Origin of the sequence: Methylobacterium mesophilicum (assembly GCF_022179445.1) — a bacterium.
GTDB classification, from domain to species: domain Bacteria; phylum Pseudomonadota; class Alphaproteobacteria; order Rhizobiales; family Beijerinckiaceae; genus Methylobacterium; species Methylobacterium mesophilicum.
In genome coordinates this window covers 1-55,354 of sequence record NZ_BPQU01000029.1, presented here as the reverse complement: position 1 = coordinate 55,354, position 55,354 = coordinate 1, and the positions used below count along the sequence as shown (strand labels likewise).

General features: G+C 71.0%; 57 protein-coding genes (1 of these 57 cut by a window edge). 42 read left to right on the top strand and 15 right to left on the bottom strand.

The window, feature by feature from the left end; all coding sequences use genetic code 11:
* The 4 genes from glpK to MFF40_RS22595 form a co-directional block, all read left to right on the top strand.
* On the top strand, positions 1-16 hold the final stretch of the coding sequence (gene glpK, locus MFF40_RS22610) for a glycerol kinase GlpK (RefSeq protein WP_147898714.1). The gene continues 1,490 nt to the left of window position 1, outside the view; the window shows 16 of its 1,506 coding nt (coding positions 1,491-1,506); its start codon lies beyond the left edge, outside the window; its stop codon occupies positions 14-16.
* A 303-nt stretch (positions 17-319) separates the two neighbouring features.
* Entirely contained in the window at positions 320-1,051 is a 732-nt protein-coding gene (locus tag MFF40_RS22605) for an MIP/aquaporin family protein (RefSeq protein WP_147855390.1), read from the top strand.
* A 128-nt stretch (positions 1,052-1,179) separates the two neighbouring features.
* Positions 1,180-2,187 (top strand): lipoyl synthase, encoded by a 1,008-nt coding sequence (gene lipA / locus MFF40_RS22600; RefSeq protein ID WP_147855391.1) that lies wholly within the window; start codon positions 1,180-1,182, stop codon positions 2,185-2,187.
* Positions 2,188-2,203: 16 nt separating this feature from the next.
* Positions 2,204-2,659 (top strand): type II toxin-antitoxin system RatA family toxin, encoded by a 456-nt coding sequence (locus MFF40_RS22595; RefSeq protein ID WP_147855392.1) that lies wholly within the window; start codon positions 2,204-2,206, stop codon positions 2,657-2,659.
* A gap of 5 nt (positions 2,660-2,664) precedes the next feature.
* Here MFF40_RS22595 and MFF40_RS22590 read toward each other — a convergent pair whose 3' ends face one another.
* Positions 2,665-3,882: an FAD-dependent oxidoreductase gene (locus tag MFF40_RS22590; RefSeq protein ID WP_147898715.1), complete on the bottom strand. Its 1,218-nt coding sequence runs from the start codon at positions 3,880-3,882 to the stop codon at positions 2,665-2,667.
* A gap of 20 nt (positions 3,883-3,902) precedes the next feature.
* Positions 3,903-4,400 (bottom strand): CinA family protein, encoded by a 498-nt coding sequence (locus MFF40_RS22585; RefSeq protein ID WP_147898716.1) that lies wholly within the window; start codon positions 4,398-4,400, stop codon positions 3,903-3,905.
* A 101-nt stretch (positions 4,401-4,501) separates the two neighbouring features.
* On the opposite strand from MFF40_RS22585, the gene MFF40_RS22580 reads away from it, so the two are divergent.
* Positions 4,502-4,900 (top strand): MAPEG family protein, encoded by a 399-nt coding sequence (locus MFF40_RS22580; RefSeq protein WP_147898717.1) that lies wholly within the window; start codon positions 4,502-4,504, stop codon positions 4,898-4,900.
* Between the two features lie 339 nt (positions 4,901-5,239).
* On the opposite strand, the gene MFF40_RS22575 is transcribed toward MFF40_RS22580, so the two are convergent.
* Positions 5,240-6,571 (bottom strand): bifunctional 2-C-methyl-D-erythritol 4-phosphate cytidylyltransferase/2-C-methyl-D-erythritol 2,4-cyclodiphosphate synthase, encoded by a 1,332-nt coding sequence (locus tag MFF40_RS22575; RefSeq protein ID WP_147898718.1) that lies wholly within the window; start codon positions 6,569-6,571, stop codon positions 5,240-5,242.
* Between the two features lie 170 nt (positions 6,572-6,741).
* On the opposite strand from MFF40_RS22575, the gene dusB reads away from it, so the two are divergent.
* Genes dusB through ntrC form a run of 3 tightly spaced genes read left to right on the top strand, consistent with a single transcriptional unit; the run spans position 6,742 to position 10,412 of the window.
* Positions 6,742-7,764, top strand: a complete 1,023-nt coding sequence (gene dusB / locus MFF40_RS22570; RefSeq protein WP_147898719.1) for a tRNA dihydrouridine synthase DusB — start codon at positions 6,742-6,744, stop codon at positions 7,762-7,764.
* Positions 7,765-7,805: 41 nt separating this feature from the next.
* The gene (locus MFF40_RS22565; RefSeq protein WP_147855338.1) at positions 7,806-8,903 is read left to right on the top strand and encodes a two-component system sensor histidine kinase NtrB; all 1,098 of its coding nucleotides are present in this window, start codon (positions 7,806-7,808) and stop codon (positions 8,901-8,903) included.
* A 48-nt stretch (positions 8,904-8,951) separates the two neighbouring features.
* The gene (gene ntrC / locus MFF40_RS22560; protein ID WP_147855336.1) at positions 8,952-10,412 is read left to right on the top strand and encodes a nitrogen regulation protein NR(I); all 1,461 of its coding nucleotides are present in this window, start codon (positions 8,952-8,954) and stop codon (positions 10,410-10,412) included.
* Positions 10,413-10,473: 61 nt separating this feature from the next.
* Here ntrC and MFF40_RS22555 read toward each other — a convergent pair whose 3' ends face one another.
* Positions 10,474-10,743, bottom strand: coding sequence for a hypothetical protein (locus tag MFF40_RS22555; protein WP_238262306.1), 270 nt, complete (start codon positions 10,741-10,743; stop codon positions 10,474-10,476).
* A 107-nt stretch (positions 10,744-10,850) separates the two neighbouring features.
* On the opposite strand from MFF40_RS22555, the gene MFF40_RS22550 reads away from it, so the two are divergent.
* Entirely contained in the window at positions 10,851-11,024 is a 174-nt protein-coding gene (locus MFF40_RS22550) for a ribosome modulation factor (RefSeq protein ID WP_187277759.1), read from the top strand.
* Between the two features lie 29 nt (positions 11,025-11,053).
* On the opposite strand, the gene MFF40_RS22545 is transcribed toward MFF40_RS22550, so the two are convergent.
* Both MFF40_RS22545 and MFF40_RS22540 read right to left on the bottom strand, forming a co-directional pair.
* Positions 11,054-11,413 carry a type II toxin-antitoxin system HicB family antitoxin gene (locus tag MFF40_RS22545; RefSeq protein WP_147898720.1) on the bottom strand — a complete coding sequence of 120 codons (360 nt, stop codon included), beginning with the start codon at positions 11,411-11,413 and terminating at the stop codon, positions 11,054-11,056.
* Positions 11,410-11,676 (bottom strand): type II toxin-antitoxin system HicA family toxin, encoded by a 267-nt coding sequence (locus MFF40_RS22540; RefSeq protein ID WP_147898721.1) that lies wholly within the window; start codon positions 11,674-11,676, stop codon positions 11,410-11,412. The genes MFF40_RS22545 and MFF40_RS22540 overlap by 4 nt, the downstream gene beginning before the upstream one ends.
* Before the next feature lie 164 nt (positions 11,677-11,840).
* Here MFF40_RS22540 and metC point away from each other — a divergent pair, with 164 nt between their 5' ends.
* The 9 genes from metC to MFF40_RS22495 all read left to right on the top strand — a co-directional run bounded on the left by metC (position 11,841) and on the right by MFF40_RS22495 (position 22,427).
* Positions 11,841-13,031, top strand: coding sequence for a cystathionine beta-lyase (gene metC / locus MFF40_RS22535; RefSeq protein ID WP_147898722.1), 1,191 nt, complete (start codon positions 11,841-11,843; stop codon positions 13,029-13,031).
* Between the two features lie 82 nt (positions 13,032-13,113).
* The gene (locus tag MFF40_RS22530; protein ID WP_238262304.1) at positions 13,114-15,009 is read left to right on the top strand and encodes a glycosyltransferase family protein; all 1,896 of its coding nucleotides are present in this window, start codon (positions 13,114-13,116) and stop codon (positions 15,007-15,009) included.
* Positions 15,006-15,776, top strand: coding sequence for a glycosyltransferase family 2 protein (locus MFF40_RS22525; RefSeq protein WP_147899200.1), 771 nt, complete (start codon positions 15,006-15,008; stop codon positions 15,774-15,776). Before MFF40_RS22530 ends, MFF40_RS22525 begins: the two co-directional genes overlap by 4 nt.
* Positions 15,770-16,105 carry a lipid-A-disaccharide synthase N-terminal domain-containing protein gene (locus MFF40_RS22520; RefSeq protein WP_147857725.1) on the top strand — a complete coding sequence of 112 codons (336 nt, stop codon included), beginning with the start codon at positions 15,770-15,772 and terminating at the stop codon, positions 16,103-16,105. The genes MFF40_RS22525 and MFF40_RS22520 overlap by 7 nt, the downstream gene beginning before the upstream one ends.
* Positions 16,102-16,701, top strand: coding sequence for a pyridoxamine 5'-phosphate oxidase family protein (locus MFF40_RS22515; RefSeq protein ID WP_147899199.1), 600 nt, complete (start codon positions 16,102-16,104; stop codon positions 16,699-16,701). Before MFF40_RS22520 ends, MFF40_RS22515 begins: the two co-directional genes overlap by 4 nt.
* 308 nt (positions 16,702-17,009) lie before the next feature.
* Complete coding sequence (locus MFF40_RS22510) at positions 17,010-18,644, top strand: methyl-accepting chemotaxis protein (protein WP_378994722.1); 1,635 nt, start codon at positions 17,010-17,012, stop codon at positions 18,642-18,644.
* Between the two features lie 139 nt (positions 18,645-18,783).
* Complete coding sequence (gene rarD / locus MFF40_RS22505; protein WP_147899198.1) at positions 18,784-19,683, top strand: EamA family transporter RarD; 900 nt, start codon at positions 18,784-18,786, stop codon at positions 19,681-19,683.
* A 48-nt stretch (positions 19,684-19,731) separates the two neighbouring features.
* The gene (locus MFF40_RS22500; RefSeq protein WP_147899197.1) at positions 19,732-22,149 is read left to right on the top strand and encodes a response regulator; all 2,418 of its coding nucleotides are present in this window, start codon (positions 19,732-19,734) and stop codon (positions 22,147-22,149) included.
* On the top strand, positions 22,146-22,427 hold the full coding sequence (locus MFF40_RS22495) for a hypothetical protein (protein ID WP_147899196.1): 282 nt from the start codon (positions 22,146-22,148) through the stop codon (positions 22,425-22,427). The genes MFF40_RS22500 and MFF40_RS22495 overlap by 4 nt, the downstream gene beginning before the upstream one ends.
* A 30-nt stretch (positions 22,428-22,457) precedes the next feature.
* On the opposite strand, the gene MFF40_RS22490 is transcribed toward MFF40_RS22495, so the two are convergent.
* Positions 22,458-23,483, bottom strand: coding sequence for a P1 family peptidase (locus MFF40_RS22490; RefSeq protein WP_147899195.1), 1,026 nt, complete (start codon positions 23,481-23,483; stop codon positions 22,458-22,460).
* Positions 23,484-23,585: 102 nt separating this feature from the next.
* Here MFF40_RS22490 and MFF40_RS22485 point away from each other — a divergent pair, with 102 nt between their 5' ends.
* Positions 23,586-24,455, top strand: a complete 870-nt coding sequence (locus MFF40_RS22485; protein ID WP_147899194.1) for an NAD(P)-dependent oxidoreductase — start codon at positions 23,586-23,588, stop codon at positions 24,453-24,455.
* Positions 24,456-24,468: 13 nt separating this feature from the next.
* Here MFF40_RS22485 and MFF40_RS22480 read toward each other — a convergent pair whose 3' ends face one another.
* The gene (locus MFF40_RS22480; RefSeq protein ID WP_147899193.1) at positions 24,469-25,320 is read right to left on the bottom strand and encodes a S49 family peptidase; all 852 of its coding nucleotides are present in this window, start codon (positions 25,318-25,320) and stop codon (positions 24,469-24,471) included.
* Between the two features lie 217 nt (positions 25,321-25,537).
* On the opposite strand from MFF40_RS22480, the gene MFF40_RS22475 reads away from it, so the two are divergent.
* The 7 genes from MFF40_RS22475 (at position 25,538) to MFF40_RS22445 (ending at position 31,969) form a co-directional block, all read left to right on the top strand.
* The gene (locus MFF40_RS22475; RefSeq protein ID WP_147909654.1) at positions 25,538-25,840 is read left to right on the top strand and encodes a hypothetical protein; all 303 of its coding nucleotides are present in this window, start codon (positions 25,538-25,540) and stop codon (positions 25,838-25,840) included.
* A gap of 176 nt (positions 25,841-26,016) precedes the next feature.
* Positions 26,017-28,803, top strand: a complete 2,787-nt coding sequence (gyrA, locus tag MFF40_RS22470) for a DNA gyrase subunit A (RefSeq protein WP_238262300.1) — start codon at positions 26,017-26,019, stop codon at positions 28,801-28,803.
* A gap of 62 nt (positions 28,804-28,865) precedes the next feature.
* Positions 28,866-29,369: a pantetheine-phosphate adenylyltransferase gene (gene coaD / locus MFF40_RS22465; RefSeq protein WP_238262297.1), complete on the top strand. Its 504-nt coding sequence runs from the start codon at positions 28,866-28,868 to the stop codon at positions 29,367-29,369.
* 27 nt (positions 29,370-29,396) lie between these two features.
* Positions 29,397-29,945, top strand: a complete 549-nt coding sequence (locus tag MFF40_RS22460) for a peptidylprolyl isomerase (protein WP_147855447.1) — start codon at positions 29,397-29,399, stop codon at positions 29,943-29,945.
* 10 nt (positions 29,946-29,955) lie between these two features.
* A complete protein-coding gene (locus MFF40_RS22455) occupies positions 29,956-30,453 on the top strand; it encodes a UCP034077 family protein (RefSeq protein ID WP_147898368.1) in 498 nt (165 codons plus the stop codon).
* A gap of 66 nt (positions 30,454-30,519) precedes the next feature.
* Positions 30,520-30,981 (top strand): peptidylprolyl isomerase, encoded by a 462-nt coding sequence (locus MFF40_RS22450; RefSeq protein ID WP_147855449.1) that lies wholly within the window; start codon positions 30,520-30,522, stop codon positions 30,979-30,981.
* 100 nt (positions 30,982-31,081) lie between these two features.
* Complete coding sequence (locus MFF40_RS22445; RefSeq protein ID WP_147898367.1) at positions 31,082-31,969, top strand: EamA family transporter; 888 nt, start codon at positions 31,082-31,084, stop codon at positions 31,967-31,969.
* 8 nt (positions 31,970-31,977) lie between these two features.
* Here MFF40_RS22445 and mobA read toward each other — a convergent pair whose 3' ends face one another.
* Together mobA and apbC are read right to left on the bottom strand one after the other, a co-directional pair.
* On the bottom strand, positions 31,978-32,604 hold the full coding sequence (mobA, locus tag MFF40_RS22440; protein WP_281408004.1) for a molybdenum cofactor guanylyltransferase MobA: 627 nt from the start codon (positions 32,602-32,604) through the stop codon (positions 31,978-31,980).
* A 10-nt stretch (positions 32,605-32,614) separates the two neighbouring features.
* Positions 32,615-33,763: an iron-sulfur cluster carrier protein ApbC gene (gene apbC, locus MFF40_RS22435; RefSeq protein WP_147898366.1), complete on the bottom strand. Its 1,149-nt coding sequence runs from the start codon at positions 33,761-33,763 to the stop codon at positions 32,615-32,617.
* 175 nt (positions 33,764-33,938) lie between these two features.
* Between apbC and MFF40_RS22430 the strand changes: the two genes are divergently transcribed.
* The gene (locus MFF40_RS22430; RefSeq protein ID WP_147898365.1) at positions 33,939-34,256 is read left to right on the top strand and encodes a type II toxin-antitoxin system TacA family antitoxin; all 318 of its coding nucleotides are present in this window, start codon (positions 33,939-33,941) and stop codon (positions 34,254-34,256) included.
* On the top strand, positions 34,253-34,771 hold the full coding sequence (locus MFF40_RS22425; protein ID WP_147898364.1) for a GNAT family N-acetyltransferase: 519 nt from the start codon (positions 34,253-34,255) through the stop codon (positions 34,769-34,771). The genes MFF40_RS22430 and MFF40_RS22425 overlap by 4 nt, the downstream gene beginning before the upstream one ends.
* A gap of 16 nt (positions 34,772-34,787) precedes the next feature.
* On the opposite strand, the gene MFF40_RS22420 is transcribed toward MFF40_RS22425, so the two are convergent.
* Positions 34,788-35,087: a hypothetical protein gene (locus MFF40_RS22420; protein WP_147898363.1), complete on the bottom strand. Its 300-nt coding sequence runs from the start codon at positions 35,085-35,087 to the stop codon at positions 34,788-34,790.
* Between the two features lie 128 nt (positions 35,088-35,215).
* On the opposite strand from MFF40_RS22420, the gene MFF40_RS22415 reads away from it, so the two are divergent.
* The 8 genes from MFF40_RS22415 to MFF40_RS22375 all read left to right on the top strand — a co-directional run bounded on the left by MFF40_RS22415 (position 35,216) and on the right by MFF40_RS22375 (position 46,315).
* A complete protein-coding gene (locus tag MFF40_RS22415) occupies positions 35,216-35,719 on the top strand; it encodes a pyridoxamine 5'-phosphate oxidase family protein (RefSeq protein ID WP_147856598.1) in 504 nt (167 codons plus the stop codon).
* 126 nt (positions 35,720-35,845) lie between these two features.
* Positions 35,846-37,138: a nicotinate phosphoribosyltransferase gene (gene pncB / locus MFF40_RS22410; RefSeq protein WP_147898362.1), complete on the top strand. Its 1,293-nt coding sequence runs from the start codon at positions 35,846-35,848 to the stop codon at positions 37,136-37,138.
* Between the two features lie 355 nt (positions 37,139-37,493).
* Entirely contained in the window at positions 37,494-38,948 is a 1,455-nt protein-coding gene (locus tag MFF40_RS22405) for an MmgE/PrpD family protein (protein WP_147898361.1), read from the top strand.
* Positions 38,949-39,085: 137 nt separating this feature from the next.
* Entirely contained in the window at positions 39,086-41,164 is a 2,079-nt protein-coding gene (locus MFF40_RS22400; protein ID WP_147898360.1) for an AI-2E family transporter, read from the top strand.
* A 116-nt stretch (positions 41,165-41,280) separates the two neighbouring features.
* The gene (gene hisN, locus MFF40_RS22395) at positions 41,281-42,069 is read left to right on the top strand and encodes a histidinol-phosphatase (RefSeq protein WP_147898359.1); all 789 of its coding nucleotides are present in this window, start codon (positions 41,281-41,283) and stop codon (positions 42,067-42,069) included.
* Between the two features lie 46 nt (positions 42,070-42,115).
* Positions 42,116-43,222: a hypothetical protein gene (locus tag MFF40_RS22390; RefSeq protein WP_147898358.1), complete on the top strand. Its 1,107-nt coding sequence runs from the start codon at positions 42,116-42,118 to the stop codon at positions 43,220-43,222.
* A gap of 190 nt (positions 43,223-43,412) precedes the next feature.
* A complete protein-coding gene (locus tag MFF40_RS22385; protein ID WP_147898357.1) occupies positions 43,413-44,858 on the top strand; it encodes a YcjX family GTP-binding protein in 1,446 nt (481 codons plus the stop codon).
* A 428-nt stretch (positions 44,859-45,286) separates the two neighbouring features.
* Positions 45,287-46,315, top strand: a complete 1,029-nt coding sequence (locus MFF40_RS22375; RefSeq protein ID WP_147898356.1) for a YcjF family protein — start codon at positions 45,287-45,289, stop codon at positions 46,313-46,315.
* A gap of 30 nt (positions 46,316-46,345) precedes the next feature.
* Here MFF40_RS22375 and MFF40_RS22370 read toward each other — a convergent pair whose 3' ends face one another.
* From MFF40_RS22370 to MFF40_RS22360, 3 genes are all read right to left on the bottom strand, one after another.
* Positions 46,346-46,576, bottom strand: coding sequence for a hypothetical protein (locus MFF40_RS22370; RefSeq protein ID WP_147898355.1), 231 nt, complete (start codon positions 46,574-46,576; stop codon positions 46,346-46,348).
* A 94-nt stretch (positions 46,577-46,670) separates the two neighbouring features.
* A complete protein-coding gene (locus MFF40_RS22365) occupies positions 46,671-47,222 on the bottom strand; it encodes an RBBP9/YdeN family alpha/beta hydrolase (protein ID WP_147898354.1) in 552 nt (183 codons plus the stop codon).
* Positions 47,223-47,331: 109 nt separating this feature from the next.
* Positions 47,332-48,405: an apurinic/apyrimidinic endonuclease family protein gene (locus tag MFF40_RS22360; protein WP_238262295.1), complete on the bottom strand. Its 1,074-nt coding sequence runs from the start codon at positions 48,403-48,405 to the stop codon at positions 47,332-47,334.
* A gap of 121 nt (positions 48,406-48,526) precedes the next feature.
* On the opposite strand from MFF40_RS22360, the gene MFF40_RS22355 reads away from it, so the two are divergent.
* The 6 genes from MFF40_RS22355 (at position 48,527) to MFF40_RS22330 (ending at position 54,680) form a co-directional block, all read left to right on the top strand.
* Positions 48,527-49,720: a YihY/virulence factor BrkB family protein gene (locus MFF40_RS22355; protein WP_238262293.1), complete on the top strand. Its 1,194-nt coding sequence runs from the start codon at positions 48,527-48,529 to the stop codon at positions 49,718-49,720.
* 122 nt (positions 49,721-49,842) lie between these two features.
* Positions 49,843-50,253, top strand: a complete 411-nt coding sequence (gene msrB / locus MFF40_RS22350) for a peptide-methionine (R)-S-oxide reductase MsrB (RefSeq protein WP_147857267.1) — start codon at positions 49,843-49,845, stop codon at positions 50,251-50,253.
* A 322-nt stretch (positions 50,254-50,575) separates the two neighbouring features.
* The gene (locus MFF40_RS22345) at positions 50,576-51,568 is read left to right on the top strand and encodes a CYTH domain-containing protein (protein ID WP_147898352.1); all 993 of its coding nucleotides are present in this window, start codon (positions 50,576-50,578) and stop codon (positions 51,566-51,568) included.
* A gap of 1,032 nt (positions 51,569-52,600) precedes the next feature.
* Positions 52,601-53,722, top strand: a complete 1,122-nt coding sequence (locus tag MFF40_RS22340) for a histidine kinase dimerization/phosphoacceptor domain -containing protein (RefSeq protein ID WP_238262290.1) — start codon at positions 52,601-52,603, stop codon at positions 53,720-53,722.
* Positions 53,719-54,168 carry a response regulator gene (locus MFF40_RS22335; RefSeq protein WP_147855682.1) on the top strand — a complete coding sequence of 150 codons (450 nt, stop codon included), beginning with the start codon at positions 53,719-53,721 and terminating at the stop codon, positions 54,166-54,168. The genes MFF40_RS22340 and MFF40_RS22335 overlap by 4 nt, the downstream gene beginning before the upstream one ends.
* A gap of 44 nt (positions 54,169-54,212) precedes the next feature.
* Entirely contained in the window at positions 54,213-54,680 is a 468-nt protein-coding gene (locus tag MFF40_RS22330) for a hypothetical protein (RefSeq protein ID WP_238262288.1), read from the top strand.
* Here MFF40_RS22330 and fae read toward each other — a convergent pair whose 3' ends face one another.
* Positions 54,681-55,220, bottom strand: a complete 540-nt coding sequence (gene fae / locus MFF40_RS22325; RefSeq protein ID WP_092038463.1) for a formaldehyde-activating enzyme — start codon at positions 55,218-55,220, stop codon at positions 54,681-54,683.
* Positions 55,221-55,354: the final 134 nt, after the last annotated feature.

The following is a 55,354-nucleotide window of genomic DNA, read 5'->3' as shown; positions in this document are numbered from 1 at the left end:
GCTCGACGAGGATTGAGCGGGCCGGTCCCGGGGTCCGAAAGGGCTCCAGCCCAGCCCGTACAAGGTGTTTCCGGAAGTGCGGGAACACCGACCAGACGCGCTCTCCTCCCCCTTGTGGGGAGGGGAAACACGCGGCTCTTTCGATACGTGACAGCCATGGATCGAGATCCTGGCATCCAGATCAAACACCTTAAAGGGCTGGGTCGCAGACCTTTTGAAAAAGATGTTCCGACCCTCGACCGAAGCCTGAGGTCGAGGACGGCAAAACCTCAAAAAAGAAGACTTTCGTAACAAGACGACCTTTGGGGGAGACCAGACCATGACGTCGCCATTCCTGGGTGAATTCCTCGGCACGATGACGTTGATCGTGCTGGGAGACGGCGTCGTCGCCGGCGCCCTGCTCAAGCGATCCAAGGCGGAGAACGCCGGCTGGATCGCGATCACCGCCGGCTGGGCCTTCGCGGTGCTCGCCGGGATCTTCGTCGCCACCGCCACCGGCAGCCCGGACGCGCATCTCAACCCGGCCGTGACCGTGGCGGGCGCCGTCAGCTCCGGCGATGTCTCGAAGCTCGCCGTCTACATCCCGGCCCAGATGCTCGGCGCCTTCGCGGGCGCGGCGATCGTCTGGCTGCACTACCTGCCGCACTGGGCGGCGACTCCCGAGCAGGACCTGAAGCTTGCCTGCTTCTGCACCGGGCCGGCGATCCGGGACGCCAAGGCCAACTGGACCTCCGAGATCATCGCCACCTTCTTCCTGATCCTGACCATCTCGGCGCTGGTGACCAACACGCTGGGCGCCTCCGGGGCGATCCCGCGGGGAGTCGCGCCCTACATGGTCGGCATGCTGGTCTGGGGCGTCGGCCTCTCGCTCGGCGGCACAACCGGCTACGCCATCAACCCCGCTCGCGATCTCGGGCCGCGCATCGCCCACGCGGTCCTGCCGATCGCCGGAAAGGGCGCGTCCGACTGGGGCTACGCGCTGGTTCCGGTGGGCGGCCCGGTGATCGGGGCGGCACTGGCCGGCCTGCTCGTGCGGGTGCTCGGGATCTGACGGAAACGCGGCATCCTCAACCACCGCATGGCGTCCCGGCGTCGCGGTGGTTTGCGGCGCGGGGCCGGGCGCCTTAAGTCAGTCTCTATTGACCGACCGCGCCCCCGGGCGCTTCCCCGCGGTGTGGCATGGCCATCGTCCTCGATATCCTGAAGAACGATCCGCGCTCCGCGCGCCTGCGCCACCCCGAGAAGGCGCACCGGCCGGACCAGCCCGTCCAGGCCAAGAAGCCGGACTGGATCCGGGTCAAGGCGCCAGGCTCCAAGGCCTGGACCGAGACCCAGAAGATCGTGCGCGAGCACGGCCTCGTCACGGTCTGCGAGGAGGCCGGCTGCCCCAATATCGGCGAGTGCTGGGAGAAGCGGCACGCCACCTTCATGATCATGGGCGACACCTGCACGCGGGCCTGCGCCTTCTGCAACGTCCGCACCGGCCTGCCCGACGCCCTGGATCAGCGCGAGCCCGAGAAGATCGGCGACTCGGTGGCCAAGCTCGGCCTGCACCACGTGGTGATCACCTCGGTGGACCGGGACGACCTGAAGGACGGCGGCGCCCAGCATTTCGCCCGGACCATCGCGGCGATCCGTCGGGCGAGCCCCGGCACCACGGTGGAGATCCTCACCCCCGACTTCCTGCGTAAGGACGGGGCCCTGGAGGTCGTCGTCGCGGCCAAGCCCGACGTGTTCAACCACAACCTTGAGACGGTGCCGGCCAAGTACCTCACGGTGCGGCCGGGCGCCCGCTACTTCCACTCGGTGCGCCTGCTGCAGCGGGTGAAGGAACTCGACCCGACCATCTTTACCAAGTCCGGTATCATGGTCGGGCTCGGCGAGGAACGCAACGAAGTGCTCCAGCTGATGGACGATCTGCGCTCGGCCGAGGTCGACTTCCTGACCATCGGCCAGTACCTGCAGCCGTCCAAGAAGCATCATGAGGTCGTGCGCTTCGTGCCGCCCGACGAGTTCAAGACCTACGAGACCACCGCCTACGCAAAGGGCTTCCTGCTGGTCTCGGCCACGCCGCTCACCCGCTCGTCGCACCATGCCGGCGAGGACTTTTCCAAGCTGCAGGCGGCCCGGCTCGCCAAGCATGCTGCCTCGCATGCCCCTTCGCACGCCCCCGCCCTCTCGGCCTGAGCACGTCGGAACAGAAATGCCGTCCTTCCGGGTTACCCGCACGGTGCGGCATTCGCCGCAGCAGATGTACGATCTCGTGGCCGACGTGGAGCGCTACCCGGAATTCCTGCCGCTTTGCGAATCCCTGCGGGTGATCCGCCGCCAGGAGATGCCGGAGGGCGGGCAGGTGTTGGTCGCCGAGATGGGCGTGGGCTACAAGGCGATCCGCGAGCGCTTCACGACTCGGGTCAGCCTCGATCCGGCCAACCACAAGATCGTGGCCGAGTACATCGACGGCCCGTTCCGGCACCTCGAGAACCGCTGGTCGTTCAAGGAGGCCCCGAACGGGGGCTGCGCCGTGGACTTCTTCATTACCTACGAATTCAAGAGCCGGACGCTGGGCCTCCTGATGGGTACGATGTTCGACCGCGCCTTCCGCAAGTTCACCGACGCCTTCGAAGGCCGGGCGGACCGGATGTACGGCACCGCCTGAACGCGTCAGGTCCGGGCCGGCGCGGATACGTGCTCCGGCCGCACGCCCATCCCGATCATTCGGGCGGGCAGGATCTGGAGCATCGGCAGCCTGTCGAGGATCCGCAGGGCGAGCGGCGCCCGGAATGGCGCATCGGCCTTGAGCGTGGTGGCGATCACCCGGGCCTGGATGATCCGCTGCAGCGCCTGCGTCGCCCGGACCGGGAACATCCGCCGGGCCTGGACCCGGGCGAGGTCGGCCTCGGCGACCGGCCCGGACCGCAGGGACGCGGCCAGGATGTTGGCCGCCGCCACCGCATCCTGGATCGCGAGGTTGATGCCGACCCCGCCCACCGGCGACATCGCGTGTGCGGAATCGCCGATGCAGAGCAGGCCGGGGCGATGCCATCGCTCAAGCCGGTCGATGGTCACGGTGAGGAGCTTGACCGCGTCCCAGTCGGCGATGGACTCGGTGCGGTCGGCCAGGAACGGCGCCATCTCGGCCACCGCCGCCCGGAAGGCCGGCAGCCCCCTGGCCCGGAGTGCCGCATCGCCGCCCTTCGGGACCAGGTAGGCGCATTGCCAGGTATCGCCCCGGTCGAGGGTGATCAGGAGACGCCCCGGCGCGAACCGCCCGGCCGCCGCCTCGGGGTCGCCGTCCCGGCGGGGCAGGCGGAACCACAGCACGTCGATGGGTGCCCCGAAGGCCCGGGGCACCAAGCCGGCGCGTTCGCGCATCAGCGAATGGCGGCCATCCGCGCAGAGCACGAGGTCGGCTCGGATCGCCACCGGCACGTCCGGCCCGTCGGCCCGCACGCCCGCGACCCGGCCCTCCACCTCGACGAGGTCGCGGGCCTCGGTCCTGCGGATCAGTTGGAACCCCGGATAGCGGGCCGCCTCGCCGGCGAGAAAGTCCAAAAAATCCCATTGCGGCATGAAGGACAGGAAGCGGTTGCGGGTCGGCAGCCGGCTGAAGTCGGCCACCTTGTAGCTCCGGCCGTTCACGACCCCCGAGAAGGACCCGACCCGCCGCTGGGGCAGGGCGCGGAAGCGCTCGGCGAGGCCGAGTTCGTCTATCAGGTCGAGGGTGGAGGGGTGGATCGTGTCGCCGCGGAAGTCGCGCAGGAAATCCGCGTGCTTCTCCAGCACCGTGACGGCGATCCCGGCCCGGGCGAAGAGCAGGCCGGCCATCATCCCGGCCGGGCCGCCGCCGACGATGCAGAGTTGGGTCTTCAGGCTGGCCATCGACCCCTCCCGCCGTTGGATCAGTCCGCCAGCGCTCCTTCGAGCAGGCCGAGCGCGTCCGCGACCGCCGCGCGGCGGATCGCGCCGCGTCCGAGGTCGCCGTAGCGCCGCTCCAGGTGCCGGCGTCCGCCGTCGCGCAGGGCCAACCCGAAATGCACCAGCCCGACCGGCTTCTCGGCGCTGCCGCCGCCGGGGCCTGCAATACCTGTGATCGCCACCGCGACCGTGGCGCGCGAGGCCGAGAGCGCCCCGCAGGCCATCGCCCGGGCCACGTCCTCGCTGACGGCGCCGTGCCGGTAGATCAGGTCCATCGGCACCCCGATCGCCTCCGCCTTGGCCTCGTTCGAGTAGGTGACGTAGCCGCGCTCGACCACCGCCGAGGAACCCGGCACCGCGGTGAGCAGCCCCGCCACCAGTCCCCCGGTGCAGGATTCGGCCGTGACGATCGTGCGACCGGCCTCGGCGTAGGCCGCGACCAGCGCCTCGGCGCGGTCGAGAAGCTCCGTGTCGTCGATCATCGCGCGCGGTTCGCCCTGGGCCGGAGCGCCCTATCTCGTGTTGTGACGCAAGGCCGGCCCCGGCTCAAGGACTGGCCGCCCAGACAGGAAACCCAACACCGATGATCTTCCCCGCGACCACGGCCCTCTACGCCGCGCTGCTCGCCCTCGTGTATCTCGGCCTGTCCGGCTGGGTGATGGGATCGCGCGTCTCCGACAACGTCCTGTTGGGCGACGGCGGCGACGCGTCCCTGCTCAAGCGGGTCCGCACGCACGCCAACTTTTCGGAATACGTGCCGCTGGCGCTGATCCTGGTCGCCCTGCTGGAGGCCGGCGGCAGCGGCCATGGCCTCGTCCAGGGCCTGCTGCTCGCCCTGCTGGTGGGCCGCATCCTACACCCGATCGGCATGTTCGCCGCGCCCAACACCCCCCGCCAGTTCGCCTGCCGGGGCGGCGGGATCCTACTGACGATGGCCACCATCGCCATCGCGGCGATCGCGCTGCTGCTCCGGACGGCTTGAGTTTTCTTTCTTGAGATGGGGCGTCGCCCGGTCAGGCTTGGCACCCCTCCAAACAATCCCCTCATCCTGACGCGACGGAGCGAAGCGGAGGCCTCGAAGGAGGCCTCCAGCCAGCCGCGCGATCCCTGGAGGGCTCGTTCGCGTCTCGCTGCGCTCACACCTCAGCACGAGGGAGGAGGGTGGGATAGAGTCTTTGCCTTGCGTCAGCCGGCCCGGCCGGTTGGCCGTATGCTCCCTCGGTCGCGCCGTCGCGGACCGCAATCGACACCTTTGCGCGGAAGCTGGAGCCGCACGCTGTCCTTCATTTCCCTCTGGGGGGAAGGAACGGCGTCTGCGCCCCTATCCCTGCCGCATCGCTGTCTCGGCCTCGGCATCGAGCACCGGGCCGTCCTCTTCGGGGAGGCGGATCGTGGCGGCGGCCTGGGCGGCGAGGCCCTCGGCGCGGCCGACGAAGCCGAGTTTTTCCGTGGTCGTCGCCTTGATCGAGACGGCACTGAGCGGCACGCCGGCGATGGCGGCGATCCGGGCGCGGATCGCCTCCCGGTGCTGGCCGATCCGGGGCGCCTCGGCGAGCACGGTGATGTCGAGATGGTCGATCCGGCCGCCGCGGGCGCGGACCAGGCCGCAGGCATGGGCCAGGAACTGGTCCGAGGAGGCGCCGCGCCAACGCTCGTCGGAGGGCGGGAAGTGGGTGCCGATATCGCCGTCCGCGATGGCGCCAAGCAGCGCGTCGGTGAGCGCGTGCAGCGCCACGTCGCCGTCGGAATGCGCCAGCACGCCGCGATCGGCCGGGATCTTGATGCCGCCCAGCCAGACATGGTCGCCGGACGTGAAGGCGTGGACATCGAAGCCGGTGCCGAGGCGGGTGACGTAGGCGGTCATGGCGCGGGCTCCGGGCGCTGGCATTTCGGTTGGGTCGGACGCGAAGGCCCAGTCCGCCTCGATCAGATCGGCGGGCTGGGTGATCTTGCGGTTGGCGATGTCGCCCAGGAACACCACCACCGGCAAGCCCGCCCATTCGGCGAGCGCGCCGTCGTCGGTGAAGCCGTCGAGGCCTTGCGCGGCCGCGTCGCGATGCGCAGCGAGCAGGGGGCCGAAGGCGAAGGCCTGGGGGGTCTGGACCGCCCGCAGGTGCTCCCGGGGCGGGGTCTCGATCACGCGGCCGATGCCGGGGGCGATCTCGGCGACGCGCTTGACCGTATCGGTCACCGGCACGCCGGGCACCGCGGCGCCGTGGTCGCGGCCGGCCGCGATCGCCCGGGCGATCAAGGCCGCATCGACGTAGGGGCGGGCTGCGTCGTGCACCAGCACGATCTCCGGCGCTCCGAGCTTGGCCAGCGCCTCGAGGCCGGCGCGCACCGAGAGCTGGCGCGTCGCACCGCCCTCAACGGGGGCACCAATCTTTTCCCGAAGACCGGGGGCGAGTTCGTCCAGGCAACTGAGGAAGAAGTCTGCGGCGTCGGCGGCGATCACCGGCTGGATCCGGTCGATCGTGTCCTGGGCGGCCAGCGCCGCCAGCGTCCGGGTCAGGACCGCCTGGCCGCCGACCCTGCGGTACTGCTTGGGCGTACCGCCGCCGATGCGGATGCCGCGGCCGGCCGCCACGACCACCGCGGCGACGCCGGACTCCGCATCCGCGGGTCCGGTGGCAGGCGTGCCGGTGGCGGGCATGGGCGGCGAACTCGTCGGATCCGGGGAGAGGACGGCAGCGGGCGCGCGGGCCAGCCGTGCTGCCGAACCTCTGCCGTTGAGGGTGCCCGTCGTTTAAGCGGGGGAGGGCCCGAAATCAACGCGCGGCACCCGCTTGCCAGCGGATCGCCCTTGCCTCATTGTTGTGCAGAATGGCGACTGATCATTATTTAAGCGCGCTGCGCCGTGGACGTCCGGATCGCGGGGAGGATTCCCCCGCCCCGCTCTGCCTGCTCGCGCCCCTGTCAGGGGTCACCGACCTGCACATGCGTCGGATCGCCCGGCGCTGCGGCGCGGACGCGGTGGTGTCCGAGATGGTGGCGGCGCGGGAGTTCGCCCGCGGCGCCAACGAGGCTACCCTGCGGGCCGACGGCTCCGGGGTCGACCTGCACGTGGTCCAGCTGGCGGGCTGCGAGGCGGAGCCCATGGCCGAGGCCGCACGCCTCGCGGAGGCCGGCGGCGCCGACGTGATCGACGTGAACATGGGCTGCCCGGCCAAGATCGTCACCGGAATCGCGTCGGGCTCGGCGCTGATGCGCGACCTCGACCATGCCGAAAGGCTGCTCGCGGCCGTGCGCGGCGCGGTGTCGGTGCCGGTCACCGTCAAGATGCGGCTCGGCTGGGACGACGCGACCCGCAACGCCGTCGATCTGGCGACCCGGGCCGAGCGGCTCGGGCTCAACGCCGTCACGGTCCACGGGCGGACCCGGCAGCAATTCTACAAGGGCGTCGCCGACTGGGCCGCGATCCGCCCCGTGGTCGAGGCGGTGTCGATCCCGGTGATCGCCAACGGCGACGTGGTCGACCTCGCCAGCGCCCGGGCGTGCCTAGCCGCCTCCGGCGCCGCCGGGGTGATGATCGGGCGCGCGGCCACAGGGCGGCCCTGGCTGGTCGGGCAGGTCGCGGCGGCGCTGGCCGGCCGGCCGGCGGATCCGCCCTCGCGGTCTGAACAGGCCGGGATGGCGGCTTCGCATTACGCCGGGCTGCTGTCGCTCTACGGCCGCCACATGGGCGTGCGCCACGCCCGCAAGCACCTCGCCGCCTATGCCGAGACCGGCGGGGCGCTGGAGCCGGCCGAGCGCGCCGCCCTCCTCACCACCACCGATCCCGAGGTGGCGCTGGCCCTTCTGGCGCGCGCCTTCGGGGCGGCCGAGATCATCCGGGAGGCCGCGTGACCGAGGACGCCTTTCCGCAGGAGCCCGGCGGCCGGCGCGCCATGTCCGGGGAGGCCGTGCTCAACGCCCTGCCGCTGCCGGTCCTGACCATCGGGGGCGACGAGCGGATCCTCCACTGCAACCACGCCGCGGAGGCCTTCTTCGACTATTCCGCGCGCCTGATGCAGCGGCGTCGCCTGCGCGACATCATCCCGTTCGCGTCGCCGATCATCGCGCTCGTGGCCGACGTCCGGCGCCGCCGGGCCAGCGTCAGCGAGTACCGGGTCGAGCTGACCCAGCCCCGCCTCGGTCTGGAGCGTAGCGTCGACGTGTTCGCCACGCCGCTCGCCGACGACGACGACGCCGTGGTGATGATGCTCCAGGAGCGCACCATCGCGGACAAGATGAACCGCCAGCTCACCCATCGCGGCGCCGCCCGCTCGATGGTGGCGCTCGGTGCGATGCTGGCCCACGAGATCAAGAACCCGCTCGCCGGCATCCGCGGCGCCGCGCAGCTTCTGGAGGGCACCGGCGGCGAGGAGGACCGGATGCTCACCCGGCTGATCTGCGACGAATCCGACCGGATCGTGCGCATCGTCGAGCGGATGGAGCTGTTCGGCGACGAGCGCCCGGCCGACCGCGGCGCGGTCAACGTCCACGGGGTGCTCGACCAGGTGAAGCGCTCGGCGCAGTCGGGGTTCGCGCGCCATATCCGCTTCGTCGAGACCTACGATCCGTCCCTGCCCCCGGTGCTCGGCAGCCGCGACCAGTTGATCCAGGTGATCCTGAACCTGGTGAAGAACGCCGCCGAGGCGATCGGACCGGACGCGGTCGAGGGCGAGATCACCCTGTCCACCGCGTTCCGCACCGGTCTGCGCCTGCAGGTGCCGGGCTCGCGCGAGCGGGTCAGCCTGCCGATCGAGGTCGCGATCCGCGACAACGGCCCGGGTATCTCGGCCGACCTGCTTCCGGACCTGTTCGACCCGTTCGTGACCACCAAGTCGCAGGGCTCCGGCCTCGGACTTGCATTGGTTGCCAAGATCGTGGGCGACCACGGCGGCATCGTCGAGTGCGATCCCGCCCCCCGCCGTACGACGTTCCGCATTCTTCTGCCGATGTCGAGCGCCCGCGACGGGCGCGAATCGTCGGTCGACCCTTGAAATCGTCTTGTGTTTCGGCCGCCCGGCCGGACGTCTGAGTAGAGAGTCATGCCGAACGGCCACATCATCGTCGCCGACGACGACGCCGCCATCCGCACGGTGCTGAACCAGGCACTGTCCCGGGCGGGCTACGAAGTCCGCTCGACGGGCAATTGCGCGACCCTCTGGCGCTGGGTCGCGCAGGGCGAGGGCGACCTCGTCATCACCGACGTGGTGATGCCCGACGAGAACGTGTTCGACCTGCTGCCCCGCATCAAGCGGGTGCGGCCGGAACTGCCGATCATCGTCATGAGCGCGCAGAACACGTTCATGACGGCGATCCGCGCCTCCGAGCGCGGGGCCTACGAGTATCTGCCGAAACCCTTCGACCTGAAGGAGCTGATCGCCATCGTGGGCCGCGCATTGTCGCGTCCCCGGGGAGCGCCTGCGGCCGGCGCGCCCCCCGACAACGAGGACATCCCGCTGGTCGGGCGCTCGCCCGCCATGCAGGAGATCTACCGGGCGCTCGCCCGGCTGATGCCCACCGACCTCACCGTGATGATCACCGGCGAGTCCGGCACCGGCAAGGAGCTGGTCGCCCGGGCGCTGCACGATTACGGCCGCCGCCGCACCGGCCCGTTCGTGCCGGTCAACATGGCCGCGATCCCGCGCGACCTGATCGAATCCGAGCTCTTCGGCCACGAGAAGGGCGCCTTCACGGGCGCCCTCCAGCGCTCGGCCGGCCGGTTCGAGCAGGCCGAGGGCGGCACCCTGTTCCTCGACGAGATCGGCGACATGCCGATGGAGGCCCAGACCCGGCTCCTGCGCGTGCTCCAGCAGGGCGAGTACACCACGGTCGGCGGCCGGTTGCCGATCAAGACCAACGTCCGGATCATCGCGGCGACCAACAAGGACCTGCGGATCTCGATCCAGCAGGGAATCTTCCGCGAAGATCTGTTCTTCCGGCTCAACGTCGTGCCGCTGCGGCTGCCCGCGCTACGGGAGCGGTCCGAGGACGTGCCGGACCTGATCCGCCACTTCTTCGTGCTGGTCGAGCGCGAGGGCCTGACCCGCAAGTCGCTCGACGGCGACGCCATGGAGCGGCTTAAGCGCTACCGCTGGCCGGGCAACGTCCGCGAACTCGAGAACCTGGTCCGGCGGCTCGCCGCCCTGTACCCGCAGGAGACGATCACCGGCCCGGTGATCGAGGCCGAGCTCGACACCCTGCCGCTCGCCGCCCCGGCCTCGGCCAACGGCAGCGCCCGCAAGGCCAACGGCGAATCAGAGACCCTGTCCAGCGCGGTGGAGCGCCACCTGTCGGACTACTTCTCCGGCTACCGGGACACGCTGCCGCCGCCCGGCCTCTATCATCGGATCCTGCGGGAGATCGAAGGCCCGTTGATCGGTGCGGCGCTCGCCGCCACGCGGGGCAACCAGATCCGTGCGGCGGAGCTGCTGGGTGTCAACCGCAACACCCTGCGCAAGAAGGTCCGCGACCTCGACCTGCAGGTGTTCCGCACGGCTCGCTGACGGGTTCCCAAAGGGCTCAGCCCTTTGGCGGGGGTTTCGGGGCGCGCAGCCCCGAACGCGCTCAGCGGCGCGGCAGGATCGGGTCGCCGCGCATCAGGGCGTTGAGCCGCTCGGTATCGAACCCGTTCGGGATGCTGGGCACGGCCGCCTTCGGCGCGGGCGCAGCCTTGACCGGCAGCGGAAGCGACCCGGTGGCCGAGGGCTCGGCCGGGGCGGCGCGCACCACGGCCGGGGGCGCCAGATGGGCGATCCGGTCGGCACTGACGAAGGCGACGATCGCCGTCGAGACCAGCACGAGGACGCCGCCGAAGAGGAAACGCAGGATACGCACGCAGACGACCCGGAACGCGACTTGAGACGGCAACAGATTACCCGCCGGCCCGTTAACGAAGCCCACCCCAAATCGGCGGAGTGGGTGCCAATGTTCGGGAGGCGATATTGACCAACGTGCAGGCCACCGCGAGCGACAGCCCGTTCATCCAGGGGCGCAACGCCCGGCTGTACGGCAAGCCCGCGAGCGAATGTCCCTATCCGGACGGCTCCGAAGACCACGCCGCCTGGATGCAAGCTTACGAGGAGGCTGCGGTCTCCGATCCGCCCGAGACGCCGTGAGCGGTGGGGCCGGGTCGGCGTTAGGCGGTTCAGGCCTCCTCGGTCACGGACCGCATGAGGTTTGAGCCCGCCCGACGCAGGACATCTTCGGCCCATTGATTGAGGCTCGTCCCGGCGAGTTCCGCCGCGCGGGCTGCCTGGGCATGGATATTCGGGTCAATCCGGAGCATCAGCTTGCCGGAATAAGCCTTTTCCGGCTCCTTTCCGATCGCTCGGCACGCCGCGGTGTAGTCGTCCACCGCCTCATGAAACGCGGCCTTCAGCTCGGGCACGGTGTCCGCGTGAAAGCTAATCACATCGTTGATGCCAGCGATTTGGCCGACGAAAAGCTCATCCTCCTCGTCAAACGCGACGCGGGCACGAAAGCCCTGATAGGTCATCGTGTTCACGGCGACTCTCCCGGTGTGACACCGATTTTGATGAGAAACTCGCGTGTGGCGCGCACCTGATAGCGCGCGGCCTCCTTGGCCGGATGCGGCCGATGGAAAGCAGCCACGACGCCTCTGTACTCAAAACGCACCCGTGACCCGGTCCCTTCAATGAGCCGACATCCGACTGCCAGCAGCAAGCTCTCGATGGCGTGCCATTCGATCGAGGCCGGCACCGGATCCTTGTAGATGGCGCGCAAAGTACGCGCATGCCGGCTGTTCATTTCGCGCCCGATCTCGGCACACGAGATATCACGATCTGATACCGCCCTAGGCTCATGGGGTCAATCTGGAGGTCGTACGTCCACCCCTCTAGCGGCGTCACGCTTGACCCCGCCCAAGCCCGCGGGCTTCGTGTGTCGCAGCGCAACGCGATCCCAGAGCCACAATGTCCCTGACGCCCAAGCCCGAATCCAAGGACAAGTACGGGGCGGCGACGCGTCTCGTCCACGCGGGCCGCGATCCGGGCGCGCAACACGGCTTCGTCAACACGCCGATCTATCGCGGCTCGACCGTGCTCTATCCGACCTACGACGCGATCAAGCATCGGCGCGGGCGCTACAATTACGGCACCTCGGCGACGCCCACGATGGATTCGCTCACCGACGCCTGGACGGAGCTCGCCGGCGCCGCCGGCACCGTGGTGACGCCCTCGGGGCTGTCGGCCCTCACGATCGCGCTGATGGCTGCGGTCTCGGCCGGCGACCATCTCCTCGTCACCGATTCCGCCTACCGGCCAACCCGGCAGTTCTGCGACGGCGTCCTGGTCCGGTTCGGCGTCGCGGTCACCTATTACGACCCGACCGTCGGGGCCGGCATCGCGGAGCTGATGCGCCCGAACACCAAGGCGGTGCTGGTCGAGGCGCCGGGCTCCCAGAGCTTCGAGATGCAGGACATCCCGGCCATCGCCGAGGTCGCGCATGCCCGGGGCGCCTGCGTGATCATGGACAACACCTGGGCGACGCCGCTGCTGTTCCCGCCCCATGAACGCGGCGTGGACATCGCGGTCGAGGCCGGCACTAAGTATCTCAGCGGCGGCTCGGACCTGCTGATCGGCCTGACCTCCGCGAACGCCGCGTATTACCCGGCGGTGCGGCGCACCTTCGATCACCTCGCTCCCTGCGCCGGGGCGGAGGACATCTTCCTGGCGCTCCGGGGCATGCGCACCATGGCGCTGCGCCTGCGCGAGCACGGCCGCGCCGGGCTCGAGATGGCCCGGTGGTTCCAGGCGCGCCCGGAGGTGTTGCGGGTGCTGCATCCGGGGCTGCCGGAGGATCCCGGCCACGCGATCTGGAAGCGCGACTTCTCCGGCGCCTCCGGGCTGTTCGGGGTGATCCTCAAGCCCGTGCCCGAGGCGGCTGTGGCCGCGATGCTGGACGGGCTGGAGCTGTTCGGGATGGGCTTCTCGTGGGGCGGCTTCGAGAGCCTGGTGATCCCGTTCGACTGCGCCGGCTACCGGACCGCGACCCAGTGGGCGCCCGGCGGCCCGGCCCTGCGCTTCCATATCGGGTTGGAGGACATCGCCGACCTCCAGGCCGATCTCGAGGCCGGCTTCACGCGCCTGCGGGCGGCGTCCTGACGAGGCGCCGTCACCGCGCGCGATGACGGCGCGATGACAGGGCATTTGACCTTCCCGTCGGATCCTGATTGACCGGCCGGGCATGACCACCAGCCTCTCCGCCGACGGCATTCCGCGCCGCGCACCTGTCGATCGGATCGGCCGCGGGCTCGACGCGCTGAGCCTGACCCATGCCCGCGCCGCGGCCGCCCTGCTGGCGCTCTGCCTGCTGCTGTTCCTGCCCGGGCAGATCTCCCTGCAGCCGATGGACCGGGACGAGCCGCGCTTCGCCCAGGCCTCGAAGCAGATGCTGGAGAGCGGCGACTTCGTCGACATCCGCTTTCAGGGCGAGGCCCGGCACAAGAAGCCGGTCGGGATCTACTGGGCGCAGGCCGCCACGGTTGCGGCGGGCGAGGCGCTCGGCGTGGCCGACGCACGCCGGCAGATCGCCCTCTACCGCATCCCGTCGCTGATCGGCGCCACCGCCTCGGTGCTGCTCGCCTACTGGGCCGCGCTCGCCTTCCTGCCCCGCCGCCCCGCGCTGCTGGCCGCTGCCCTGTACGGCGCCGGGCTGATGCTCTCGGCCGAGGCGCATCTGGCCAAGACCGACGCGCTGCTCGCCGCCTGCGCCACCGCGAGCCTCGGGGCGCTCGCCCGGGTGTGGCTGGCCGCGTATTCCGCGCGTCTCCCTCCCCCCTCTGCGGGGGAGGGTGGCCCTCGCGTCAGCGAGGGTCGGGATAGGGGCAGCGCGACGATGCAGGATTTCACCCTCGTCGCGACGCTTCCGGAACCGGCGCTCCCCTCTCCCGACCCCCTTCGGGGGCCACCCTCCCCCGCAGAGGGGGGAGGGAGGGCGCGTGTCCTGGGCCGCGCCGTATTCCCCGCCTTCTGGCTCGGGATGGCGCTCGGCATCCTGATCAAGGGCCCGATGGTGCCGCTGTTCGTGGTGCTGCCGGCTCTGATCCTGTCGGTGGTGGCGCGCTCGGGCCGCTGGCTCCTGGCGCTGAAGCCGTGGGCGGGGCTGGCGCTCACGCTGCTGCTGGTGGCGCCCTGGTTCGCGGCGATCGCCTGGAAGAGCGGCGGCGCCTTCTATGCTGAGGCGGTGGGTCACGACATGCTGGCCAAGGTCGGCGGCGGGGCCGAGCGGCACTGGGCCCCGCCCGGATCCTACGCGCTGGCGTTCTTCGCGACCTTCTGGCCCGGCGCGGCCTTCGCGGCGATGAGCCTGCCGCTGGCCTGGCGCGCCCGGCGCGAGCCGGCCTTCGCGTTCCTGATCGCATCCGTCCTGCCGGCCTGGCTGATCTTCGAGGCGGTGCCGACCAAGCTGCCCCATTACGTCCTGCCGCTGATGCCGTGGCTCGCCATCCTCACCGCCCTGGCCCTGTCCCGCGGCGCGCTCGATCCGCGTCTGCGCGGGGCGCGGGCGACCGCCCTGTTGGTGCCGGCGATCCCCGTGGGGCTGACGCTCGGCCTATGCCTGGCTGGGTGGCGCCTCGACAGCCACACGCTCCCCTGGGCCGCGCTGCCGCTGCTGGCCGCCGCCTGCGCGGTGGCGATCCTCGCCTGGATGGCCTTCGCGGGCGGCAGGCCCGAGCGCGCCCTCGTGCTCGGGATCCTCGCCTCCTGCCTGCTCGGGCCGGCGGTACTCGGCGTGGCGCAACGCTCCCTGCCGGCCCTGAAGGTCTCGCCGCGGCTCGCCGCCCTGCGTGACCGCGTGGGCTGCCCGAACCCGCAGGTCGCGAGCCTCGGCTACCGGGAGCCGAGCCTGGTGTTCCTGGCCGGCACCGATCTCGCCCTCCCGCCGGACGGCGCTGCCGCCAGGCGGTTCCTGGAGGCGGGCGGCTGCCGGCTGCTGTTCGTGGAGGCCCGGGACCGCGATGACTTCAACGCCGCCTGGCCGGTGGCGCGGGGCGCGCCCGCCCCGCTCGCCGAGGTCGAGGGCTTCAACCTCAACACCGGCCGGCGGGTCTTCGTGACCGCCTACGGGGTGACTCCGTGACCGGCGCCCCGAACCTCAGCGTCGTCGTGCCGGTCAAGAACGAGGCCGGCAACATCGGCCCCCTGGTGGCCGAGATCGCGGCCGCCTGCGCGCCGCTCGGCTTCGAGCTGATCTACGTGGACGACGGCTCGACCGACCGCACGCCGGCGGCCCTGGCGGCGGCCCGCTCCGGCCGTCCGTGGATGCGGGTGGTGCGGCATGCGCGCAGTGGCGGCCAGTCCGCGGCGGTGCGCAGCGGCGTTCTAGCCGCGCGGGCGCCGGTGATCGCGACGCTGGACGGCGACGGCCAGAACGACCCGGCCTTCATCCCGGCCCTGCTCGCCGCCCTGGAGGCGGGGGGCCCGCAGGCCGGGCTCGCCCAGGGCCAGCGGCGCGGCCGCAAGGACGGGCGTTTCAAGATGCTGCAATCGCGCATCGCCAACGGCGTGCGCGGGCGCATCCTCAAGGACGCCACCCGGGACACCGGTTGCGGCCTGAAGGTCTTCCGCCGGGCGGTGTATCTCCGGCTGCCCTATTTCGACGCCGTGCACCGGTTCATGCCGGCCCTGGTGGTGCGCGAGGGGTTTTCGGTGGTCCACCACGACGTGATCGACCGGCCCCGGCTCACCGGCGTCTCGAATTACGGCCTGTTCGACCGGCTCTGGGTCGGGCTCCTCGACCTCGCCGGGGTCTGGTGGCTGATCCGGCGCAAGCGCGCCGACCCGCAACCCGCCGAGATCGCCGCCCCCGACACCGCCACGCCCGCAGACCAGGATGTCGGATGCTGATCCAGCTCGCGCACGATCTGCCGGACTATTTCTACGACGTGTTCGTCACCCGGCTCGATTTCTGGGTGGTGTTCGGCATCATCGCTCAGCTGGTGTTCGGCTCCCGCTTCATCCTGCAATGGATCGCCAGCGAGCGCGCCGGCCGGAGCGTGATGCCGCTCTCGTTCTGGTTCCTGTCGATCCTGGGCGGCCTGATGACCCTGGTCTACGGCTTCGTGCGCCGGGAGCCGGTGATCATCATCGGCCAGGGCCTGTCCACCGGCATCTACCTGCGCAACCTCGCGCTGATCTTCCGCGAGCAGCGGCGACGTCGGAGCGACCCGGCATGACCCGCGCGCCCCTGCCGGCCTACTACGACGACCTCGACGCCAGCTTCGCCGAGCTGTGGCGGCTCCTGGCGGATGGCGCCGCGCAGGGCCGGAGCGGCTTCCACCTGCCGGCCCTGGCGACCCTCGGGCTCGACGGTCCCCGGCTGCGCACGGTGGTGCTGCGGGCCGCCGACACGGAATTCGGCATTCTGCGGTTCCACTGCGACCGTCGCTCCGACAAGGCCGCCGAGATCCGGGCGAACCCGGCCTGCGCGCTCGCCGCCTACGACGCGGCGGCCAAGATCCAGATCCGGATCGAGGGCCGGGCGACGCTCCACACGGACGATGCCGTGGCGGAGGAAGCCTGGGCGGGCTCCCGGGCGATGAGCCGGGTCTGCTACGGCGCCGACCCCGCCCCGGGCACGGCGCTGCCCGCGGGCGACGCCTACACGCTGCCGGACGAGGCGACTGCGGCGACCCTCGGCCGGCCGCATTTCGCCGCCGTCCGGGTGCGGGCCGCGCGCCTGGACTTCCTCTATCTCGACCGCCGCGGACACCGCCGGGCGGCCTGGACCCGGGGGCAGGGCGACTGGACCGGCAGCTGGATCGCCCCGTGAGCGTCATGCTGCGGGGATAATGGCATCCAGCGCCCGTCAACACCATTAAAATAACGTTACTGCTTTATTCAGATGCCTTACACGGCAAATTTGCAGAGTTCATAATTTATCCTGGTCGCAAATTTACCGCGCCCGATCTTTCGATCCGAACAGCATAGACATCGATCGGCAACGATTCACCTTGCCGCCATTCTCAGAAATCGACACAGATCTCTCGGGCACGTTCGCCATCGCGCCAAGCAGAGGCTTCCATGGAACTGATAGCCAAGATCAATATTCCCACGAAGCTTTTTTCTGTCATTGCGTTGATGAGTCTGCTCTTCTTTGGATCAGCTTGGTACACATCGCAGAATGTCGCCGGGATCGACGTCGCCTACACGATCCCGCTCGACAAGGAATCGAAGGCGGTCGTCCGGGTGGCGCGTTTGAACCGCGTCGTCGCGCAGCTGAGCTACGTGGCCTTCCGCAGCGCGGCGGAAGCCGGCACGGCGGACGGGACCCGGGTTGGGGTGGGCCTCGAGGCCCTCGTGGCCGAGGCCGCGAAGCTGGTCGAAGACGCCCGGCGCGACGCGCCCGCCTTCCGGGATCGGATCGACCGGATCGCCACGCAATTCGACGCCTATGCCCGGACCGTTCGGGACATGCGCAACCTCGCCGACAAGGGCCAGGGCAGCGAGGCCCTCGCGCTCGCACACCGGACGGCCGAACCGATCCGGGCGGAACTGACCGAAGCCGCCCGCACCCTCGTGGATGACATGGACGTCTCGGTCCAGAAGCGGTCGGACGACCTCACCGCCGAGACCAACGCGACCCGCTCCCTACTGCTGATCGTCTCGCTCATCGGTATCGCCACGGGCATCATCGGGGGCGCCCTGGTCGTGATCCTCGGCGTGACGCGCCCGATCCGCCGGCTGACGGACGTGCTGCGGCGCATGGCGGATGGCGAGATCGACGCCGAGATCCCCGAGGCACGGCGCGGCGACGAGATCGGCCTGATCGGCCGCGCCGTGGAGGGCATCAAGGCGCTGGTGGCCCAGAAGGCAGCCGAGCAGGCCGAGATCCGGCGGGTCGCCGACGAGGCCGCCGCCGAGGCGCGCCGCCAGACGATGCTGGAGCTGGCCGACGGCTTCCAGGGCACGGTCGGCCGGATCATCGGCCAGGTCTCGTCCTCCGCCACCGAGCTGCAGGCCACCGCCCAGGCCATGACCGCCACCGCGACCCAGACCGCCAGCCAGTCCACCACCGTGGCGGCCGCCGCCGAGGAGGCCGCCTCCAACGTCAACACAGTGGCGAGCGCGGCCGAGGAGCTCGGCTCGTCGGTCCAGGAGATCGGCCGGCAGGTGGACGGCTCGGCCAAGCTCGCCCAGGGCGCCGTATCCGAGGCAGACCAGACCGCGACGCTGGTGCAGGAGCTGAGCGGCGCCGCCGCCAAGGTCGGGGACGTGGTCCGGCTGATCACCGACATCGCGGCTCAGACCAACCTGCTGGCGCTCAACGCCACGATCGAGGCCGCCCGCGCCGGCGAGGCCGGGCGCGGCTTCGCCGTGGTGGCGGCCGAGGTGAAGGAGCTGGCCAACCAGACCGCCCGGGCCACCGAGGAGGTCGCCGGCCAGATCGGCCAGATCCAGACATCCACCGGGGCGGCCGTCTCGGTGATCGCGGCGATCACCGCCCGGATCAAGGAGATCGAGGCGGTGGCCACCACCATCGCGGCCGCGGTCGAGGAGCAGGGGGCGGCCACCCAGGAGATCGTGCGCAACGTCGGGCAGGCGGCGCAGGGCACCGGCGAGGTGACCAGCAACATCGCCGGCGTGGCCGGCGCCGCCGCGGAGACCGGCCGGGCGGCGGGCCAGGTCCTCGACGCGGCCTCCGAGCTGTCGCGCCAGTCCGAGCACCTCAGCGGCGAGGTCGACCGCTTCCTGGCGACGATCCGCGCCGCCTGAGCCCGCGACCGCGCCGCACGCATCCACCCGGGATGGTGGCCGGGATGGCAGCCCTGCGCCGCGCCCCCCTGTCACGGGGGCGCGGCCGGGCGTAAAGCCGCAGCACCGTCCGCCCGCTCGGGTCGATCGGGAGGACAATGTGGGCCTCGTCTACGCGCTCGCCGCCTATCTGAGCTGGGGCCTGTTGGTTCCGGTGCATTTCCGCATGCTCGGGGCGTTCAGTCCCAACCACATCCTGGCCGAGCGGATCGTGTGGTCGAGCCTGTTCGCGGGCGCGCTGGCCCTGGCGCTCGCGGCGCGCCGGCGCCTGAACCTGCCGCTGCCCCTGCGCCCGCGCCACGCTCTGCTGGCGGTCTCGGCCGCGATGATCGGGGTGAACTGGCTGCTCTACCTCTACGCGATCGACCGCGGGCACCTGCTCGACGCGAGCCTCGGCTACTACATCAATCCCCTGGTCAGCGTGGCGTTCGGGCGCGTGGTGTTCGGCGAGCGGCTGCGACCCCTGCAGGTCGTGGCGGTGGCGATCGCGGCGACGGGCGTCGCCGTCGCCGTGGTGTGGGCGGGGGAGTTGCCGGCCCTCTCGCTGTCGCTCGCGGTCAGCTTCGCGCTCTACGGGCTGGTGCGAAAGGTTGTCGGCGTCGATGCCCTGGTCGGGTTCCTGACCGAGACGCTGCTGCTCCTGCCGCTCGCGATCCTGTGGCTCGTGCTCTCGCCCGAGCCGTTCCTGCCGGCCGAGCCAAAGAACCTCGCCCTGCTGATGCTGACCGGGCTCACCACGGCGCTGCCGTTGATCTGGTTCGCCGCCGCCGCGGTGCGCCTGCGGCTGACCACGTTGGGCCTGCTGCAATACGTCGCCCCGACCTGCCTGCTCGGCCTGAGCGTCCTGGCCTACGGCGAGCACGTGGAGCCGCACCGGGCGGCGATGTTCGCCCTGATCTGGGTGGCACTTGCCCTGTACAGCGTCGATGCCCTCCGCAGCCGGCGGCCGGCAGATCCTGTGGTCGAGGTCCGGTCGGATCCCGACCCGATGCGTGTATAAGGAGTACCCTGCGCCCCGTGGGGCGAGCGACGGGATTTCGGCGGGCCGATGAGAGAATCCGTGGGCGGCCGAGGCGTCGTCACCGATGCCGATTACAGAAATCTCGCCGAGACGCTGCCGCAACTCGCCTGGATCGCCGAGGCCGACGGGACCATCGTCTGGTACAACCAACGCTGGTACGACTACACGGGCAGCACCCTGGACGAGATGCGCGGCTGGGGCTGGCGCGCCGTCCACCACCCCGACCACGTCGATGCCGTCACCGAGCGCTTCCGGGCGGCGATCCTGCTCGGCCAATCCTGGGAAGACACGTTCCCGCTGCGCGGGCGCGACGGGATCTACCGCTGGTTCCTGTCCAAGGCCCTGCCGCACCGGGACGAGGCCGGGACCATCCTGCGCTGGTACGGCACCAACACCGACATCTCCCGCCGCCGCGCCGTCGAGGAGCGCCTGCGCGATTCCGAGCAGCGCTTCCGGGCGCTGGTGGACGCCTCCGCGGCGGTGATCTGGAACACCAACGCGGTGGGCGAACTGATGCCGCCGCAGGTCCGGTGGAGCACCTATACCGGCCAGACCGAGGAGGCCTACCAGGGCTGGGGCTGGGTCGACGCCGTCCATCCCGACGACCGCGCCCACGCGGCCGATGCCTGGGCCGCCTCCGTGGAGGCGCGCAAGCCCTACGAGGTCGAGTACCGCCTGCGCCGCCACGACGGCGCGTGGCGGGCCATGGAGGTGCGGGGCGTGCCTGTGCTCGCCGGGGACGGCACCCTGCGCGAGTGGGTCGGCACCTGCGTCGACGTCACCGAGCGCAAGGAGGCCGAGGAGGAGGTCGAGCGGGCGCGCCAGGCCGCGGAGGCCGCCAACCGGGCGAAAAGCCAGTTCATCGCCAACATGAGCCACGAGCTGCGCACGCCGCTCTCGGCGGTGATCGGCTATTCCGAGATGCTCGGCGAGGAGCTTGAGGATATCGGCCAGGCCGCCCTGCTGCCGGACCTGCGCAAGATCGAGGCGGCGGCCCGGCACCTGCTGTCGCTGATCAACGACGTGCTCGACATCTCGAAGATCGAGGCCGGGCGCATGACCGCCTCGGCCGAGACGTTTTCCGTCTCGGACCTGCTGCGGGACGTGGTCGATTCCACCGGCTCGCTGGTGGAGAAGAAGGGCAACCGCTTCGTCCTCGACGTGGGCGATGCGAGCCTCGGGTCGATGCACCAGGATCAGACAAAAATCCGCCAGTGCCTGCTCAACCTGATCGGCAACGCCGCCAAGTTCACCGAGAACGGTACGATCCGCCTCACCGTGCGCCACCACCGGGAGGAGGCGGCGGACTGGCTGTCCTTCGCGGTCACCGATACCGGCATCGGCTTGTCCGAGGCGCAGATCGCGCGCCTGTTCGAGCGCTTCGTGCAGGCCGACGACTCGACCACCCGCCAGTTCGGCGGCACCGGCCTCGGCCTCGCGATCACCCGGGCCTTCTGTCAGACCATGGGCGGCGACATCGCCGTGACCAGCACGCAGGGACAGGGCACGACCTTCACGATCCGCCTGCCGGCGGTGCTCAAGCCGGAGGACGAGCCGCAGGAGGTCGCCGCCGAGGCCGAGGCGGCCGCGGTCGAGTCGCACGAGCAGCACGAGACGGTCCTGCTGGTGGACGACGACCCCGCCGCCCGGGAGTTGCTCCAGCGCTTCCTCGAGCGCGAAGGGTTCCACGTCCGCACCGCCAACGACGGCCGCGCCGGCCTGACGCTCGCCCGGGCGCTCAAGCCGCGGGCGATCCTGCTCGATGTCGAGATGCCGCGCATGGACGGCTGGGCGGTGCTGCACGCGGTGCGCAGCGATCCCGATCTCGCCGGGACGCCGGTCATCATGACCTCGGTGGTGGCCGAGCAGGGGCTCGGCCAGGCGCTCGGCGCCACCGATTACTTCGTCAAGCCGATCGACTGGGACCGGCTGAAGGGCATGATGGAGCGCTACCGCCCGGAGGGGCCCGGGGAGGCGCGCGTCCTCGTGGTCGACGACGACCCGGATGCCCGCGAGCGCCTGCGCCGGTCGCTGGGCCGCGAGGGCTGGACCGTGGACGAGGCCGAGAACGGTCGGATCGCCCTGGAGCGGGTCAGCCAGACGCGGCCGAGCCTGATCCTGCTCGACCTGATGATGCCCGAGATGGACGGGTTCGGCTTCCTGCGGGCGCTGCGCGCCCGGCCGGACGGCGACGTGCCGGTGGTGGTGCTCACCGCCAAGGAGATCACCAGCGCCGAGAAGGCGAGCCTCGGCGCCCAGGCCGACCGGGTGATCGCCAAGGGCTCGATGAGTCTGGCCGAAATCGGGCGGCAGTTGCGGGTGCTCTACGCGCGCTCGACCGCCGAGCCGGTCCCGGGCCGGCTCCAGGGCCTGATCGAGCGGCTCGCCCAGCACGACAGCACCGAGAACGACAGAGCCGGGGACGGCACGGGAGACATACCATGAGCGACAACGGGATCGATCCGGACAAGGCGGCGGCGATCCGCCTGCGGGCGCGGCTGGCGGTGGTGGAGCGGGCGGCGTGGTTCGGCCTCGTCCACGCGATGAAGACGCAGCCCGCCGAGACCGAGGCCTACATCGCCTCCGAGCGGGCGCGATGCGCGGAAGGCTTTGGCGGCACCACCTGGGCCAAGGACCTCACCGACGCCGAGCGCAAGATGCTCGGCGAAGAGGTCGATGCCGGGCTGGCGCAGCTGATCGCGGATGCGCGCGGGGAGGTGTGACCACCGCGCCTGCGCGCATCCGCGCTGGTCTCATCCCCCACCGAAACGATCGCGCCAGGCCGGCGGCAGGCCCATGACCGACAGCGGCGGTGCGGGCGCCAGCCCAGGCAGGCTATGCGCCGAGAACACGCCGATCGCCACGCTCCGGGCCAGCACCCGCGCGGCGGCGTCGCCCAGGCGGGCGAGATCGGCAACCGGGTCGGCCAGCGGCACGGTGCCGCTCGCCACCGCGAAGACGAGGTCGCCGTCGAGGGGCGTGTGGACCGGGACCAGGGCGCGGGCGAGGCCGTCCTGCGCGGCCACCGCGAGGCGTCTGCACTGTGCTTTGGTCAGGGCGGCGTCGGTGGCGACCACCGCGAGCGTCGTGGCCGAGCCGGGCAGGATGCGGGCCGGGAAGGCGAGGGCGTCCGCCGGCACCCGGGCGGGCGAGCCGAGGCCGCCGAACTCGTCGCCCACCTCGAACGGCGCGGCCCAGAAATGCGGCCCGTCGCCGATCGTGGCGCTGCCGAAGGCGTTGACCGCCGCGAGCCCGCCGACCGTGAAACCAGTGCCCGGCACCGTCGCCGAGGCGGAGCCGATCCCGCCCTTCAGCCTCCCGGTGCGCGCGCCCGTGCCGGCCCCCACGGAGCCGAGGGCGAAGTCCTCCAACGCGGCAGCCGCCGCCAGAAAACCCAGTTCGCGATAGGGCGGATAGCGGCCCCAGTCCTTGTCGCCGCCGTTGAGCAGGTCGAACAGGACCGCCCCCGGCACGATCGGCACCCGCAGCGGGCCGACCGGAAAGCCGCGTCCGGCCTCGGCGAGCCACGCCGTCACGCCGGCGGCCGCGTCGAGCCCGAAGACCGAGCCGCCCGAGAGCACCAGGGCGTCGATCCGCTCCACCGTGCGCTCGGGATCGAGCAGGTCGGTCTCGCGGCTGCCGGGGCCGCCGCCGCGCACGTCCACGGAGGCGATGACGGGCGCGTCGAACAGGATCGCGGTGACCCCGCTGGCGACCGATGGGTCGCCGGCGTGGCCGACCCGCAGGCCCGGAATGTCTGTGATGCGGTTGCGCAGCATGGCGCGAGCTTGCCATGCCGGGCGATCGGGACAAATCCTCGCCTGCGCCATCGGAGCCCGGCCCAGGGTCGGCACGGCGGCGGCGACAGCGAGGAGCGCGGCATGGACGTCGGATTCATCGGATTGGGGCGGATGGGCCGCGGCATGGCCGCCAACCTCGCGCGGGCGGGCCACCGGGTCCGGGCCTGGAACCGCTCGCCCGAGGCCGCCCGCGGCATCGAGGGCGTGACCCCGGTGGCGAGCGCCGCGGAGGCGTTTGCCGGGGATGCCGTCGTCACCATGCTGGCCGACGACGCGGCTCTGGAGGCGGTGATCTTGGCCGGCGGCCTGCTCGACCAGCCGGAGCGCCCCGGCCTGCATATCGGCATGAGCACGATCTCGGTGGCGCTCGCCCGGCAGCTCGCCGCAATCCACGAGCGGGCCGGCGTTCCTTACGTCTCCGCACCGGTCTTCGGGCGCCCGGATGTGGCCGAGGCCGGAAAGCTCAACATCGTGGCGGCCGGCGCGGCGGCTGCGCTCGAGCGGGCTGCGCCGCTGCTCGACGCCATGGGCGCCAGGACCTGGCCCTTCGGCGTCGAGCCGTCACGGGCCAACGCGGTCAAGCTCGCGGGCAACTTCATGCTGATCTCGGCGATCGAGGCCATGGGCGAGGCCTGCGCGCTGACCGAGGGCCACGGCGTCGCGGGCGCCGACTTCCTCGACCTGATGACCAATACGCTGTTCGCCTCCCCGGTCTACAAGGGCTACGGCGCCTCGATCGCCCAGAACCGCTACGAGCCGCCGGGCTTCGGCCTCAAGCTCGGCGCCAAGGACGTGCGGCTGGCGCTCCAGGCGGCGGAAGGCGCCGGTGTGCCGATGCCGTTCGCCAGCGTCCTGCGCGACGGGCTGATCGAGGCAATCAGCCACGGCGACGGCGAGAAGGACCTGGCCGCCCTAGCGCGGGTCTCCGCGCGGCGCGCCGGACGGGGCTGAAACGCCCCCGGCGTCAGAGCCCGAAGCGGGCGAAGGCCGCGCGTTCCTCCAGCGCGGCCACGGCCTCCTCGGCGATCCCGCCCGGCGCCCCGCCCCGGCGCAGCAGGCGGGACAGGAACCCGCCCCGGGCCTCGGCCACCAGCCGCAGGTCGACCGTGTCGCCGAAGCGCGCGCGCATGGTCGAACGGATGTCGCCCAACGCGTCGATGAGCCCGAGGCCGACCGCCTGACGCCCGGTCCAGACCGCGCCGGTGAACAGGTTTTCCGACGTCGACAGGGTCGGGCGCCGGCTCGTGACGAGGCCGGTGAACAGGTCCTGGATGTCGGCCTGGAGTCGCTTCAGGCGCTCGACGTCGGCGGGGTCCTCCGGGCGGAACGGGTCGAGCATCGACTTGGCTTCGCCCTGGGTGTGCACCCGGCGTTCGATGCCGATCTTCTCCAGAAGGCCCTGGAAGCCGAAGCCGGCCGAGACCACCCCGATCGAGCCGACGATCGAGGTCGGGTCGGCGATGATCTCGTCGGCCGCGCAGGCGATCATGTAGCCGCCCGACGCCGCCACGTCCTCGACGAAGGCCACGACCGGAAGCTTCTTCTCGTCGGCCAGGGCCCGGATGCGGCGGTGGATCAGGTGCGACTGCGCCGGAGCGCCGCCCGGCGAGTTGATCACGATCGCCACCGCCCTGATCCCCGGCATCGTGAAGGCCCGCTCCAGGCTGCCGGCGACGCCGCCGATCGAGAGCCCCGGGCGGATCGGCGAGACCGCCCCGATCGTGCCGGACAGCCGGACCACGGCGACCCGCGGGCGGCGGTCGCGGAAGCGGCGCGGCAGGAATGCCCGGAGGGCGTCGGGGAGGGCGAACGGCATGGAGGCTCTTCGGGAGGGGCGGGAAGCGAGGGTGCTTCCGACCGAGGTGGGCTTTCCGGTGGCCGGCGCAAGGGAACCGGGACAGCAGGGCCCAACCGTCTGCGCAGTCAGACCGGATCGAACCGTTTGCCGACCTTGGCGGTTCCTGCCGACGGTGCGTGGATCGCGCCGGCCCGGATCGGCTGGACGCTCCGGGTCCTCAAACGGGAGAGAGACGATGCGACCCTGGCCTATCCTGGTCCTGCTCGCTGCGCTGATCGGGGGCTTCGCCGACGCCCCGGCGCGCGCGGCGCCCCTGCCGGTCCCGGCGACCGCCGAGGCGGCAGCCCCCGCCCCGACGGTGCAGCTCGCCCGGTGGCATTACCGGCGCCACTGGCACCGGCGCCATCACTGGCGGCGGCACTGGCACCACCGGCGCCATCACTGGCACCGCCGCCACCATTGGCACCGCCATCACTGGCACCGGCGCCCCGTCGCGTATCGCCGGCATTTCGGCCCGCGGCACCCGACGTTCTACTGACGCGGGCAGCGCGCGCCCCGGCCGGATCGAGCCGGGGCGCGGCCTTGTGTCCGGGCCCGGAAAAGCTTATTTAACCACCTGATATCACTGCTGTTCCGCAAGGCCGTCCGGGCGCCCCGCGCGCCATCCGGACGGTCGCCAGCACCGCCCCTCCGGGCCCGATAACGGATACTTCCTTGGCCGAGACCGATCCGATTGGCGCTCCCCCGCCCGCCAGCGACATTCGCCCCGTCTCCATCACCGACGAGATGCGCCGCTCGTACCTCGATTACGCCATGAGCGTGATCGTGAGCCGCGCGCTTCCCGACGCGCGCGATGGCCTGAAGCCGGTGCACCGGCGCATCCTCTATTCCGCCTTCGAATCCGGGCACCTGCCGGAGCGGAAATACGTCAAGTCGGCCCGCATCGTCGGCGACGTGATCGGTCTCTACCACCCGCACGGCGACCAATCGATCTACGACGCCTTGGTGCGGATGGCGCAGGACTTCTCCATGCGCCTGATGCTCATCGACGGGCAGGGCAATTTCGGCTCGGTCGACGGCGATCCGCCGGCGGCCATGCGCTACACCGAATCGCGCCTGGCCAAGCCCGCCACCGCACTGCTCTCCGACATCGACAAGAACACCGTCGACTTCCAGCCGAACTACGACGAATCGCGGGAGGAGCCAAAAGTCCTCCCGGCCCGGTTCCCGAATCTCCTGGCCAACGGCGCCGGTGGCATCGCGGTCGGCATGGCGACCAACATCCCGCCGCACAATCTGGGTGAGCTGATCGACGCCTGCGTGGCGCTGATCGGCGATCCCGGTCTGACCATCGAGCAGCTCACCGAAATCGTCCCCGGGCCGGACTTCCCTACGGGCGGGATGATCCTCGGCCGCGCCGGCACCCGGCAGGCCTACGCCACCGGCCGCGGCTCGGTGATCATGCGCGCCAAGTCGCATGTCGAGGAGCTGCGCAAGGAGCGCGAGGCGCTGATCTTCACCGAGATCCCTTATCAGGTAAACAAGGCGACGCTGGTCGAGAAGATCGCCGAGCTGGTGAAGGAGAAGCGGGTCGAGGGCATCTCGGACCTGCGCGACGAATCCGACCGCAGCGGCATGCGCATCGTGGTCGAGATCAAGCGCGACGCCATGGCTGAGGTAGTGCTGAACCAGCTCTACCGGTTCACGCCGCTGCAATCCTCCTTCGGCTGCAACATGGTCGCCCTCAACGGCGGCCGGCCGGAGCTGATGAACCTGAAGGACCTGCTCCAGGCCTTCGTCGACTTCCGCGAGGAGGTCGTCTCCCGGCGCACCAAGTTCCTGCTCGGCAAGGCCCGCGAGCGCGCCCACGTGTTGTGCGGCCTGGCCATCGCGGTCGCCAACATCGACGAGGTCATCCGCCTGATCCGCACCTCGCCGGATCCGAACACGGCCCGCGAGGCCCTGATGGCGCGCGACTGGCCGGCCCACGACATCGCGCCGCTGATCGCGCTGGTGGACGATCCGCGCCACCGGGTCGCCGAGGATGGCACCTACCGCCTGTCCGAGACCCAGGCCCGCGCCATCCTCGACCTGCGCCTGCAGCGCCTCACCGCGCTCGGCCGCGACGAGGTCGGGGACGAGCTGAAATCGCTCGCCGACGAGATCGCCGACTATCTCGACATCCTGCGCTCGCGCGCCCGCATCCAGGCGATCGTGACGGACGAGCTGATCGAGGTCCGGCAGCAATTCGCCACCCCGCGCCGGACCGAGATCGTCGACTACGATTCGAGTGTCGAGGACGAGGACCTGATCGCCCGCGAGGACATGGTCGTGACCGTGTCCCATGCCGGCTACGTCAAGCGCGTGCCGCTCTCGACCTACAGGGCCCAGCGCCGGGGCGGGAAGGGCCGCTCGGGCATGGCGACCCGCGACGAGGATTTCGTCACCCGCCTGTTCGTGGCCAACACCCACACGCCGGTGCTGTTCTTCTCCAGCCAGGGCCAGGCCTACAAGGAGAAGGTCTGGCGCCTGCCGATGGCCGCCCCGAACGCCCGCGGCAAGGCGCTGGTGAACATCCTGCAATTGCAGGACACCTCCGAGCGCATCACCACGATCATGCCGCTGCCCGAGGACGAGGCGTCCTGGGAGACGCTCGACGTCATGTTCGCCACCGCCAGCGGCAACGTCCGGCGCAACAAGCTGTCGGACTTCGTCCAGGTGAACCGCAACGGCAAGATCGCCATGAAGCTCGATCCGGGCGATCACATCGTCCATGTCGAGATCTGCCGGCCGGACCAGAACGTGCTGCTGACGACCGCGATGGGGCAGTGCATCCGCTTCCCCGTGGAGGACGTGCGCGTGTTCAAGGGCCGCGACTCGACCGGCGTGCGCGGCATCCTGCTGGCCAAGGACGACCGGGTCATCTCGATGACGATCCTGAACGCCTTCGACGCCAGCGCCGAGGAGCGGACCGGCTACCTGAAGATGCGCCGCGCCGTCACCGGCGAGGTGGAGGAGGGCGCCGAGGTCGAGGCCGAGGACGGCACCGAGGCCGCCGCGATCTCGCAGGAGCGCTACGCTGAGATGGGCGGGGCCGAGCAATACGTGCTCACCCTGTCCGAGCGGGGCTACGGCAAGCGCTCCTCGTCGTTCGAGTACCGGACCTCCGGCCGCGGCGGCAAGGGCATCACGGCCATGCGGGTCAACGACCGCAACGGCAGCCTCGTGGGCTCCTTCCCGGTGGAGGCGACGGACCAGATCATGCTGGTCACCGACCGCGGCCAGCTGATCCGCGTGCCGGTGGACGACATCCGCATCGTCGGCCGCGCCTCGCAGGGCGTCACCGTGTTCAACACCGCCAAGGACGAGAAGGTCGTATCGGTGGAGCACATCGTGGGCGAGGACGAGGGCAGCGCCGAGGCCGGCCTGGAGAACGGCATCGAGGCTGGCCCGGAGGACGGCTCCGAGGGCGGCACAGACGGCGGCACCGACGAGGTGTGAGGGCTTCGGCCCGCACACCCCGAGGTTCCGTCCCGCGCAAAAATGCTCTAGGTCGGGCCGCGATGACCCGCACCGCCCTCTACGCCGGCTCGTTCGATCCGGTCACGAACGGCCATCTCGACGTGGTTCGCCAAGCCTGCCGGCTGGTGGACCGCCTCGTGATCGCCATCGGCGTCCATCCCGGCAAGGCGCCGCTGTTCTCGGCCGAGGAGCGCGCCGCCCTGCTCGCCGAGACCTGCGGACCGGTGGCGCAGGCCGAGGGGGCGACGCTGGAAATCGCGACGTTCGCCGACCTCGCGGTGTCGGCGGCCCGGCGCTGCGGGGCGTCGATCTTCATCCGCGGCCTGCGCGACGGCACGGATCTCGACTACGAGATGCAGCTCGCGGGCATGAACGGCGCCATGGCGCCCGAGGTGCAGACCGTGTTCCTGCCCGCCTCGACGCAGGCGCGACCGATTACCGCGACGCTGGTGCGCCAGATCGCCAGCATGGGTGGGGATGTCTCGCCCTTCGTGCCGGCGGCCGTCGCCGACCGCCTCCGGCAGCGCTTCGCCGCCACAGCCTGATCCTCTGACCTTTCTGGAAGGAACCCGATGAATCGCCGCCACGCCCTCCTCGCGCTCGCCCTCACGCTCGGCTCCGTCCCGGCCGCCCGGGCCGCCGACGCCAACACGGTCTTTCTCGACACCAAGGACGGGCGCATCACCATCATGCTGCGGCCGGACCTCGCCCCGAAGCACGTCAAGCAGATCAAGACGCTGGTCGGCCAGGGCTTCTACGACGGCTTAAAATTCCACCGGGTGATCGACGGGTTCATGGCCCAGACCGGCGACCCGAAGGGCAACGGCACCGGGGGCTCCAGCCTGCCGAATATCCCGGGCGAGTTCTCGCAGACGGCCGAGTTCCGCCGCGGCACCGTGGGCATGGCCCGCTCGTCGGATCCGAACTCGGCCAACTCGCAGTTCTTCATCTGCCTCGGCGACGCGCCGTTCCTGAACAAGCAGTACACTGTCGTGGGCAACGTCACGGACGGGCTCGACGTGCTCGACAGGATCAAGAAGGCCGCCCCCGGTGCCCCGGGCGGCGCCGTGCAGGACCCGGACAAGATCGTCCGCATGACGCTCGCCGAGAAGGCCAAGTAGCCTCTCGCCGATGTGGCACCGGCTGGCCATCCTCGGCGCGCTCGCCCTCGCCCCGGCGACGGCGCGCGCCTATGATGACGGCTCAGTCTATGGCGGCTTCGCGTACGCGCCGGGCGGCGGTTATCCGCTGAGTCTGCCGCAGACCCTGCGGGGCACCGTCGCGGTGCCGCTCGCGCATCGGCCGGCCCGGGCGGCCGACACCCTGGCCGAGCTCTACCCGGTGCTGGCGGCCTGCTGGCAGCCGCCGGCAGGGCTGGGGCGACCCAACGCCGGGGCTGCCGATATCGAGATCACCGCGCGGCTGTCGCTTCGGCGCGACGGCAGCCTGATCGGCCCCCCGCGCATCACCTACGCGGCGGGTTTCCAGGCCGGCCGGCGCCGCAGCCTGGTGCGGTCGATCCTGGACGCGCTCGCCGGCTGTATGCCGGCGCGGATCACCCCGGGCCTCGGCCGGGCGATCGCGGGGCGGCCGGTGGCCCTGCGGTTCGTCTACCGGCCGCCGGCCTGACCGTTTCGCCGCGCTCGCCGGATCGGGTGGGCGCCGCTACATTCTCACCAACAGGAAGGACCCACCATGGCCGACACCGAAAACCTCATCCTCGAGACCACCAAGGGCCGCGTCGTGATCGGGCTGCGCCCCGACCTCGCCCCGGGCCATGTCGAGCGGATCAAGACGCTGGCCGCCCAGGGCTTCTACGACGGCGTGCCGTTCCACCGGGTGATCGACGGCTTCATGGCCCAGACCGGCGACCCGACAGGCACCGGCTCGGGCGGCTCCGAGCTGCCGGACCTGAAGGCCGAGTTCAACGCCGAGCCGCACGTGCGCGGCACCTGCTCGATGGCCCGCACAAACTTCCCGCATTCGGCGAACTCGCAGTTCTTCATCTGCTTCGACGACGCGCGCTTCCTCGACAAGCAGTACACGGTCTGGGGCAAGGTCGTGGACGGCATGGACGTGGTCGACACGATCAACAAGGGCGAGCCGCCGCGCTCCCCGGACAAGATCGTCAAGGCGACGGTGGGCGAAGCGGCCTGAAACGACCGGACGTGTCCGCCCGCCCGGGCGGACACGTCCGCGTAACGATGGGACGATTGTCCCTTGGCAAGACGCGCGCGGCCTGTGAGGTTGCCGCGCCATGGAAACCGCCACGCTTCCGCTTCGGGACCTCTGCCTCGCCGTCGCGGTGGTCGCCGTCTGGGGCACCAACTTCGTGGTGATCCGGATCGGGCTCGACCACTTGCCGCCGCTGCTGTTCGCGGCGCTGCGCTTCACGCTGGCGGCGTGCCCCGGCGTGTTCCTCATGCCCCGGCCCAACGTCACCTGGCGCAATCTCGCCGCCTACGGGCTGCTGATCGGGGCCGGGCAGTTCGGGCTCTTGTTCATCGCCATGCGCGGCCACATCACCCCCGGCCTCGCATCGCTGGTGATCCAGGTCCAAGTGTTCTTCACGATCGGATTGTCGATCTGGATCACCGGCGAGCGGGTCCTTGGCTACCAATGGGCCGCCCTGGCACTGGCGGCGGCCGGCATCGGCGTGATCGCGCTGCATGCCGACGGGGCCACGACGCCCTTTGGCCTCGGCCTCATCGTCCTCGCGGCGGCGAGCTGGGCCGGCGGCAACATCGCGGCGAAGCGCAGCGGCGTCCGCGCGATGCTGCCCTACGTGGTCTGGGCCAGCCTGTTCTCCGCGCCGCCGCTCTTCGCGCTGTCCTTCCTGCTCGAAGGCTGGGATGCGATCCGCGCCGGCCTCCAGAATGCCGATGCGGCGACCTGGGGGGCGGTGATCTGGCAAACCGTGGGCAATACCCTGTTCGGCTACGCCGTCTGGGGATGGCTGCTCTCCCGCCACCCCGCCGCGCGCATCGTCCCGATCGCGCTGCTGGTACCGGTCTTCGGGATGGCCGGATCCGCCGTCTGGCTCGGTGAGACGCTGCCGGGCTGGAAGCTCGGCGCGGCCGGTCTCGTCCTCGGGGGCCTCGCCCTCGGCATCCTCTATCCACGCTGGCAAGCGCGCCTGGCCTGAGGCCGAGCTCAGCCGCGCCCGAGGCCGGCCAGGATCGCGGCCTCGGCAGCCGCCATGTCGTCGGGCGAGTTGAGATTGCAGAACGGATCCAGGGGCTCCGTCGGCCAGGAGACGGTCGCCGCGCCGTGGCGCGCGATGAACGCCCCGACCCGCCGCTCGTCCCACTCCACCAGGGCGCGGCGCAGATCCGCCCGCAGCCCGACCGGCCAGAGCGCCACCGTGTAGTGCGCGCGCGCGCCCGAGGCGGCGAGGGCGATCGGCGCGTCCCGCAGGGCCGGTTCGAGCCGCGTGGCGAGATCGCCCGGCAGGAATGGGGCATCCCCGGGCACACTCAGGACATGGGTGACGTCCGGGTGCCGCACGGCGGCGAAGTCCAGACCCGCCAGCAGGCCGGCCAAGGGACCCGGGAGCCCCGGCACGGGATCGGGCAGGATCGGCCCCGGAAACCCGGCGAACCGATCCGGATCCCCGTTGGCGCTTAACGCCAGACCGGCGCCGCATTGCGGGGCGAGCCTCTCCGCGACGCGCTCCAGCAACGTCCGCCCGCCCATCAGCATCAGTGGCTTGTCGACCCCGCCCATCCGCCGGCCGAGGCCGCCGGCGAGGATCAGGCCCAGGAGGTGCGGGCGATCCACCGGGAAACACCTACTCGATGACGATCCTCGGCGCGGTGCGCCCGGCCGGGGCGCCCGAGAGGTTCGCCCACAGGGACGCGGCGATGTCGCGGTAGACCTTGGCGTGGGGTCCGTCCGGATCGGTCGCCACCACGGGCCGGCCGGAATCCGAGGTCTCGCGGATGGTCATGTCGAGGGGCACCTCGCCGAGGAACGGCACGCCGAGGCGCTGCGCCTCGATGCGGGCGCCGCCATGCCCGAAGATGTGCGAGGCGTGGCCGCAATTCGGGCAGACGAAGGTCGCCATGTTCTCGATGACACCGAGGATCGGCACCGCGACCTTCTTGAACATGGTCACGCCCCGGCGGGCGTCGATCAGCGCGAGGTCCTGGGGCGTCGAGACGATCACGGCGCCCGAGAGCGGCGTCGCCTGGGCCATGGTCAGCTGGGCGTCGCCGGTGCCGGGCGGCATGTCGACGATGAGAATGTCGAGCTCGCCCCACAGCACGTCGCGCAGCATCTGGGTGATGGCCGACTGCACCATCGGCCCGCGCCAGATCATCGCCGTCTCGGGCTCGATCAGGAATCCGATCGACATGACCTTCAGCCCGTAGCCGACCATCGGCTCCATGGACTTGTTGTCGACCACGGTCGGCTTGCCCGACAGGCCGAACAGCTTCGGCACGGACGGCCCGTAGATGTCGGCATCGAGCAGGCCGACCTTCAGCCCCTGCGCCTGCAGGGCCAGCGCGAGGTTGCAAGCGGTGGTGGACTTGCCGACGCCGCCCTTGCCGGAGGCGACCGCCACGATGTGGCGCACGCCGGCGATCTGCGGACCCTGGTTCGGGGGCGCGCCGGGCCGCGGCGGCGCGACCGGCGGCGGCGTCACCGGGCGGGGCGCGGCGTCGCTCTGCGCAGGCATGCCAGGGCCACGCTCGGAGGTGAGGCTCGCGAACACGCCTGAGACGCCCGGCATCTGCAGGATGCGCCCCTCCGCCTGCCGCCGCACCGGCTCGAACCGCTCGGCCTCGCTCGGATCGACCAAGATCGAGAACATCACCCGGTTGTTGGGATCGACCACGACCTGAGAGAGCCGCCCGGAGCCGGGCAGGGTGGTGCCGGCGGCATCGACGGTGACGGATTGGAGCGCGCGCAGCACGTCGTCGCGGGTAATCGCCAAATCGTCCTCCACCGGGGGAAAGCAGGTCTCGTTCCCGCTGCATGTAACCAAGCCCGGCGAGAACGCCAGACCCCGCCCTGGCTATCGAGCCCCTCCACTGTCTGCGACGCGTAGCGGTTTTCTCTCGAAATTGCCGGCCACCGGCCGTACATTCCAGGTTGGTACGGAGGTGGCGATGCGCGACGCTCGACGGTCGGAAGGCAGTCCGAAGAACCGACGACGGGCCGATCGGTTGGAGGCCCGCGTGACGGCGGAGCAGAAGGCCCTCGTCGCGCATGCCGCAGCGCTCGAAGGACGCAGCATCACCGACTTCGTCCTCGCGAGCGTCCAGGATGCCGCCAAACGCACCATCGCGGAGCATGAGGTAATCCAGCTCAGCGTTCGGGATTCCCGCGCCTTCGTGGAGGCGCTCCTCGCGCCGCGCGAACCCAGTGCGCGGATGCTGGATCGCGTCGCCACTTACCGAACGCTGATCGGTGGCTCCAAGACGTGACCGTCGGCGCAAGACCGATCATCGAGCTGTTCGATGCCGGTCGGCACGAGCGATCCCGCTTCGCGTGCGGCGTCGATGCCCTCGATCGCTATCTCCGCTCGCAGGCCGGTCAGGATGCGCGCCGCCGGGTGGCGGCCCCGTATGTCCTGCTAGAGCCTCCGGAACCCACCATCCTGGGCTTTTATACGCTCGCCAACACCGCGATCCGGGCCACCGAATTGCCGGCGGAATTCGTCAGGAAACTGCCGCGCTACCCCGTCCTGCCGGCGACGTTGCTCGGCCGGCTGGCGGTCGACGCGACACGGCGCGGCACGGGGTTCGGCACGCTTCTCCGCTTGGATGCGCTGCTGCGCTGCCTCAGAAGCGAGACGGCCTCCCTGGCGGTGGTGGTCGACGCGAAGGATGAAGCAGCGGTCTCGTTCTACGAACGCCATGATTGTCTTCGGCTTCCGGATCAGCCCCGCCGTCTTTTCAAGCCGATGGCCGAGATCGAGACGCTGTTTAGCGATTCGTGAGTCGTGCCCGTCGGCCTCACCGCCGCCCCGGTGGAAGCGCAATGAGATTGCATTCCTCCATCGGCCCTCGCATCGCGCTGCCGTCGCCGCGTCGGTAGAATCCGTGGCGGACACGACGGCATCCGAGCGGCCCGCGCAGGCGCTTCACCCGTTCGATATGGACGCTGCCAGCACGGCGCCCCGAAAAATCGTGGCCGCCGATCCGGACACCTGGCCCGAACCGCACCTCGGCGCAGGCCGGCGCGGCCGCCAGCCAGATCGATCCGATGAGCGCCGCCAGGCCCAGGCGGGCTCGCCACCGCCCGTTCGCTACCATCCCGAAACCTCCTGAACCAAGCGGGCCTTCGCCCGTTGTCGAGGCGACTTGCGGGCGGGGTCTCCCAGGAGGGGGCCGCTCGCGCGCCTCGAACGCCACGTCGGCGACAAGCTAAGGAGATCGGTTTCATGCATCAGGGCAACCACCGCGACCACGAGGGCGCGAAAAAGCTGTTCGAGCTGGTCAAGGACGTGAAGATCGCCATGATGACCACCGTCGACGCCGACGGGACGCTCAACAGCCGCCCGATGTGGAACAACGACGCCGACGAGAACGGCGACCTGTGGTTCTTCACCAAGCTGCACTCGCCCAAGACGGCCGAGATCAGCAAGGACAACCAGATCAACCTGGCCTATTCCGACCCGTCGAGCCAGACCTACGTCTCGGTGGCCGGCAAGGCCGAGATCGTGCGCGATCAGGCCAAGATCGACGAGAAGTGGAATGAGAGCCTGAAGACCTGGTTCCCCAACGGCAAGAACGATCCTGAAGTCGCGCTGATCCGCGTCCACCCGGAGAAGGGCGAGTACTGGGACAGCCCCAACAGCACGATGCTGCACCTCTACGGCTACGTGAAGGCTTCGCTCACCGGCGAGAGCCCTAAGACCGAGACCAAGAAGGTCGACCTCGCCTGATTTTTTTGGATCTGGCGACGTGGGTATCGGGGCGGCGCGTCGTGGGGACGTGCCGCCCCTCTTCTTGACGTAGCCGCGCCCGGCATGCGCTCTGCGCCGCGAGACGTGCGGACGAGTCCGAAAAACATGATTGATCTGGCGAAGCGGGTCTACGATCACAGCTTCCGCATCGACCCGATCGTGCGGTCCCTGCTCGACACCGATTTCTACAAGCTGCTGATGGCGCAGACGATCCTGCGCCGGCATCCGCAGATCGACACCACCTTCGGGATCACCAACCGCACGAAGCGCATCCGCATCGCCGACGAGGTCGATGCCGGGCTGCTGCGCGAGCAACTCGACCATGCCCGCAGCCTCCGGCTCAGCAAGGGCGAGGTGACCTGGCTGCGCGGCAACGTGTTCCGCGGCCAGGGGCGGATCCTCGGCCCGGAATTCGTGGCGTGGTTCGAGGGTTTTCAGCTGCCGGACTACGAACTCGCCGTCCATGACGGCCAGTACGAGCTGACCTTCCACGGCCCCTGGATCGAGACCACGATGTGGGAGGTCCCGGCGCTGGCGATCCTGAACGAGCTGCGGGCGCGCGCCGTGCTGCGGGGCCTCGGCAAGCTCGACCTTCAGGTGCTCTACGCCCGGGCGATGACCCGAGTCTGGGAGAAGATCCAGCGGCTCCAGAAGCTGCCCGACCTGTCGGTGGCGGATTTCGGCACGCGGCGGCGCCACGGCTTCCTCTGGCAGGATTGGTGCGTGCAGGCGATGGCCGAGGGTCTGGGCGCGGCGTTCCTGGGCACCTCGAACTGCCTGATTGCAGCGCGGCAGGAGGTCGAGCCCGTGGGCACCAACGCCCACGAATTGCCGATGGTCTACGCCGCGCTCGCCGAGGACGACGCGGCGCTTGCCGCCGCGCCCTACGCGGTGCTGGCCGACTGGCAGGAGGATTACGACGGCAACCTGCGGGTCATCCTGCCCGACACCTACGGCACCACCGGCTTCCTGGCGAACGCCCCGGACTGGGTGAGCGACTGGACCGGGATCCGCATCGATTCGAAGGACCCGATCGCGGGTGGCGAGGAGGTGATCCGGTTCTGGCAAGAGCGCGGCTACGATCCCAGGGACAAGCTCGCGATCTTCTCCGACGGGCTCGACATCGATGAGATCGAGCGCATCCATGCCCATTTCCACGGGCGCATGCGCATCGGCTACGGCTGGGGCACCCTGCTCACCAACGACTTTCGGGGTCTCCTGCCCGACGGCAAGCTCGATCCGGTCTCGGTGGTCTGCAAGGTCGTGGAGGCGAACGGCCGCCCCACCGTCAAGCTGTCCGACAACCCCACCAAGGCGCAGGGACCGGAGGACGAGATCGCCCGCTACCGCCGGGTTTTTGGGATCGGCGAGCAGGACGCGCTTCCGGTGCTGGTGTGAGGGCGGACCGGCTTCGCGGCCGGCATAAGAACCGCGACCCTTTCCCGGGCGCATGCAGCGGCAGCGGAATGTGACCAGGGACCCGGCGCAAGGCGTCGCGTAGCGTCCGTGTTGTTCGAAAGGTGCCGCTGCGCGGCGCTTTCTCCGCTAAGTCTCGGATCACCTTCCACAACCGTTCGAGGCGTCCGGGAAAGGGCAGCGCGCGAACGGAGACGGCCGGCCACAAGGCTTCCCTTGAGAGGGGGGCTTCATCCGCACCGGCGTGTAAAGACAACCGCTGACAGACCCGAATTTTATTCAGTATCGTGTCGACCAACAGGGCCGGCCCAGCGCGGCTCGCCCCCGGGAGAACGCCATGACTTTCAATCGCCGCTCGCTCATCGGCGCCGCAAGCCTCGCCCTGGCGGCGCCGGCCGTGCAAGGCGCGCAGGCCGCCGAGCCCGCGAAGACGCCGGCCGCCAAGGCGCCGCCGCCCGTCACGAAAATCCTCGCGCAGTGGATCCTGGCCTCGTCCTACGACACCCTGCCGAAGAATGTCCGCCGTGAGGGCGTGCGCAGCTTCCTCAACTGGGTCGGTGTGGCGATCGGCGGCTCCCACCACGAGACCGTGGACGTGGCGGTCTCGGCGCTGCAGCCGTTCTCGGGGCCGCCGCAGGCCGGGCTGTTCGGCCGGTCGGAGCGGTTCGACATCATGAACGCCGCCTTCCTGAGCGGCGTGGCGAGCCACATCTTCGACTTCGACGATACCCACCTCAAGACGATCATCCACCCAGCCGGCCCGGTCGCGTCGGCGATCCTGGCCTATGCCCAGATGAAGCCGGTCTCGGGCCGGGACTTCCTCGACGCGCTGGTGGTCGGGATCGAGACCGAGTGCCGGATCGGCAACGCGGTCTACCCGAACCACTACGATGCCGGCTGGCACATCACGGGCACCTGCGGGCCGTTCGGCGCCGCTGCGGCCGTCGGCAAGCTGATGGGGCTCACCGAGCAGCAGATGGTCTACGCGCTGGGGCTCGCCGCCTCGCAGCCGGTGGGCCTGCGCGAATCGTTCGGCTCCATGAACAAGAGCTTCAACCCGGGCCGGGCGGCCTCGAACGGCCTGTTCGCGGCGATCCTGGCCGCCAAGGGCTTCACCTCCTCGGACGGCATGATCGAGGCCAAGCGCGGCTGGGCCAACACCATCTCGACCAAGCAGGACTGGTCCGAGATCACCGACGGCCTCGGCACCCGCTACGAGGCCCTGCTCAACACCTACAAGCCGTTCGCCTGCGGTATCGTCATGCACCCGACGATCGATGCCGGCGTGCAGATCCGCGACCAGGACCACGTCCGGCCGGAGGACATCGCCCGGGTCGACCTCAAGGTCCACCCGCTGGTGCTGGAGCTGACCGGCAAGACTGCGCCGAAGACCGGCCTGGAGGGCAAGTTCAGCATCTACCACGCGGCCGCGATCGCCCTCGTGGAGGGCGCGGGCGGCGAGAAGCAGTTCAGCGACCGGGCCGTGAACGACCCGCGCGTGGTGGCTTTGCGCCAGAAAGTGGTGCCGGTGATCACGCCGGGCATCGACGCCGCCCAGGTCGACATGACCGTGACGCTCACCGATGGACGGAACTTCCACCGCCGGATCGAGCACGCGATCGGCAGCGTCGAGACGCCGATGTCGGACGCGCAGCTGGAGGCGAAGTTCACCGACCTCGCCGCCGGGGTTCTGCCGGAGGCCCAGGCCAGGCGGGTGATGCAGATGTGCTGGTCTCTCCCCGAGTTGAAGGACGTGGGCGAGGTGGCCCGGGCCGGGGTTCAGGGGGCGTAAGCGGGGCAGCTGCAACCCTCGCTCACGGATCCGCGAGCCGCGCGGGATCGTTTTCCGACCCCGTGCCGTTCCCATGCCGCGAGGCCCCGCGACCCCGGTGGGCGCCCGCCTGTGGCGTTCGGGGCGTGGATCGCAGCATGGGAACGAGAAGCCCGGTCGGGGCGCAGCCCGAGCGCGCGCTGGTTGCGCCGCGTCCCACGCGCGTCGCCGCGGCCGAGACCCCGCGGGCCGCGATGGCCTCGCCGATCCTGGTCGGGGCCACCATCGTGGCGGTGCTGTATTTCGGCCGCGAGATCTTCATCCCGATCGCGATCGCGCTGCTCCTCTCCTTCGTGCTGACACCGCTGGTGAACCGCCTGCGGCGCCTGCGCCTGCCGCGGCTGGTGGCGGTGGGCGTGAGCGTGCTTCTGACGCTCGGCATCGTGGCCGCCCTGGCGACGCTGATCGGCATCCAGGCGGCTGACCTCGCCGGCGACATCCCGCGCTACCGCACCACCATCGAGCGCAAGATCGAGGGGCTACGGACCTCGCCGGTGGGCCACATCACCGACTACGTCGCGAATATCGGTCGGGCGCTCCACGCCGGCGGCAAGGAAGCGGAGGCGGGCAAGGAGCCTGCGAAGGCGCCGGGCGGGCAGGAGCCCGCACGCCCCGCCCCGCCGGCCTCCGAGCCGGCGCAGGGGTCGTCGCGAGGGTCGTCGCAAGGGTCCGCGCTGGACCAGGGCGCGCCCGGCCCAAAACCCGTCCTGGTCGAGATGACCGCGACCCAGCCGGGACCGCTCGAGACGCTCGGCACCCTGCTGTCGCCGGTTATGCAGCCGCTCGCCACGGTGGGCATCGTCTTCGTGGTGCTGCTGTTCGTCCTGATGCAGCGCGAGGACCTGCGCGACCGCATGATCCGGCTCGCCGGCTCCAGCGACCTGCACCGTACCACCGGGGCGATCGACGACGCGGCCGGGCGCCTCAGCCGCTACTTCGTGGTGCAGCTCGCCCTCAACACCGCCTTCGGGGTCGTGATCGGGATCGGCCTGTACGTCATCGGCGTGCCGAACCCGGTGCTGTGGGCGATCTTCTCGGCGCTGATGCGGTTCGTGCCCTATATCGGCGCGTTCCTGTCGGCGATCCTGCCGATTACCCTCGCCGCCGCGGTCGATCCCGGCTGGAACATGATGATCGCGGTGACGATCCTGTTCCTGATCCTGGAGCCGCTGACCGGCCAGGTGTTCGAGCCGATCGTGTACGGCCAGTCCACCGGGCTCTCGCCCCTCGCGGTGCTGGTCTCGGCCCTGTTCTGGACCTGGCTATGGGGGCCCGTAGGCCTGCTTCTCTCGACGCCGCTCACCGTCTGCCTGGTGGTGCTGGGACGGCACGTCGAGCACCTGGAATTCCTGGACGTGCTGTTCGGCGACCGGCCGGCGCTGACGCCGGTGCAGAACTTCTACCAGCGCATCCTGGCCGGCGATTCCGAGGAGGTTTTGGGCCATGCCGAGCTGATCCTGCAGCAATGCTCGCTCTCGTCCTACTACGACGAGGTCGTGCTGAAGGCCCTCGAACTCGCCGCCCGCGACGCGGCGCGGGGCGTGCTGACCGCCCAGCAGAAGGGCGCGATGCGCACCGCCCTGGGCGAGCTGATCGCCGACCTGTCCGAGCGCGGCGACGCCACCGCCGAGAGCACGGGGGAGGGCGGCGAGCACGCCTGCAGCCCGATGCCGGTCGGCCCGGCCCCGGATGCGCTGCCGGAGGCCTGGACCCGCGCGGGCGCGGTCCTCTGCATCTCCGGACGCGGCTTCCTCGATGGCGCCGCGGCCGCGATCCTGGCCCAGATCCTGGAGAAGCGCGGCATCGGCGTCCGCACGGTGCCGTTCTCTGATGCCGCCACGGCGCGGATCGAGCGGTTCGAGCCGGGTCCGGCCCGGATGGCCTGCGTGGTCTCGCTGGCGCTGAACGGCGAGCCGACGCACCTGCGCCGGCTGGTCGGGCGGCTGCAGGCACGGATGCCCGGCGTGCCGGTCCTGCTCGGCCTGTGGCTGGCCCAGAACGGCCAGTCGGACCGGGTGGCGCGCGCGCCGGAAGGCTCGACCGAGGCGTCCGGGCAGGTCGCGTCCCTGCGCGAGGCCCTCGAAGCGGTGCTGGCCGCCGTGCAGGCGGATATCGCGGGCACGGCCGCGCCCGAGGCCGGCGCCGAGGCGCGACTCCCGGAACCGGCGGAGGCTTGAGGCTTGAGGCGGAGGAGCTTGGGGCGACGGGGCTTGACGGCCGGGGGCCGGCCCCGGTTTCGTCGCGTGCCGGTCGGGCCCCTATCGGGTCTCGGGCACAGCAGGGGGCAGGGCCGATGAGCGTCGTCGAACTCGGGCGGTTCATGGACGATCTCGCGGAGGCGTCCGGCCAGGCGATCCTGCCGTTCTTCCGTGCCGCGTTCGGCCTCGACGACAAGGCGCGGGGCGGCGCGCCGTTCGATCCGGTCACCGAGGCCGACCGCGCGGCCGAGACCGTGCTCCGCAGGATGATCGCCCAGACCTTCCCGGGCCACGGTATCCTGGGCGAGGAGTTCGGCTCCGAGCGCACCGACGCCGAGTGCGTCTGGGTGCTCGACCCGATCGACGGGACCCGCGCCTTCATCGCCGGGCTGCCGACCTGGGGCACGCTGATCGGGCTCACCCGCAACGGTGTGCCGGTGCGCGGGCTGATGCACCAGCCCTATCTTGGCGAGCGCTTCACCGGCGACGGCCGCAACGCCCGCCTGCGCGGCCCGGCGGGCGAGCGCACCTTGCGCGGTCGCCGCTGCGCCGCGCTGGACCAGGCGATCCTGGCCACCACCGACCCGCGCCTGTTCGCGGACGGCGAGGAGGCCGACCGTTTCCGCGACCTGGAGGGCCGCGTGCGGATGTCCCGCTACGGCACCGATTGCTACGCCTACTGCATGCTCGCCGCCGGCCAGATCGACCTCGTGGTCGAGGCCGGCCTGAAGCCCTATGACATCGTCGCGCTGATCCCGATCGTCGAGGGCGCGGGCGGGCGCGTCACCGCCTGGGACGGCGGCCCGGCCGCGGGCGGCGGGCGCATCGTCGCGGCGGCCGACCCGCGCCTCCACGAGGCGGTCTTGAAGGTGTTGAACCCGTGATGCAGCGCCGTTCCGCGGAGGGTCGCGACCGTGGGAGCCCGCCCGCGTGCTGCTGAACGCCCTCGTGCTGCTGGCGGCCCTCGTGCCGGCCGTGGAGGATCGCACGGCTGCGCTGCTGGCCGCGCCACCGATGGCAGCGGCACCGGCCGAGGCCGCCCCGCCGCGCTTCGATCCCGCCACCCGGTCGGTGTCCAACTGGCACGCGCAGGCCGGCGACAACCTGCTGCCGCGGTCCCTGGCGCTGACCGCCCGGCTCGCCGAGAACCCGCCCTACGTCGCCCGCTGCGTCCGGCTGAACAACGGCTGGTGCATCAAGTCCGCCCGCTGGTCTGGGGAGATCGGGGCCGACGCCGAGGGCCACACCGCCTTCGCCACAATGGCGGACGGGGCGGACGCCGCCGCTAGTTTGCTGCGCCGCTACGTCCGCGATTACAACCGGCGCAACGCCCTCGCGATCGTGCGCCGCTGGGCGCCTTCCGAGTGCCGCGTCGCGATGCCGGCCCGGGCGGGCAGGGGGGGTGCGACCGGGGTCGCCACGCCGGCGGTCTCGGCGAACCTGGCGCCCCGGGGGCTCGGCCGGACCCTGCGCGCTCGCTTCCTGGCCTCGCATAGGCCGGGCGGCGTGTCCCGGGCCCGGGGCAAGGCCCTGCGGGTGCAGCCCTGGTCCCCACTCGCCCGGATGGCCGGGCGGGCGGGGGCCCGTCCGGCCGCCCCCCGCGTGTCCCGCGTCGCGACGCTCCAGCCGGTGCCCCACATCGCCGCCGGCATCGCGTCCCCGGCGGCACCTTCGCTCTCCCGCGGCGCCGCGGATCCGGCCGCGCTCCTCGACCGCAAGGTTCCGAGCCCCGACCGGATGGTCGCGGAATCGGCGCTCCTGCCCGCCATCGCCTCCGGACTGCCCTTCCTCGACCTGCGTCTGCCGGCCCCGCTCTGCACGGGCGACGAGGTCCGGATCCAGGCCTATGCCGCGAAGATCAGCGGCAGCGTCGGGCTGAAGCCGACCGACGACCTCGACCTATTCGGGCCGGACGGCGCGCCGCGACCGAATCTGGCGCCGGTGATGCTCGCCATGTCGGCGGTGGAACTCGGCACGCTCCGGGCCAGCCCGGACCTCGTCGAGGCCGCCATCGCGCGCCTGAAGCCCACCCCGTAAAGTCATGGTTTCAAAAGGTCTTCGACCTTTTGCGGGTCCGGGGCAGTGCCCGGGTCTCTCAGGGGCTCCGTCCCCGAACCCCGCCAAAGGGCTGAGCCCTTTGGAAACCCGGTCCCGGGGCAAGCCTTGCGGTTCGGGCCGAACCGCGCCACCTGTGCCCCGCCTCTTTTCCCAGACGACGAGCCCGCCCGTGCCCCTGACCGACCTTGCCGCACGCGCCGGCTCGGCCGTCAAAGCCTTCGCCGAAGCCTCGCACGACCTGCTGATCCAGCCGACCTTGCGGCTCGGGGTCACCGGGCTCGCGCGCTCGGGCAAGACCGTGTTCACCACGGCGCTGATCCACCACCTCGTGGAGGCGCACGCCCTGCCGGCCTTCGCGCCCGCGCAGGAGGGCCGCCTGCGCCGCGCCCGGCTGGTGCCGCAGCCCGACGACGACGTGCCGCGCTTTCCCTTCGAGGAGCATTTCGCGACGCTGACCGAGGCCCGGCGCTGGCCGCGCTCCACCGACCGGATCAGCCAGTTCCGCCTGGAGATCGCCTACGAGCGCGCCGCCGGCTGGCGCAGCGGCCCGGCGACCCTGATGCTCGACGTGGTCGATTATCCCGGCGAATGGCTCCTCGACCTCGCCCTGATCGAGACCGGCTACACCGCGTGGTCGCGGGCGACGATCAACGGCACCCGCCGGCCCGGCCGGAGCGCCGTGGCGGCGCCGTGGCTCGAGGCGCTCAAGGGCTTCGATCCCAACGGCCCCCTCGACGAGGTCGCCGCCGAGCGGGCCAGCGACGCGTTCAAGGCCTATCTGGCGGCCCTGCGCGCCGGCCCGGAATCGGTCGCCACGACGCCACCGGGCCGCTTCCTGATGCCCGGCGACCTCGCGGGCTCGCCGGCCCTGACCTTCGCGCCGCTCGACAATCTCACCGGCAGCATCGCCCCCGACAGCCTCGCCGGGCTGATGGAGCGGCGCTTCGAGGCCTACAAGGCCAAGGTCGTTACGCCGTTCTTCCGCGACCATTTCCAGCGGGTCGACCGACAGATCGTGCTGGTGGACGTGCTCGCCGCGGTGGACGCTGGCGCCACCGCCCTGGCCGAGCTGGAGGAGGCGCTGGACGCGGTTTTGCTCAGCCTCAACATCGGCCGCAATACGGTGCTGTCGAAGCTGTTCGCGCCCCGGGCCGACCGGGTGCTGTTCGCCGCCACCAAGGCCGACCACCTCCACCAGACCAGCCACGACCGGCTCGACGCGCTGCTGCGCCTGCTGGTCTCCCGCTCGATGCGCCGCACCGAGGCCGCGGGCGCCCGGGTCGGCACGGTGGCGCTCGCCTCCGTGCGCGCCACTCGCGAGACCACGGTCCATGACGGCCCCGAGATTTTACGCGCGGTCGCCGGGACGCCGGAGGCCGGCGAGACGGTGGGCGACGAGGTGTTCGACGGTGAGAGCGAGGCCGCGGTGTTCCCGGGCGAGCTGCCGGCCCGCGCGGAAGCCGTGCTGGAAGGCGCCGTCGCCCCGGGCTCGCTGCGCTTCCCCCGCTTCCGCCCGCCGCTGATCCGCCCCGACGGCCTCGGCCGCCCCGGCCACCTGCCGCAGATCCGCCTCGACCGGGCGATGCAGTTTCTGATCGGCGACAGGCTCGGGTGATGGGGAGGGTGGCTTTCCGGGATGCCACAGGAGCCGGACGAGGCGCGGGTTCCCCTCTCCCCGCGCGCGGGGAGAGGCCCGCACGGACCTCGTCGTCCGTGCGGGAAGCGAGAGGCGAAGCCGGAGCGGCGGTGAGGGGGCGCGAACGGATGAGACTCATTCGGAGCCGCCCCCTCACCTTCGGCTGCCGCCTCGCCGCGCCGACGACGAGGTCGTCGCGGCCCTCTCCCCGCAAGCGGGGCGAGGGGACACCCGCTTACGCGTCGACGTTGAGGCATCGACCGCAAGCCTGCCGACGATCCACGGCCCGACAGATGGGCCCGGCAGCCCACCTCGGCGACCGCACCCGGCGCATCTACGCCGACCGGCTCCAACAGCCCACCGCCGTGAGGGCAAAACCGAAAAACCCTCTCGGGAGGCCGTAAGCCATGTCCTCAGGCCAAAAACCCCGCGCCTTCCGGATCAATCCCGAGCCGCCGCCCGGGCCGGGCGTGGCGACGACGCCGCTCGCGGCCCGGCCGGAGCAGGCCCGGATCGTCGAGGAGCCGTTCGAGATCGTCGATGCGGCCGACGGCGTCGCGGTGCCGGTGGCGCCGCGCCGGCGCTCGCCCTGGGGGACGCTGTTCCTGTCGGCGGCCGGCGGATTGGTCTCGCTGGGGATCGGCCTGTCGATCGAGCGGATGATCGCCGACCTGTTCCAGGCCGCGCCCTGGCTCGGCTGGGTGGCGCTCGCGCTGCTGGGGCTCGCCGGGCTGGCACTCCTGGCGATCATCGTCCGGGAGCTGGCTGGGCTGCGGCGCGAGCGGAAGATCGAGCGGCTGCGGCAATCGGCGGTCGATGCGCTCGCCACCCGCGACCATACCGGCGCGCAGGCGGTGGTGCAGGCGCTCTCGGCCTTCTACGCCGACCGCGATGTCCTGGCCCCGGGCCGCGCCCGGATCGACGCCGCCGCCGACGCGATCCTCGACGTGGACGACCGGATCGGGCTGGCCGAGCACGAGCTGCTGGCCGGCCTCGACCGGCAGGCGCGCAACGCCATCGCGACCGCCGCCAAGCAGGTCTCGGCGGTGACGGCACTGTCGCCGCGGGCGATCGTTGATGTCGCGTTCGTGGTCTTCGCCGCCGTCCGGCTGCTGCGCCGGATCGCGGCCATCTACGGCGGCCGCCCGGGCTTCCTAGGCTTCCTGCGGCTGGCGCGGGCGGCCCTGGCGCATCTCACCATCACGGGCGGGATGGCGGTGGGCGAGAGCGTGATGCAGCAGGTGCTGGGGCTCGGGATCGCCGCCCGGGTTTCGGCCAAGCTGGGGGAGGGCGTGCTGAACGGGCTGATGACCGCCCGATTCGGGCTGGCCGCGCTCAATGTCTGCCGGCCGCTGCCTTTCGTGCGCGAAGCCCCGCCGCGCCTCGCCGACGTGGCGGGCGAGCTGCTGCGCGCGGCAGAGCCCGAATCGAAATAAGCCGGACCGGCTGCTTGATAGGCCGGACGGCTACTTGACGGCGGCCGTGGCGGCGCGGCGATTGGCGATGCGCGTGAACATGTTGCCGGTGTAGTCGGCGACCTTGGGCTTCTCGACCTCGCCGACCTTCGCCTCGAAGGCCTCGATGCGCTTCAGGAGCGCGGCGTCGTTGAACAGCGAGCTGTTGAAGTTGATGTGGGCCCGGGGGCCGAGGGCGGCCTGGACCGCGTCGAGTCGTTCCAGAAGCTCTTTACGCGTCACGGTGCTCTCCAGGGGCGCCTTCGGGGCGAAGGACCGCCCAAGCCGACACTGGAGGCCGCGAGGGTAAACGGCGCGTTAACGCGAGGCGCAGCGCCTACAGCCCCTTCATGAACCCGGCGAGCCGCATCAGCCCCTCGGGCCATGGCCCGTGGCCGCTGGCGACGTTGATGTGGCCCGATTCGCCGGCATCGACCGTCAGAGAGCCCCAGCTATGGGCGAAATCGTCGGCCCGGTCGTAGGTGCAATACGGGTCGGTGCGGCTGGCAATCAGGAGCGACGGGAAGGGCAGGGGATCCCGGGGCATCGGCGCGAAGGCGCGCACCGCTTCGGGCAGGTCGGGCGCTTCCTCGACATCCGGGCAGGCCACGAACAGGGCGCCGCGCACCACCCCCGGGGCGAAGCGCGGCGCCGCGGCGACGCAGGCGACGACGCCGAGGCTGTGGGCGATCAGGATCACCGGCCGGGTCGCGGCCGCCACCGCCTCGGCGATCCGCCCGCACCAGGCCTCGGGGGTCGGCGCGTGCCAGTCGTCCTGGGCGACCACCCGCGCGGTGGCGAGGCGCCCGGCCCAGCGGGCCTGCCAGTGGTCCTCGTCCGAGCCTCCGAGCCCCGGGACGATGAGGATGTCGCAATCGGCGGTCTTCATGCCGGCTGCCTAGCGCATGATGCGGAAAAGGGGAATCCGGTTTTCCGAAATCATCATGCGCGAACAAGGCGCTAGCGCAGCCGCGCGTCCGGGGCGTCGAGACCGCCCGTCACTCGGCGGCGATCGGCGCCGCCCGGGCCGGATCGGTGATGTGCCGGGCGATCTGGGTCGAGGCGTGGTTCTTGGCCTTAGCCTCGATCTCGAAATCGGCCCAGACCATGTGGCGGGCGACGAGGTCGTTCACGGCCCGGTTCCACATCATGTCGGAATGGGCGGCGAGGTCCCGGACCGCGTGGCCGGCGGCGCGCAGCGCCGGGAAGTCGGGCAGGGCGTCCGGGTCGCACGCGGCCGAGACCGCCTCGCGCGAGACGCTGATATGGGCCACCGGCCGCACCCCGCGCCAGGACTCCCGCACCCGGGCGATGCGGGGATCGTCGGGCTCGAGATACGCGCCGCCGCTCTGGACCCAGTGATGGTGCAGGTCGAGCACCACCGGCACGAGGTCGGCGAGCTGGAGCACCGCCTCGACCCCGAAGACGTTCTCGTCGTTCTCGACGGTGATGAGGTCGCGCGCCACCTGGCTTGCCCGGGGCAGGGTCTCGCGGAACCCCGCCACCCCCGGGTCGCCGGCGCCGACATGGATGTTGATGTGGGCGCCGTGGGGATGCCAGCCGCCGCCGTAGCCCATGCGGTCGAAGATCTCGGCGTGGTAATCGAGCTCCGACAGGCCGTTGGCGATGGCCGCCGGGTTGCGGCTCGCCAGCAGGCAGAACGGGCCCGGGTGGAAGCTCAGGCGCACGCCGAGCCGGCGCGCCAGCGCCCCGGCCTCCGCCAGCCCGCGCTCGACCAGGGCCGCCACCTCGGGTTCGGCGTAGATGTCGCGCGCGATGGCGTGGGTGTAGCCGGGCAGGACGTTGCTCGCCATGCGCAGCAGGCGCTCGATCGGCGGCCGCGCCCCGACCCAGGCGATCTGCCGGGCCAGCGCGTCGAGATTGTGCGCGACGAGACCGGTGAGCTTCGCCCGCCGGGAAACGGGCTCCAGCTTGGCGAGATGGGCCATGGTCACGCTGGTCAGGTTCATGTGGAGCGTCGCCTCGCGCTCCGCCTTGAGAGTGGCGTAGGTGCCGGGCGGCTCGTCCAGGACGAACTTGCAGCAGAATCCGAGACGGGGCTGATCGCGCATAGGATGCACAACGCGCGTCGGCGCTTGGCGTGCCCGAAATCGGGCGCGGAACGGCCGCGCTTGGCCGACGTTTGAGCCTTCGAGCGCGGCAGTTCCGCGCGGACGGCCCTCTCGTACCCCCATGCCTGCGTCGCCCCCCCGCCCGAGTTCCGTCCCGGAGTCCGGCTCGATCCTCTGGATCCTGATGCTCGGCTCGGCCCTGGTGGCGCTGGCCGCGACGCCCGCCCGGCGGCGCACGCCCACCGTGCCGGAACGCCCCGAGCCGCCGGTCGAGCCGGTCCCGTCCCACGCGACCGCTTCGGTGCGCGACAAGGCGATCAATGTCGGCGCGCGCTCGATCGCGGGCCGCGCCGCGCAGCTCACCGCGGCGACCCAGCCCGAACGCGGCCGCGCCGCCGACAGCCCCGCCGAGATGACCCGGTCCGGCTGGAAGGACATCGCGGTCCGGGTCTACCTGGAATTCAACAAGGACCGGGTGCTGGCGGTGGCCGCCGGGGTGACCTTCTACACCCTGCTGTCGCTGTTCCCGGCGATCGCCGCGCTGGTGAGCTGCTACGGCCTGTTCGCGGACGTCAACGCCATCAACGAGCACCTCGCGCAGCTGCACGCCGTGCTGCCGACCGGCGCGGTGGAGCTGATCGGCGACCAGATCAAGCGCATCGCCGCCAAGGGCAGCAGCTCCCTCAGCGTCACGTTCTTCACCAGCCTGCTGCTGTCGCTGTGGAGCGCCAACGCCGCCATGAAGGCGATGTTCGATGCCCTGAACGTGGTCTACGAGGAGGAGGAGAAGCGCAATTTCCTCTGGCTCAACATCCGCTCGCTGACCTTCACGGTGGGCGCACTGTTGTTCATCATCATCGCGCTCAACGCGATCGTGGTGGTTCCGATCGTGCTGAACTTCCTCGGCCTCGGCTCGGGCGCGTGGCTGCTCGCGGCGCTGCGCTGGCCGGCGGTGCTGCTGGTGCTGCTCGCCGGGCTCTCGGTGCTCTACCGCTTCGGCCCGAGCCGGGAACACGCCCGCTGGCGTTGGGTCGGCGTCGGCAGCGTGGTGGCGGGGCTGCTCTGGCTGATCGCGTCCCTGCTGTTCTCCTGGTACGTCGCCAGCTTCGGCACCTACAACGAGACCTACGGATCGCTGGGCGCCGTGATCGGCTTCATGACCTGGATCTGGATCTCGTCGACCATCGTGCTGCTCGGCGGCGAGATCAACGCCGAACTCGAGCACCAGACCGGCCGCGACACCACCACGGGGGCGCCCCTGCCGCTCGGACACCGCCGGGCCCGGATGGCCGACACCGTGGGGGCGGCGGCATAGGGTGCGGCCCGTAAGCGGAACCGTGAGCGACAGGATGCCGCCTGTGCAGCCGTTTCCAGGGTCGCAGGACTGCCGGGCCCCGGGCACGATGCCTATATCTTCCGTCGAACAGGGAGATCTCCATGGCCGATACCGCGACGACCAGCCCGGATGCCCGCAGCGAGGCCGAGTGGCGGGCGAAGCTCACGCCCGAGCAGTACCGGGTGCTGCGCGAGCACGGAACCGAGCGCGCCGGCACGAGCTGCCTGCTGGCCGAGAAGCGGCCCGGCACGTTCACCTGTGTCGGCTGCGGGCAGCCGCTGTTCGAGCAGGGCACCAAGTTCGAGTCCGGCAGCGGCTGGCCGAGCTTCTTCGAGCCGCTGGAGGGCGCCGTCGAGACGACCGTGGACCGCAGCCACTGGATGGTCCGGACCGAAGTCCATTGCGCACGCTGCAAGGGCCATCTCGGCCACGTGTTCGACGACGGCCCCGCCCCCACGGGCCTGCGCTACTGCATGAACGGCGCCGCCCTGAACTTCGAGCCGGCGGCCTGAGCCTGGCTGGTTCGGGTTTAACCTGGGTTGGAAAAATCCGCACCGAAAGACGGGATATCGGGGACAGGCCCGGAATTGGGGGAATCGCAACCCCACTCCGGTCTTGATTTCGTCGTGTTTTTGCTTAGCGCTTAACCGTCTCATGTTGTCGCCGTCCGGTATTGGCGATGGATGCGGTTATGGGAGAGCCAATACGGCGTTGCGGCTGAGCTTTTACGCCGCGCCTGCCGGCTCGACTTACCAGATCCATCCGGGCCGGCGGCCCTGAGGGCAGTCCGCCGGATCGGCGCACCGCCGACGAAGCGGGAGGGGTTTTGAGTTCATGAGCACCATTCGCCGATTCCTGGTCGCGCCATCCCTGGTCCGCCTGATCCGCAAGGAACGGGGCGGAGCCCGGATCACCGAGGGCCACTTCGTCGCCCAGGGGGGCCGCAGCTCCTACGTGCGCGTCGACGGCCAGATCTGCCAGCTGGTGCTGGTGAACAAGGGCGCCGACGGCATCCCGGTCGAGGAGCGGACCGACGTGCCGCGCGCCCACGGCGACGCGCTGCTGGATGTCTGCCCCGGCAAGGCCGCCTACGACCGCACCGTGCTGACGCTCGGCGGGCGCGAGGTCACGATCGACCGGTACGTCACACCGGGCAATCTCGACCTGATCAGCGTCGCCTTCGACAATGACGGCGACGCGGGCGCCTTCCAGAGCCCGAACTGGTTCGGGCGTGAGGTCAGCAGCGAGCCGGCCTACGAGCGCCAGGCTTTGGCCATCCAGGGCGTGCCGGCCGGCGAGGAGGTGCCGCTGAGCAACGCGGCGCTCGACGCCGTCCTCGACCTGATCGAGCCGCGGTTCGGCTTCGGCCGCTACGGCAGCAACGCGCGCGGCAGCGAGACGTCGGACGACGGCGCGATGAGCGCCATGCGCCGCATCGTGACGCCTGCGGCCGCCGCGGCGGCGGCACCGCCCCCGCCGGTACCGACGCCGGCGCCCGAAGCCGTCGAGCCACCGCCTGCGCCCGTCGCCGAGGCTCCGCCGCCGGAGCCCGAGCACCATCCCGAGCCGGAGCCGGCGCCGGAGCCCGTCGCGCACCCGGCGCCGACCGCCCACGAAGCCACACCGGCCCCGGCCGCCGCCCACGACGGCATCCACAGCGACGCGCGCATCGACGACGTGATCGAGAGCCTGTCGCAGGCGCTCGGCGCGGCGATCCATCAGCATCCCGAGCCGACTGCCGAGCCCAAGGACGCGAAGGCCGACGAGTCGGCGGGCGTGTTCGAGCGCTGGACCGTGCGCCCTCGCCGGACGCAGCAGCAGACCTGATCGACCGATCCATCGAGAAGGCCGCGGGGACAGGGCGCCACCGCGGCCTTTTTGCTGCGCGCCGTGGGGCCTTCATGAGGTTTCCGGCGCAACGACGCTCCACCGGCCTTGCGAGCGCAGCCAAGCAACCCGATGCGGCGCGCGCTTGGGGCGGAGCGGCCCCCTGCGCTTCCTGCGCGCGCGAATGCGGGCCGATCGACCCGCGCGCAGCCCTTGACAATGTTCCTACTTTGTGCTCATTAGCCGTCACCTGTCCTTCGGCGTTTCGGGAGCGATCCCGCGGCGCTCCTCGGGGGTCCGTCCGGTGGCTGACCGGCGGGCTCGGGGGACGGGGCGGTGCCCGCGTCGGTGGCTCTCAGCCGCCATCGCCCCGGGCGGCGTGCCGATGCAGGGCGTGTCTCGGATGCGGGCGTGAAGATCGGGCGGCAGTCTGCCCGGCGGGGTGCGGAAATGCCCCCGCGGCGACCCGGGTCTGGGCGTGACCCTCAGAAACCTGCGGACCCGCCCACTACGAGGCGGATGTCGGGTGGAAGGCCACGGCGGTGATGCGGGTTCCGGGGGCGTCTCGGCTGCGATTGCGGCTTGGGCGTCATGAGCAGTGACCGCCAACACGGAGTCGCGGGGATCGGCAGGTCGCACAGACATCGCGACGAGACAGACGGCACCGGCCGGGGACCATGCCCGTCCGATGCCGCGGGTCGCCGCGGGGATCGGATCCCGCGCGTAACTTGGCCGTCACCTGGGTTCCCGCGGCGTCCCGCGTCCAGCGTGAGGAGACTTCTTGGGCCATGCCCCCGGCGCCGCAGGCGCGTGGGGACGAGGAAGCATATCCAGAGGTGGGCGGACGGTTCGCCCGCAAGTCCGGACCGGGTCCCACCCGTGCGGCATCCTGTCTGGTCGATTCGAGAACCAAAGTGAGACTGGGCTGAACCCATTCTCCGGATCGGCCGTTGAGCGTGCGGCACTGCGAGCGCGCAGGCCTAAGCCGATTGCCGGAGGTGACGATACGCCGGGCATGGAAGAGTAGGTTCGATGGAACAGCCCGACGCTTGGCATCTGACGGACCGGCTCGATGCCGAACACGGCAAGGGCGATCCGTTCGCCGCCGCAGTCCGTGCCACGCGGATGGCGATGATCGTGACCAATCCGCGCCTGCCCGACAACCCGATCGTCTTCGCCAACGACGCGTTCCTGCGGATGAGCGGCTACGACCGCCAGGACGTGCTCGGTCGCAACTGCCGCTTCCTCCAGGGGCCCGACACCGACCCGGGCGCCGTGACGCTGATCCGGGAGGCCGTGGCGGCGCAGCGCGACATCGCGATCGACGTGCTGAACTACCGCAAGGACGGGTCGCCGTTCTGGAACGCCCTGTATCTCAGCCCCGTCGCCAACGAGGCCGGAGAGGTACTGTTCTTCTTCGCCTCGCAGCTCGACGTCACCGATCGCGTCGACGCGCATCTCCGGGTGCAGAAGGAGAAGGACCATTTCGAGGCCGAGGTCGCCCGCCGGACCCGCGACCTGACCGATGCCCTGGCCACGCAGACCATGCTGGTCCACGAGGTCGATCATCGGGTCAAGAACAACCTCCAGATGATCGCGGCCCTGCTCGCCATGCAGACCCGGGCGATCACCGATCCCGCCGCCCGCGCCGCCATGGAATCGATGCTGACCCGGGTCGAGGCCCTCGGCACGGTCCACCGCCGGCTCTACCAGTCCAACAACGTCGAGCGGTTCGACGTGGCCGAGTTCGCCCGCGAGCTCGCCACCGACCTGGTCCGCGGTTCCGGGACGGACCGGATCCGCCTGCACCTGGACCTGGAAACGGTGGAGATCCCGGTGACCAAGGCCCCGCCGGTGGCGCTGATGATGAACGAGCTGATCACCAACGCCCTCAAGCACGCCTTTCCGGACCACCGTGCCGGCCGGCTCTCGGTGACGGTGGCGCCGGACGACCGCTACTTCACCATCAGGATCGCCGACGACGGCGTCGGCATGCCCGTGCAGGTCATGGAGCAGCGCTCGTTCGGCAAGCGGTTGATCGGCACCCTCTGCCGCCAACTCAATGCCAGCATCGCCTGGCAGGCGAACGATCCGGGCACGGTCGTCAACGTGCGCCTGCCCCGCGAGATGGCTACCGGTCTGGAGGCCACATGAGCGAGCCGATGCGGATCCTCGTCGTCGAGGACGAGGCCCTGATCCTGATGCAGATCGAGATGATGCTCGAGGATGCCGGCTATCGCGTCGTGGGCACCGCCATGACGGCGGCGGAGGCCATCGCCCTCGTCCACGAGACCCGGCCCGAACTGGTGCTGATCGACCTGCGCCTCGGCGACGATTCCTCCGGCGTGGACGTGGCGCATGCGGTGCGCGCCATCGGGGGCATCACGGCTGCCTTCATGACCGCCAACGCCCGGGCCCTCTCGGACGACCTGGAGGGCGCCACGGCGGTGATCGCCAAGCCGTTCACCGGCGCGGTCCTGGAGGAATCCCTGGCCTACCTGGAGGATTGCGTCCGCCGGCCGCCGCCGGCCGAGCTGGTGCCGGCGGGGATGCGCCTCGCCCCGGCCCTGCTCAAGAGCTTCGCCCAGATGCGACAGTGAACGCCGCCCTCGACACGTCCGGCGCGGCGCGTAGAGTGCCGGCCATGTCAAGCTTCCGCGTCGCCCGCCCGCTCCTGGCCACCTTCCTCGCGGCCCTGGCCGGCCTGCCCCTCGCCGCCCGGGCGGAGCCGTGCGACGACCTCGCCCAGCAGATCGCCGGGGCGATCGGCGGCAAGGTCGGCAAGCGCGCCGGGCCGAGCATCGACATCCGCCTGGCCGGTCCGATCAAGTTCGACGTGACCTGCAGGGCCGAGCCGATCGTGCAGGCGACCTCCGCGGAGCCCACCCCCTCGGCGGCCTTCTTCCGCGACCTCGCGGCCGCCTCGGAGATCCTGGTCGGGGAGCCGGCCGCGCGGGTCGAGCCGATCATCGCCGACGCCTACCGGACGGCCCTGTCGGACCGCCGCAAGTCGTTCATCCAGCAGAACGGCTGGTCGGCCTCCTGCTACACCGACCCCGGCAGCAGCGCGATGCGCACCCTGTGCTCGGTGGGGCGCATCCCGCCGAGGTGATCAATACTCGATCACGTCCTCGAGCGCGTAGTGCTTCACGGTCTTCCGGTTGGCGATGAGCTCGTCCACGGTCGGCTCGCCCTTGAGGGCCCGAGCGATGGCGAGCTTCGTCGCCTCGTAATTGGTGCGGTACAGGTCCTTGCGGTCGAGGTTGTCGTCCTCGGCGCAGCGCGGGTCGAGCCAGATCATGATGATCATGCACAGCTCGTCGAGACCGTCCTTGGGCAACACGCCCTCGATGATGCAATCCACGATCGCGTCGCCGGTGGCGGCCTGGACGATTCCGCCGAGCAGCTCGACATACTCGGCCGTGTGGATCGTCGCCTTGGTGGTCATCATCGTGGCCGGGCGCACCAGCTGGTTGAGGTCGCGCACCACGAACATCCGGGTGTGGCCCTGGACCTGCCCCATCATCGACGCGAAGGCCTGACCCACCGGCCCGCGCACCGAGCCGATCAGCACCTCGGGCATGGCGTCGGTGTACTGACCGTCCGCGGCCAGGACGGTGGCCTCGCCGGTGCGGAACCAGATCTCTTGCATGTGTCGCGACTCCCCGTGTCAGGTCGCCCGGGGGAGACATCATCGAGGCGCCGGCGTCAATCGCTCCGGAGCGGCCCGACAGGGCGATCGCTTGAAAGGAATGGATTTCGGTGTTGCCTTTTGCGTGATTCACA

Bases quoted from the DNA above. Each gene is read 5' to 3' on its own strand.
- MFF40_RS22605 (WP_147855390.1), top strand. From the start codon at position 320: ATGACGTCGCCATTCCTGGGTGAATTCCTCGGCACGATGACGTTGATC.
- MFF40_RS22490 (WP_147899195.1), bottom strand. From the start codon at position 23,483: ATGCTGCGCAACCGCATCACAGACATTCCGGGCCTGCGGGTCGGCCAC.
- MFF40_RS22480 (WP_147899193.1), bottom strand. From the start codon at position 25,320: ATGCCGTTCGCCCTCCCCGACGCCCTCCGGGCATTCCTGCCGCGCCGC.
- MFF40_RS22450 (WP_147855449.1), top strand. From the start codon at position 30,520: ATGGCCGACACCGAAAACCTCATCCTCGAGACCACCAAGGGCCGCGTC.
- MFF40_RS22455 (WP_147898368.1), top strand. From the start codon at position 29,956: ATGTGGCACCGGCTGGCCATCCTCGGCGCGCTCGCCCTCGCCCCGGCG.
- MFF40_RS22360 (WP_238262295.1), bottom strand. From the start codon at position 48,405: ATGCGCGATCAGCCCCGTCTCGGATTCTGCTGCAAGTTCGTCCTGGAC.
- MFF40_RS22365 (WP_147898354.1), bottom strand. From the start codon at position 47,222: ATGAAGACCGCCGATTGCGACATCCTCATCGTCCCGGGGCTCGGAGGC.
- MFF40_RS22585 (WP_147898716.1), bottom strand. From the start codon at position 4,400: ATGATCGACGACACGGAGCTTCTCGACCGCGCCGAGGCGCTGGTCGCG.
- MFF40_RS22415 (WP_147856598.1), top strand. From the start codon at position 35,216: ATGCATCAGGGCAACCACCGCGACCACGAGGGCGCGAAAAAGCTGTTC.
- MFF40_RS22495 (WP_147899196.1), top strand. From the start codon at position 22,146: ATGAGCGACAACGGGATCGATCCGGACAAGGCGGCGGCGATCCGCCTG.
- MFF40_RS22540 (WP_147898721.1), bottom strand. From the start codon at position 11,676: ATGAACAGCCGGCATGCGCGTACTTTGCGCGCCATCTACAAGGATCCG.
- pncB (WP_147898362.1), top strand. From the start codon at position 35,846: ATGATTGATCTGGCGAAGCGGGTCTACGATCACAGCTTCCGCATCGAC.
- MFF40_RS22565 (WP_147855338.1), top strand. From the start codon at position 7,806: ATGTCCGGGGAGGCCGTGCTCAACGCCCTGCCGCTGCCGGTCCTGACC.
- MFF40_RS22400 (WP_147898360.1), top strand. From the start codon at position 39,086: ATGGGAACGAGAAGCCCGGTCGGGGCGCAGCCCGAGCGCGCGCTGGTT.
- hisN (WP_147898359.1), top strand. From the start codon at position 41,281: ATGAGCGTCGTCGAACTCGGGCGGTTCATGGACGATCTCGCGGAGGCG.
- MFF40_RS22355 (WP_238262293.1), top strand. From the start codon at position 48,527: ATGCCTGCGTCGCCCCCCCGCCCGAGTTCCGTCCCGGAGTCCGGCTCG.
- MFF40_RS22420 (WP_147898363.1), bottom strand. From the start codon at position 35,087: ATGGTAGCGAACGGGCGGTGGCGAGCCCGCCTGGGCCTGGCGGCGCTC.
- MFF40_RS22330 (WP_238262288.1), top strand. From the start codon at position 54,213: ATGTCAAGCTTCCGCGTCGCCCGCCCGCTCCTGGCCACCTTCCTCGCG.
- MFF40_RS22500 (WP_147899197.1), top strand. From the start codon at position 19,732: ATGAGAGAATCCGTGGGCGGCCGAGGCGTCGTCACCGATGCCGATTAC.
- lipA (WP_147855391.1), top strand. From the start codon at position 1,180: ATGGCCATCGTCCTCGATATCCTGAAGAACGATCCGCGCTCCGCGCGC.
- ntrC (WP_147855336.1), top strand. From the start codon at position 8,952: ATGCCGAACGGCCACATCATCGTCGCCGACGACGACGCCGCCATCCGC.
- MFF40_RS22580 (WP_147898717.1), top strand. From the start codon at position 4,502: ATGATCTTCCCCGCGACCACGGCCCTCTACGCCGCGCTGCTCGCCCTC.
- msrB (WP_147857267.1), top strand. From the start codon at position 49,843: ATGGCCGATACCGCGACGACCAGCCCGGATGCCCGCAGCGAGGCCGAG.
- MFF40_RS22515 (WP_147899199.1), top strand. From the start codon at position 16,102: ATGACCCGCGCGCCCCTGCCGGCCTACTACGACGACCTCGACGCCAGC.
- dusB (WP_147898719.1), top strand. From the start codon at position 6,742: ATGGCGACTGATCATTATTTAAGCGCGCTGCGCCGTGGACGTCCGGAT.
- MFF40_RS22475 (WP_147909654.1), top strand. From the start codon at position 25,538: ATGCGACCCTGGCCTATCCTGGTCCTGCTCGCTGCGCTGATCGGGGGC.
- MFF40_RS22460 (WP_147855447.1), top strand. From the start codon at position 29,397: ATGAATCGCCGCCACGCCCTCCTCGCGCTCGCCCTCACGCTCGGCTCC.
- fae (WP_092038463.1), bottom strand. From the start codon at position 55,220: ATGCAAGAGATCTGGTTCCGCACCGGCGAGGCCACCGTCCTGGCCGCG.
- MFF40_RS22340 (WP_238262290.1), top strand. From the start codon at position 52,601: ATGGAACAGCCCGACGCTTGGCATCTGACGGACCGGCTCGATGCCGAA.
- MFF40_RS22485 (WP_147899194.1), top strand. From the start codon at position 23,586: ATGGACGTCGGATTCATCGGATTGGGGCGGATGGGCCGCGGCATGGCC.
- MFF40_RS22510 (WP_378994722.1), top strand. From the start codon at position 17,010: ATGAGTCTGCTCTTCTTTGGATCAGCTTGGTACACATCGCAGAATGTC.
- MFF40_RS22595 (WP_147855392.1), top strand. From the start codon at position 2,204: ATGCCGTCCTTCCGGGTTACCCGCACGGTGCGGCATTCGCCGCAGCAG.
- MFF40_RS22430 (WP_147898365.1), top strand. From the start codon at position 33,939: ATGCGCGACGCTCGACGGTCGGAAGGCAGTCCGAAGAACCGACGACGG.
- MFF40_RS22520 (WP_147857725.1), top strand. From the start codon at position 15,770: ATGCTGATCCAGCTCGCGCACGATCTGCCGGACTATTTCTACGACGTG.
- MFF40_RS22530 (WP_238262304.1), top strand. From the start codon at position 13,114: ATGACCACCAGCCTCTCCGCCGACGGCATTCCGCGCCGCGCACCTGTC.
- MFF40_RS22375 (WP_147898356.1), top strand. From the start codon at position 45,287: ATGTCCTCAGGCCAAAAACCCCGCGCCTTCCGGATCAATCCCGAGCCG.
- coaD (WP_238262297.1), top strand. From the start codon at position 28,866: ATGACCCGCACCGCCCTCTACGCCGGCTCGTTCGATCCGGTCACGAAC.
- MFF40_RS22405 (WP_147898361.1), top strand. From the start codon at position 37,494: ATGACTTTCAATCGCCGCTCGCTCATCGGCGCCGCAAGCCTCGCCCTG.
- MFF40_RS22575 (WP_147898718.1), bottom strand. From the start codon at position 6,571: ATGCCCGCCACCGGCACGCCTGCCACCGGACCCGCGGATGCGGAGTCC.
- metC (WP_147898722.1), top strand. From the start codon at position 11,841: ATGTCCCTGACGCCCAAGCCCGAATCCAAGGACAAGTACGGGGCGGCG.
- MFF40_RS22590 (WP_147898715.1), bottom strand. From the start codon at position 3,882: ATGGCCAGCCTGAAGACCCAACTCTGCATCGTCGGCGGCGGCCCGGCC.
- MFF40_RS22345 (WP_147898352.1), top strand. From the start codon at position 50,576: ATGAGCACCATTCGCCGATTCCTGGTCGCGCCATCCCTGGTCCGCCTG.
- MFF40_RS22445 (WP_147898367.1), top strand. From the start codon at position 31,082: ATGGAAACCGCCACGCTTCCGCTTCGGGACCTCTGCCTCGCCGTCGCG.
- MFF40_RS22335 (WP_147855682.1), top strand. From the start codon at position 53,719: ATGAGCGAGCCGATGCGGATCCTCGTCGTCGAGGACGAGGCCCTGATC.